Origin of the sequence: Pseudoalteromonas sp. S554 (assembly GCF_005930865.1) — a bacterium.
Taxonomy (GTDB): Bacteria; Pseudomonadota; Gammaproteobacteria; order Enterobacterales; family Alteromonadaceae; genus Pseudoalteromonas; species Pseudoalteromonas marina.
This window is the reverse complement of sequence record NZ_PNDV01000070.1, coordinates 1-46630: the sequence shown is the minus strand read 5'-3', so window position 1 is coordinate 46630 and position 46630 is coordinate 1. Positions and strand designations below refer to the sequence as shown.

General features: G+C 40.6%; 40 protein-coding genes and 1 pseudogene. 24 read left to right on the top strand and 17 right to left on the bottom strand.

What is annotated here, in order from left to right; all coding sequences use genetic code 11:
* Positions 1-598: 598 nt before the first annotated feature.
* Positions 599-844 (bottom strand): YfhL family 4Fe-4S dicluster ferredoxin, encoded by a 246-nt coding sequence (locus CWB65_RS15135; protein ID WP_033024903.1) that lies wholly within the window; start codon positions 842-844, stop codon positions 599-601.
* 415 nt (positions 845-1259) lie between these two features.
* A complete protein-coding gene (gene trhP, locus CWB65_RS15130) occupies positions 1260-2648 on the bottom strand; it encodes a prephenate-dependent tRNA uridine(34) hydroxylase TrhP (protein WP_138740913.1) in 1389 nt (462 codons plus the stop codon).
* A gap of 227 nt (positions 2649-2875) precedes the next feature.
* On the opposite strand from trhP, the gene ndk reads away from it, so the two are divergent.
* From ndk to der, 9 genes are all read left to right on the top strand, one after another.
* Complete coding sequence (ndk, locus tag CWB65_RS15125) at positions 2876-3307, top strand: nucleoside-diphosphate kinase (protein ID WP_008111339.1); 432 nt, start codon at positions 2876-2878, stop codon at positions 3305-3307.
* 183 nt (positions 3308-3490) lie between these two features.
* Entirely contained in the window at positions 3491-4624 is a 1134-nt protein-coding gene (rlmN, locus tag CWB65_RS15120) for a dual-specificity RNA methyltransferase RlmN (RefSeq protein ID WP_006793574.1), read from the top strand.
* 116 nt (positions 4625-4740) lie between these two features.
* Positions 4741-6612, top strand: coding sequence for a type IV pilus biogenesis/stability protein PilW (pilW, locus tag CWB65_RS15115; protein WP_138740912.1), 1872 nt, complete (start codon positions 4741-4743; stop codon positions 6610-6612).
* Complete coding sequence (locus tag CWB65_RS15110; RefSeq protein ID WP_058430343.1) at positions 6609-7469, top strand: RodZ domain-containing protein; 861 nt, start codon at positions 6609-6611, stop codon at positions 7467-7469. The genes pilW and CWB65_RS15110 overlap by 4 nt, the downstream gene beginning before the upstream one ends.
* Positions 7470-7474: 5 nt before the next feature.
* The gene (gene ispG / locus CWB65_RS15105; protein WP_138740911.1) at positions 7475-8593 is read left to right on the top strand and encodes a flavodoxin-dependent (E)-4-hydroxy-3-methylbut-2-enyl-diphosphate synthase; all 1119 of its coding nucleotides are present in this window, start codon (positions 7475-7477) and stop codon (positions 8591-8593) included.
* A gap of 256 nt (positions 8594-8849) precedes the next feature.
* Complete coding sequence (hisS, locus tag CWB65_RS15100; protein WP_138740910.1) at positions 8850-10130, top strand: histidine--tRNA ligase; 1281 nt, start codon at positions 8850-8852, stop codon at positions 10128-10130.
* Positions 10131-10149: 19 nt separating this feature from the next.
* Positions 10150-10770 carry a YfgM family protein gene (locus tag CWB65_RS15095; RefSeq protein WP_006793569.1) on the top strand — a complete coding sequence of 207 codons (621 nt, stop codon included), beginning with the start codon at positions 10150-10152 and terminating at the stop codon, positions 10768-10770.
* A 10-nt stretch (positions 10771-10780) separates the two neighbouring features.
* Complete coding sequence (gene bamB, locus CWB65_RS15090) at positions 10781-11959, top strand: outer membrane protein assembly factor BamB (protein WP_006793568.1); 1179 nt, start codon at positions 10781-10783, stop codon at positions 11957-11959.
* Positions 11960-12033: 74 nt separating this feature from the next.
* The gene (gene der / locus CWB65_RS15085) at positions 12034-13500 is read left to right on the top strand and encodes a ribosome biogenesis GTPase Der (protein ID WP_010556037.1); all 1467 of its coding nucleotides are present in this window, start codon (positions 12034-12036) and stop codon (positions 13498-13500) included.
* A 78-nt stretch (positions 13501-13578) separates the two neighbouring features.
* On the opposite strand, the gene CWB65_RS15080 is transcribed toward der, so the two are convergent.
* Entirely contained in the window at positions 13579-14082 is a 504-nt protein-coding gene (locus tag CWB65_RS15080) for a TFIIB-type zinc ribbon-containing protein (protein ID WP_138740909.1), read from the bottom strand.
* A gap of 27 nt (positions 14083-14109) precedes the next feature.
* A complete protein-coding gene (locus CWB65_RS15075; RefSeq protein WP_008126583.1) occupies positions 14110-14697 on the bottom strand; it encodes a DUF4202 domain-containing protein in 588 nt (195 codons plus the stop codon).
* 218 nt (positions 14698-14915) lie between these two features.
* Between CWB65_RS15075 and CWB65_RS15070 the strand changes: the two genes are divergently transcribed.
* On the top strand, positions 14916-16643 hold the full coding sequence (locus CWB65_RS15070; RefSeq protein WP_138740908.1) for a DUF885 domain-containing protein: 1728 nt from the start codon (positions 14916-14918) through the stop codon (positions 16641-16643).
* A gap of 159 nt (positions 16644-16802) precedes the next feature.
* On the top strand, positions 16803-18113 hold the full coding sequence (locus CWB65_RS15065) for a DASH family cryptochrome (RefSeq protein WP_138740907.1): 1311 nt from the start codon (positions 16803-16805) through the stop codon (positions 18111-18113).
* A 26-nt stretch (positions 18114-18139) separates the two neighbouring features.
* Here the strand turns inward: CWB65_RS15065 and CWB65_RS15060 are convergent, their stop codons facing one another.
* Positions 18140-19216: a YeiH family protein gene (locus CWB65_RS15060; RefSeq protein ID WP_008126579.1), complete on the bottom strand. Its 1077-nt coding sequence runs from the start codon at positions 19214-19216 to the stop codon at positions 18140-18142.
* 137 nt (positions 19217-19353) lie between these two features.
* Between CWB65_RS15060 and CWB65_RS15055 the strand changes: the two genes are divergently transcribed.
* Positions 19354-20232: a LysR family transcriptional regulator gene (locus CWB65_RS15055; RefSeq protein WP_008126578.1), complete on the top strand. Its 879-nt coding sequence runs from the start codon at positions 19354-19356 to the stop codon at positions 20230-20232.
* A 132-nt stretch (positions 20233-20364) separates the two neighbouring features.
* Here CWB65_RS15055 and CWB65_RS15050 read toward each other — a convergent pair whose 3' ends face one another.
* Together CWB65_RS15050 and CWB65_RS15040 are read right to left on the bottom strand one after the other, a co-directional pair.
* On the bottom strand, positions 20365-20811 hold the full coding sequence (locus tag CWB65_RS15050; protein ID WP_138740906.1) for a hypothetical protein: 447 nt from the start codon (positions 20809-20811) through the stop codon (positions 20365-20367).
* A gap of 323 nt (positions 20812-21134) precedes the next feature.
* Positions 21135-21596: a thioredoxin family protein gene (locus tag CWB65_RS15040; RefSeq protein WP_033024905.1), complete on the bottom strand. Its 462-nt coding sequence runs from the start codon at positions 21594-21596 to the stop codon at positions 21135-21137.
* Positions 21597-21725: 129 nt separating this feature from the next.
* Between CWB65_RS15040 and CWB65_RS15035 the strand changes: the two genes are divergently transcribed.
* The 4 genes from CWB65_RS15035 (at position 21726) to CWB65_RS15020 (ending at position 26955) form a co-directional block, all read left to right on the top strand.
* Positions 21726-24281 carry a CotH kinase family protein gene (locus CWB65_RS15035; protein ID WP_138740905.1) on the top strand — a complete coding sequence of 852 codons (2556 nt, stop codon included), beginning with the start codon at positions 21726-21728 and terminating at the stop codon, positions 24279-24281.
* Positions 24282-24358: 77 nt separating this feature from the next.
* Complete coding sequence (locus CWB65_RS15030; protein WP_138740904.1) at positions 24359-25273, top strand: polyphosphate polymerase domain-containing protein; 915 nt, start codon at positions 24359-24361, stop codon at positions 25271-25273.
* Position 25274: 1 nt separating this feature from the next.
* Positions 25275-25874 (top strand): DUF4956 domain-containing protein, encoded by a 600-nt coding sequence (locus tag CWB65_RS15025; RefSeq protein ID WP_138740903.1) that lies wholly within the window; start codon positions 25275-25277, stop codon positions 25872-25874.
* The gene (locus tag CWB65_RS15020; RefSeq protein ID WP_138740902.1) at positions 25864-26955 is read left to right on the top strand and encodes an OprO/OprP family phosphate-selective porin; all 1092 of its coding nucleotides are present in this window, start codon (positions 25864-25866) and stop codon (positions 26953-26955) included. The genes CWB65_RS15025 and CWB65_RS15020 overlap by 11 nt, the downstream gene beginning before the upstream one ends.
* 653 nt (positions 26956-27608) lie before the next feature.
* On the opposite strand, the gene CWB65_RS15015 is transcribed toward CWB65_RS15020, so the two are convergent.
* The 3 genes from CWB65_RS15015 to CWB65_RS15005 form a co-directional block, all read right to left on the bottom strand.
* Positions 27609-27986, bottom strand: a complete 378-nt coding sequence (locus CWB65_RS15015) for a hypothetical protein (RefSeq protein WP_010557084.1) — start codon at positions 27984-27986, stop codon at positions 27609-27611.
* A 123-nt stretch (positions 27987-28109) separates the two neighbouring features.
* Entirely contained in the window at positions 28110-28865 is a 756-nt protein-coding gene (locus CWB65_RS15010; protein ID WP_171047594.1) for a DUF4435 domain-containing protein, read from the bottom strand.
* A complete protein-coding gene (locus tag CWB65_RS15005) occupies positions 28858-30015 on the bottom strand; it encodes an AAA family ATPase (protein WP_138740900.1) in 1158 nt (385 codons plus the stop codon). The genes CWB65_RS15010 and CWB65_RS15005 overlap by 8 nt, the downstream gene beginning before the upstream one ends.
* Before the next feature lie 548 nt (positions 30016-30563).
* Here CWB65_RS15005 and CWB65_RS15000 point away from each other — a divergent pair.
* A complete protein-coding gene (locus CWB65_RS15000; protein ID WP_138740899.1) occupies positions 30564-31049 on the top strand; it encodes a hypothetical protein in 486 nt (161 codons plus the stop codon).
* 18 nt (positions 31050-31067) lie between these two features.
* Here CWB65_RS15000 and CWB65_RS14995 read toward each other — a convergent pair whose 3' ends face one another.
* Positions 31068-32273 (bottom strand): anhydro-N-acetylmuramic acid kinase, encoded by a 1206-nt coding sequence (locus CWB65_RS14995; RefSeq protein ID WP_138740898.1) that lies wholly within the window; start codon positions 32271-32273, stop codon positions 31068-31070.
* A 147-nt stretch (positions 32274-32420) separates the two neighbouring features.
* Here CWB65_RS14995 and CWB65_RS14990 point away from each other — a divergent pair, with 147 nt between their 5' ends.
* The 3 genes from CWB65_RS14990 (at position 32421) to CWB65_RS14980 (ending at position 34790) form a co-directional block, all read left to right on the top strand.
* On the top strand, positions 32421-32909 hold the full coding sequence (locus CWB65_RS14990) for a GNAT family N-acetyltransferase (RefSeq protein ID WP_138740897.1): 489 nt from the start codon (positions 32421-32423) through the stop codon (positions 32907-32909).
* Positions 32910-33089: 180 nt separating this feature from the next.
* A complete protein-coding gene (gene curA / locus CWB65_RS14985; protein ID WP_138740896.1) occupies positions 33090-34118 on the top strand; it encodes an NADPH-dependent curcumin/dihydrocurcumin reductase in 1029 nt (342 codons plus the stop codon).
* 54 nt (positions 34119-34172) lie between these two features.
* Positions 34173-34790, top strand: a complete 618-nt coding sequence (locus CWB65_RS14980) for a glutathione S-transferase family protein (RefSeq protein WP_006793540.1) — start codon at positions 34173-34175, stop codon at positions 34788-34790.
* 154 nt (positions 34791-34944) lie between these two features.
* Here CWB65_RS14980 and CWB65_RS14975 read toward each other — a convergent pair whose 3' ends face one another.
* Together CWB65_RS14975 and CWB65_RS14970 are read right to left on the bottom strand one after the other, a co-directional pair.
* Complete coding sequence (locus CWB65_RS14975; RefSeq protein ID WP_138740895.1) at positions 34945-35613, bottom strand: winged helix-turn-helix domain-containing protein; 669 nt, start codon at positions 35611-35613, stop codon at positions 34945-34947.
* Positions 35606-36931, bottom strand: a complete 1326-nt coding sequence (locus CWB65_RS14970) for a DUF4118 domain-containing protein (RefSeq protein ID WP_138740894.1) — start codon at positions 36929-36931, stop codon at positions 35606-35608. Before CWB65_RS14970 ends, CWB65_RS14975 begins: the two co-directional genes overlap by 8 nt.
* Before the next feature lie 281 nt (positions 36932-37212).
* On the opposite strand from CWB65_RS14970, the gene CWB65_RS14965 reads away from it, so the two are divergent.
* A complete protein-coding gene (locus CWB65_RS14965; protein WP_138740893.1) occupies positions 37213-37866 on the top strand; it encodes a potassium channel family protein in 654 nt (217 codons plus the stop codon).
* Between the two features lie 2 nt (positions 37867-37868).
* Entirely contained in the window at positions 37869-39233 is a 1365-nt protein-coding gene (locus tag CWB65_RS14960; RefSeq protein ID WP_138740892.1) for a TrkH family potassium uptake protein, read from the top strand.
* Positions 39234-39269: 36 nt separating this feature from the next.
* On the opposite strand, the gene CWB65_RS14955 is transcribed toward CWB65_RS14960, so the two are convergent.
* The 4 genes and pseudogenes from CWB65_RS14955 to CWB65_RS14940 form a co-directional block, all read right to left on the bottom strand.
* The gene (locus tag CWB65_RS14955) at positions 39270-39578 is read right to left on the bottom strand and encodes a YkgJ family cysteine cluster protein (RefSeq protein WP_138740891.1); all 309 of its coding nucleotides are present in this window, start codon (positions 39576-39578) and stop codon (positions 39270-39272) included.
* A gap of 140 nt (positions 39579-39718) precedes the next feature.
* On the bottom strand, positions 39719-40126 hold the full coding sequence (locus tag CWB65_RS14950) for a substrate-binding domain-containing protein (protein WP_010556059.1): 408 nt from the start codon (positions 40124-40126) through the stop codon (positions 39719-39721).
* A 12-nt stretch (positions 40127-40138) separates the two neighbouring features.
* Positions 40139-41211 (bottom strand): annotated as a pseudogene (locus CWB65_RS14945) (porin).
* 117 nt (positions 41212-41328) lie between these two features.
* The gene (locus CWB65_RS14940; RefSeq protein WP_138740890.1) at positions 41329-43257 is read right to left on the bottom strand and encodes a RecQ family ATP-dependent DNA helicase; all 1929 of its coding nucleotides are present in this window, start codon (positions 43255-43257) and stop codon (positions 41329-41331) included.
* Between the two features lie 237 nt (positions 43258-43494).
* Between CWB65_RS14940 and CWB65_RS14935 the strand changes: the two genes are divergently transcribed.
* On the top strand, positions 43495-44799 hold the full coding sequence (locus tag CWB65_RS14935; protein WP_138740889.1) for an NAD(P)/FAD-dependent oxidoreductase: 1305 nt from the start codon (positions 43495-43497) through the stop codon (positions 44797-44799).
* Between the two features lie 110 nt (positions 44800-44909).
* Positions 44910-46409, top strand: a complete 1500-nt coding sequence (locus CWB65_RS14930) for a phospholipase effector Tle1 domain-containing protein (RefSeq protein ID WP_138740888.1) — start codon at positions 44910-44912, stop codon at positions 46407-46409.
* Positions 46410-46630: the final 221 nt, after the last annotated feature.

Genomic DNA, 46630 nt, shown 5'->3' with positions numbered 1-46630 from the left:
GAACACCTAAGTAAGTTATTGCTGTTGGTCACTCAGTTTTAATTGAGACTCTAATTTGTTTGCCTCACTTAGCGAACTAAGCTTGGCTGTTAGAACTCAATCTGTACGAGTGCCCACACAGATGATTGCTTTATATTTTTAAAGAACGTTTGAGTTGCCTTAGCGACTCAAGGGAAGCAAATCTTACGCTTTCCTATATTTTTGTCAACACTTAATTTTAAATTTTATAAAAATCTAAACTCAAGTTTTACTCGACTCACTAAGTGGTTTGCTTGCCTCGCTAAGCGTTGCCTGCTCTGCCGTCTCAGTGGGGTCGCATTATAGGGATATTCGAATGATGGTCAACGTTTATTTCACGCTTATTCAAAAGAATTTGGTTTTAGTACAAAATACATACAAACTGCGGTTTGAGGGGGTATAATTTGCATATAAAAAGACCTTTCAATCAGTTTATACAAAGGATGAGGTTATTTACTTTGAACTAATTTCACTCTTACGAAAATAATAACTTTGAGCCTCCTTATAATTATTCATCTTGAGCACTCACACAAACTGCTTTTATATATAGCTGTATGAGTAAAATTGTTAGTTACTATTACTAACCATTAATACGTATATATCTATCGGCTAACTCATCTAAAGTTTCTCGGCAATTTGGATCTGGTTTAATGCAATCTATTGGACATACACTGATACAGGTTGGCTTTTCATAATGCCCTATACACTCGGTGCACCTTTCAGAATCTATCTGATAAATTTTAGCGCCCATATAAATTGCTTCATTTGGGCACTCTGGGTCGCACATATCACAGTTAATGCATTTATTATTTATTAGTAGTGCCACTATTACCTCCTTCGTTGACCTTGAATAAAGTGCGAATACTGAATCGCACTTGTTTTATATAGTTTATAAGTTACTTAACGCTTTTCATCTCTAAAAAAGATACCGAGCACCCATTAACTATTTATTGCAAAACGCTAAAAAAACATTAATGTTTATATAATCAATTAAGTTTTGGAGTTAAAAACAATGGGTGACTATGTATGGATATTCCCTGCAGTTGTACTTACTATCATTTTGGCCAAATTAGTTATAACTCATGCAAACACTAAGAAAGAAGAGTCTTGATTTAACAGACTGCTTGTAAATTAGTTCATTCCTTTAATAAAAACTTTTTATTATTAATAATCTTTTTCGTTTTATTTAAGCAATAAAGTTCACAGTGATATACAGATACCTTCATTACTAAGTTTAATCGTTAGTTCGCTACTGCATGCTTATGTGGGTTACGTGTATCTTGGTGCTCATCTAAATTACGCATCAATATAGCGTGCTCTAAATTAATACCTTCATCTAACTGAACTTTTACAATATGCCCTGAGCCTTTGGCATCGCTAATACTTTCGCCCTTTTTGTTTTGCATGTATTCAAGCTCAAACGTAATGTTTCCTTGCGGTGTCATCAGCTCTAAAGAATGCCCAACACAAAATTTATTTTTAACGTCGATTTCAACTAGTCCATTTTCGCAGCGCCCTAGTACTTCACCCACAAATTGCTGCTTAGTAGACACCGAATGACCGTATTCGTAGTTTTGATATTCTTGGTGAGCATGGCGCTTTAAAAAGCCTTCCGTATAGCCTCTATGTGCTAAGTTCTCAAGCGTCTTAAATAAGTTTGTATCGAATGGTTTACCCGCAACCGCATCATCTATTGCTTTACGATACACTTGCGCGGTGCGCGCAACGTAATAAAATGATTTAGTACGCCCTTCTATTTTTAAACTATGTACGCCCATTTTTGTAAGCTGTTCAACGTACTGCACGGCACGCAAATCTTTTGAATTCATAATATAAGTGCCATGCTCATCCTCAAATGCTGGCATATACTCACCTGGGCGACCTTGCTCTTCGAGCATAAATACATCGTTACTTGGCGCGCCTTCGCCAAGAGTAGGAATTACCTGTTTCGGATCAAACTTATGCACCATTTCGCCCGTCTCGTTTTCAACCCCAGATTTTACATCGTAACCCCAACGGCATGCATTCGTACATGTACCTTGATTTGGATCGCGCTTATTTATATAACCCGAGAGTAAACATCGTCCAGAATAAGCCATACATAATGCACCATGCACAAATACTTCTAGCTCAGTTTCTGGACACTGTGTGCGTATTTCCTTTATTTCTTCAAGCGATAGCTCGCGAGATAAAATAACACGCTCAATACCTTGTTTTGCCCAAAACCGCACACTAGCGTAATTAACGGCATTTGCTTGCACCGATAGGTGAATAGGCATGGCTGGCCACTTTTCACGAACAAGCATAATTAAACCCGGATCGGACATAATCAGCGCATCGGGCCCCATTGCTATTACCGGTTCAATATCACGTAAATACGATTTAACCTTAGCGTTATGCGGTGCAATATTTGATACCACATAAAACTTTTTATTTAATGCGTGAGCTTCATTAATACCTACTTGTAAGGTCTCTAAGTCAAACTCATTATTACGCACACGCAAACTGTAGCGAGGCTGGCCGGCGTAAACGGCATCGGCTCCATATGCAAAGGCGTAACGCATTTTTTTTAAACTGCCTGCAGGGCACAATAGTTCAGGTATAAAAGGGCTTGAAGAAACAGGTGACATTTGCGCTCCCTACAACAAAGGGCATTAAGCCAATTGTGTGCGTCATAAATTTAAATATAAAATCAAAGCGCGGCAGTATAAATAGCACTAAAAATTTCCCCTTGATCAAGATCATAAAATTGTAATTGAACTGGTTTTTAATAAAATTAGGATTTTTCAGCTAAAGCGCGTATAATTCGCGCCCGTTAATATTCACACTTTTACTTATAAATTATTGGAGCATAAAGATGGCTTTAGAGCGTACTTTCTCAATCGTAAAACCTGATGCAGTAGCTAAAAACCACATCGGCGCTATCTACAACCGTTTCGAAACTGCTGGCCTTAAAATCGTTGCAGCTAAAATGGTTCACCTTTCACAAGAGAAAGCTGAAGGCTTCTACGCTGAGCACAGCGAACGTCCTTTCTTTGGCGCTTTAGTTTCTTTCATGACTTCTGGCCCAGTAATGGTTACCGTTCTTGAAGGCGAAAACGCTGTTCTTAAAAACCGTGAAATCATGGGGGCTACTAACCCTGCTGAAGCACTAGCTGGTACTTTACGTGCAGACTACGCTGACAGCATTGACGAAAATGCTGTTCACGGTTCTGACGCTGTTGAATCTGCTGCTCGCGAAATCGCGTACTTCTTCGCTGACGAAGAGCTTTGCCCACGTACTCGTTAATTTGAGTTTCACAGTTAACCCTGTGATGCAAAGTATGAAAAGGGCTTTCGAGCCCTTTTTTAGTCATTAATTAAAGTATTACACTGGCATATTTGATGTTTTACTTAATGATTAAAGTGAGTGAATTGTGTACAATTCGCCCTTGTAAATTTTATCACCACCGTTACTGATTAAGGTTGTTTCATGACCACTGCGCAAAAAAAGATTAACTTATTAGATTTAAACCGAGATGCAATGCGTGAGCTATTTGTATCGTTCGGTGAAAAGCCATTTCGTGGCGATCAGGTGATGAAATGGATTTATCATTTTGGCGTAGATAACTTCGACGAAATGAGCAATGTAAATAAAAAGCTTAAAGAAAAGCTTAAAGCTGAATGCGAAATTGTAGCCCCTGAAATATCAGTTCGCCAACAAGCGAGCGACGGTACAATTAAATACGCATTAGTACTTGAAGGCGGCCAAGAAGTAGAAGCCGTGTGGATCCCAGAAAAAGAACGTGCAACGTTATGTGTATCTTCACAAGTTGGCTGTGCTTTAGAATGTACGTTTTGCTCTACCGCACAACAAGGCTTTAACCGTAACTTAAAAGTGTCTGAAATTATTGGCCAAGTATGGCGTGTAGCTAAAGATATTGGCCTAGATGGCAACAGCGAAAAACGCCCTGTTACTAACGTAGTAATGATGGGTATGGGCGAGCCATTACTTAACGTTAAAAACGTAGTACCCGCTATGGAATTAATGATGGACGACTGGGGCTTTGGTTTATCTAAGCGCCGCGTAACACTAAGTACATCGGGCGTGGTACCGGCACTTGATTTATTAAAAGAGAAGATTGACGTAGCACTTGCTATTTCACTTCACGCGCCAGATAACGCACTGCGTGATATTTTAGTGCCTATTAATAAAAAGTACCCTATTGAAGAGTTTTTAGCGGCATGTCGTCGTTACATTGATGGCTCTAAAGCCAATAAAGACGTAACAATTGAATACGTAATGCTTAACGGCGTTAACGACAGCACCGACCAAGCTCACGAATTAGTTAAAACGTTAAAAGGCACGCCTTCTAAAGTAAACCTTATTCCGTTTAATCCATTTCCGGGTAACGAATACACACGCTCGAGCAACAGCCGAATAGACCGTTTCTCTAAGGTTTTACAAGCTGCTGGCATTACATGTATTGTGCGTCGTACTCGCGGGGATGATATTGATGCAGCATGTGGGCAATTAGCCGGCGATGTAGTTGACCGCACTAAACGTATGGCGAAAAAGAAAATGCGTGACGATAACAAAATCTCAGTTAACATCCAGCAAGCCTAAATTTAGTTAAATTACTAAAAGCCCTCCTGTTAAATCGTTTATTATTAAATAATTGATGCAACATGAGGGCTTTTAGGTAATATAGGCAATATGGACAAAAATAAAGAGATAAGGTAATGCGATCTATACTTGCTATAACACTATCGGCACTGGCTTTAAGTGGCTGTGTTACCGAAAGTAGTTATAACGGCAGTAATAAGCCCGTTGTCAAAAATAAAATCAATAACGCCGGGGCAGCACGCACTCGAATAGCTTTAGCCTTACAGTACCTAAAAACAGGTAATAATTCACAAGCAAAATACAACCTAGAACGCGCTGCTGAATTCGCTCCCAACTTACCTGAAGTTCATTACTCTATGGCCTATTACTACCAGCAAGTAGGTGAAAACCCATTAGCCGACAGAGCCTATCAAAAAGCATTAGATATAAAGCCTGATGATCCTAATACACTCAACAACTACGGTGTATTTTTATGTGGTATTGATGAATACGACCGCGCCACCGATCAATTTTTAAAAGCCATTGAAATTCCAACGTATATTCGTGTTGCCGAGAGCTACGAAAATCTAGCGTTGTGCGCCATTGAATTTGATGATTTTGAAAACGCAGAAACTTACTTTAAGCAAGCGCTTAATCACAGCTCTCAACGAACCTCTACTCTTATAAGCTTAGCGGCTCTGTTTTATGCAAAAAGTGACTTATACAAAGCGAACGACATTCTTAAAAAACATGACGACACAGGTCGAGTATCCTCGCGTGCTTTAATGCTTAGCTATTTAGTTAAAAATCGCATGGGTCGAATAGAAGAAGCCGAAAAAGTAGCAAGCACACTTTTACAAACCTATTCTACTAGTAACGAAGCATACGCAATTAGAGAGCAACGCACACGATTTAACGAATTTGAAATGCTGCGCGAGAAATATCGTAAGGCAAAACTCAACGAGTTAAAAGCTGATGCAGACGGCACATATATAAGTGCAAAACCAAAAATAAAAATAGTAAGAAAAAAGGCACCTAACCAAGACAGCACAACAAGCCTGGTTATTAAGCAACCTGCACAAGTAACTCCAGCAAAGCCTGAACAAAACACGCAAGATGCGAATCCGGTCATAGCCAGAAATGATATAAACACAAGCGCAGATACAGCTGTTGATGAAGCTGCAACAACACAAGAAGTCACTCCAAAAAAAGTTACACCTAAAGCACCTGTAACAACAATTGTAAAACAGCCAGTACAAGCTGAAACACAACAAATTAAACCCTCTGGGCCATCAACAGATACGTCTGCGATATTACTTGCGTTAACAACTCAACCAAATACAACAAATATGCCTGAGTCAGTTATTGAAGAGCCTGCTACTAAGACAAGCACAGCAGCTTCAACAGTTATAGCTAAAGTAGTACCAGCAGCACCAAAAGAAGAAGTGAAAATTATTTCTTTTGGGGCGCCTAAAACGGCTAACTTTAATTCACCTCAAACAAATCAGCCAACAGTCACGACGAACACGACAGCTGCCAGTAACGACTCAAATGTTGTTTTTTACGAAGCCACTAAAAATGAAGATATTTTTGAAACGAGTGGTTACCAAAACGGTAGTGACGTTACATTTACAAACTTATCATCAAATAAGCAAACAGCGTTACCTATGTTAAATCCTAAAGTCGCAACATTACGAGTGCCTTTTCATATCATTGAGTTTGGTGAAAACCTATTTAGCATTTCGGTGCGATACAATGTTAAACTACAAAAGCTCCTACAATGGAATGGATTAAAAGAGTCGGATCGGGTAATGAATGGCAGCAAAATTTACTTAAACGATCCTAATATTTATTACGAAATTAAATCTGGCGACTCCCTTTACGATATTGCTACCCAGAAGCAAGTATTAATTGATGAATTAATGCGATGGAATAAATTAAGTCCTGATATAGAGCTAAAACCAGGACATAGACTTTTACTAGTGGATCCAGACTCATACCTATTATGAATGAAGAAAATACGCAAAGCGAACAGCCTACAGTAGGCCAAATTTTAAAAGCACACAGAGAGCAAGCTAAGGTAAGCATTGAAACCATCGCTAAACCACTAAAGCTATCTGAGTTTCAAATTAAGCACCTTGAAAATGACGACTTTCAAGCGTTAGGACCTATTACTTTTGTTAAAGGCTACATAAAAAACTATTGCCGTGAATTAAAAGTAGATAGCGCACCTATATTAGCCATGTTGCCAGCACCACCTGAACCAGCAAAACCAGCTAACATGCAGAGCTTTTCTCGTCGTACAGAAAAAGAAGCAAGCGATAGCCGTTTAATGTTGGTAACTTACATTATTATAGCCATTGTTATTGGCTCGTCTGCTTTATGGTTTTGGCAAAACGCCACCCCAATTGAAGAACAAACCACAAATATAAATATTGGCAACACCATAATGAGTGAACGCCAAGCCATTCAATCAACTAATATTGAACAGCAAAAAACAGCAAACGATGTTGATGAGTTACGCCAAGAGCCTGTTGAGCAAAGTACAGATTTTACAAATAACGAAATAACACAAGCAGTTAACGAACAAACTTCAGAGTCAGATACCGATAAAGCCGACATCAGCACAATAGAAATGCTATTTAATGACGAAAGCTGGGTCGAAATTCACGACGGCGAAGGCGAAAAAATAGCCTTTGGCGTTAAAAAAGCAGGTTACAGAATGACTGTTTCTGGTACACCTCCTTTTGCTGTTGTGCTTGGTAAGCACAATGTAGTTAACATTACCTTAAACGGTGAGCCAATAGATATTTCGGCTTTTCCTAAGAACCGTTTAGCCAAATTTACATTACCATTAGCAGAGTAGTCGCTATGTTTTCAGAATCACCAATTAAACGCAGAAAATCCACCCGTATTAATGTAGGCAATGTGCCTATTGGCGACGGTGCTCCAATTGCCGTACAGTCTATGACTAATACCGACACCATGGATGTTGATGCAACCGTTGCACAAATTCAAGCTATACAAGATGCTGGCGCCGACATAGTACGAGTATCGGTACCGACTATGGACGCTGCTGAAGCGTTTAAAAGTATAAAAGAGCAAGTAAGTATTCCGCTTGTTGCCGACATTCATTTTGATTACCGCATAGCCCTAAAAGTGGCAAAGTATGGCGTAGATTGCTTACGTATAAACCCTGGTAATATCGGAAGCGAAGAGCGCATTAGAGCTGTTGTTGATTCAGCTCGCGAGCACAACATCCCTATTCGTATTGGCGTTAATGGCGGCTCACTTGAGCGCGATTTACAGGAAAAATATGGTGAACCAACACCTGAGGCGTTATTAGAATCAGCAATGCGCCATGTTGATATATTACGTCGCCTTGATTTTGATCAATTTAAAATATCGGTAAAAGCGTCAGACGTATTTTTAGCTGTAGGCGCATATCGCTTGCTTGCAAAAGAAATAGACCAACCTTTGCATTTGGGTATCACTGAAGCTGGCGGCATGCGTTCAGGTTCGGTTAAATCAGCTGTTGGCTTAGGTATGTTACTAGCCGAAGGCATAGGCGATACATTACGTGTATCACTCGCCGCCGACCCGGTACAAGAAATAAAAGTAGGATTTGATATATTAAAATCACTGCGCATTCGCTCTCGTGGTATTAACTTTATTGCCTGCCCCAGCTGCTCTCGTCAAGAGTTTGATGTAGTAAGCACTATGAACCAACTAGAAGAACGCCTTGAAGATATAATCGAACCGGTTTCTGTATCGGTTATTGGTTGTGTAGTAAATGGCCCTGGTGAAGCACTCGTCAGTGATATTGGCCTTGCCGGTGCAAATCGCCGTTCTGGTTTGTATATTAATGGTAAACGTCAAAAAGCCCGTATCGACAATAACAATATTGTTGAGCAACTAGAGGGCTACGTTCGCGATTTTATAGATAAAAAGCAAAGCCAAACCCCTATCGATGTAAAAATAGTCGAATAAACAACGTATAAACCGCCAAGCATTCGTGTTTGGCGTTGACCCTTATAATAGATTTACCCAAGCGTTCAAAAATACAGAGTTCAGCGCTTCATCGAGCTTTATATCAAAGTATTACTTTTAATAATGGTAATTTCTTTTAATTCCAACGACGCTCGCATCTTGAGTTGGTTTGGGTATATAATGTCGGGTCAATTTTAAGCATTCTCGTTGTGTAAGCATTTTTTTATTACACATAAACAGTAATTAGGATTTATCAGTGGCAAAACAAATTCAGGCAGTTCGCGGTATGAACGATTGTCTGCCGGGCGATACACAAATTTGGCAGAAAGTAGAAAACATTTTACGCGAGACTGTAGCATCGTTCGGTTATCAAGAAATTCGTTTTCCTATTGTAGAATCAACCGATCTATTTAAACGCTCTATTGGTGAAGTAACCGATATAGTAGAAAAAGAAATGTACACCTTTGCCGATCGCAATGGCGACTTACTAACACTTCGCCCAGAAGGCACCGCAGTGTGTGTACGTGCTGGCAACCAAAATGGCTTACTGTACAATCAAGAACAACGACTTTGGTACATGGGCCCAATGTTTCGTCATGAACGCCCGCAAAAAGGTCGTTATCGTCAGTTTCACCAATTTGGTTTAGAAACATTTGGTATTGCCACAGCCGACATAGACGCAGAAGTTATTTTATTAACAGCGCAATTATGGAAAGCGTTTGGCATTAGCGAGCACGTACGTTTAGAGCTTAACTCTTTAGGTTCTAACGAAGCGCGCGCCGATTACCGAGATGCGCTTGTTGCTTACCTTGAACAACATACCGACGTGCTTGATGAAGACTCAAAACGCCGTATGTATTCAAATCCGTTACGTGTACTTGATAGCAAAAATCCAGACGTTCAAGCAATCTTAGTTGATGCGCCTAAATTATCTGAGCATTTAGATGCTGAATCAAAAGAACATTTTGAAAATTTATGTGAACGTTTAGACGCAGCTGGCGTCTCATACACGGTTAACGAAAAATTAGTGCGCGGTTTAGACTATTACAACCGCACAGTATTTGAATGGGTAACCGACAGCCTTGGCGCGCAAGGCACTGTGTGTGCAGGTGGACGTTACGACGGTTTAGTAGAGCAACTTGGTGGAAAGGCAACCCCAGCAGTTGGCTTTGCAATGGGCCTAGAGCGCTTAGTATTGCTACTACAAGCACTTGAATGTGTTGGTGACATACGTCGTAATGCTGATGTATATTTAGCGGCAATGGGCAACAAAGCAAGTATTCAAGCCCCAATTATTGCGTCAGAACTACGCCGTGATGTGGCTGGCCTTCGTGTGATGGTTCACGCGGGTGGCGGAAACTTTAAAAAACAATTAAAACGTGCCGATAAAAGCGATGCACTTGTTGCCGTAATTATTGGTGAAGATGAATTAGAGCAAGGCGTTGTGACCATAAAGTATTTACGCGAGCGTAAAGAACAAGTCACATTAAAATTAGAACAAGCTAAAGCGCTACTAGCTGAGCTTATAAACGGCTAAGCAGATATTAGAGGTAATCATGGATATACATTCAACAGAAGAAGAACAAGCAGAAGCAATTAAACGCTTTTTCCGTGAAAACGGTCTTTCACTGGCACTTGGTGTAATTGTTGGCTTAGGTGGCTTATACGGTTGGAAAGCTTACAACCAAAACCAAATTACAACCGCTGAGCAAGCGTCAGACTCTTACACTAAATTAGTTGAAGGTGATGATGTTTTATCATCAGCAGATGCTTTTATCAGTGAAAATAAAGACACAAACTATGCTGCACTTGCGGCGTTTGTTGCCGCTAAAGATGCGGTAGAAGCACAAAAATTAGATGTTGCTAGCGAAAAGCTAAGCTGGATTGTATCAAACGTTGATAATGCAGAATTAAAAGCAATTGCGATTACACGTTTAGCGCGTATTCAAATTGCACAAACTAATTTTGACGATGCTTTAAGCACACTAAATGCACCATTACCTGAAGCATTTAATGCAAACGTTGCAGAGCTTAAAGGCGATATTTATGCTCAGCAAGGTAATAAAGAACAAGCACGTACTGCTTACCAAGCCGCGGTAGATGCAGGAGGGTTAACAGGCAACCCACTTTTACAAGTTAAGTTAGATGACCTAGCAGTAACTAGCCCAGCGGCATAAGGTTTTAGGTATGAAAAAATTAACGACCGCAACCCTTGCCCTATGTATGGCAACGCTAATGGGTTGTTCATCAAGTGATGAAGAAGACGAACTAGTCCTTCCAGAAATCGTCAATCAGTTTGAAACTGATGTTGTTTGGCAAGAGTCTGTAGGTAGCGGCGTAGAGCATTACTTTTCTCGCTTAACACCTGCTGTTTACAAAGACACTGTTTATGTTGCTAACCGCGAAGGTCAAGTAGAAGCGTTATCGCTTACTAACGGCGATGTACAGTGGGACACCGACGTACGCCAAGACACCTCTTTTTGGCCTTGGAGCGACGACGGTTCAGCAAAATTATCAGGTGGTATATTACAAGCTTATGGTAAACTGTATATCGGTTCTGAACATGGCTTTGTTGTAGCACTTGACCGTGAAACCGGTGAAGAAGTATGGCGTAAAAACGTACCTGGTGAATCACTTTCTAAAGCAGCAGCTGGCGATGGCTTAATATTTGTAAACTTAGGCTCGGGTAAATTACTAGCCCTTCATCCCGATACTGGTGAAGAGCGTTGGAGCTTTGAGCAAGAAGTGCCTGCGCTTACATTACGCGGACAAAGTGCACCCACTGTTGCCAATGGTGGTGTTTTAGTTGGCCTTGAAACAGGTAAATTAAGCGTTTTAATTTCAGAAAGTGGTTACTCAGCTTGGAGTGCAGAAATTGCAGCTGCAAAAGGTGCCTCAGAATTTGAACGCCTAGTTGATGTAGACACGCAGCCACTCATTAGCGGCCCATACGCTTATGCAATTGCATACAACGGTAACTTAGCTGCAGTAGATATTCGCTCTGGTAATGTTGTTTGGAAGCGCGAATACAGTAGCTATCGCGAAATTTCGATGGATGCGCAAAGTATTTATGTAGTAGACAGCAACGGCGTTGTTTATGCATTAGATAAAAATTCAGGTATTGAACGTTGGAGCCAACCCGCACTTCGTGGTTGGTACTTAACAGGTCCTGCTGTTACAGGTAACTATTTAGCCTTAGGCGACCAGGAAGGTAACCTACATTGGCTAAACAAAGACACTGGTGAGCTTGTATCTCGTGAAGACTTTGACAGCTCAGGCTTCTTTGTTGAACCTGTTGTTGCCGACGACAAACTGATATTATACACCCGTGACGGTGAAGTAAGTGCGGTAACAATACCAAACTAACTAGCTAACACTTAAAGGTTTTTTGTAAGGCTTCGCTCTGCGAAGCCTTTTGTTGTTTTTTAAAGAGGTAGTTTATGCTTCCCGTGATCGCTCTAGTTGGGCGACCCAATGTGGGCAAATCCACATTATTTAACCGTTTAACACGTACTCGTGATGCACTCGTAGCCGATTTTCCAGGTTTAACACGAGATAGAAAATATGGCCAAGCTAATTACGATGGCTATGAATTTATCGTGGTGGACACGGGCGGTATTGATGGCACAGAAGAAGGCATCGAGATCGAAATGGCTGACCAATCGCTACTTGCTATTGAAGAAGCCGACATCGTACTGTTTTTAGTAGACGCACGCGTAGGTATGACCGTTGCCGACCAAGCTATTGCCAATCATCTTCGCAAGCAAGACAAAAAATGTTTTGTTGTTGCCAATAAAACCGATGGCATAGACGCTGATTCAAACTGTGCTGAATTTTACCAGCTATCACTGGGTGAAATTCATCACATAGCAGCAGCGCATGGTCGTGGTATTACACTTTTACTTGAGCACACACTTCAACCTGTGATTGCCGAACTAGCAGCACAAGATGAAGACGTAGCCGATGACGATGAAGAGCTAATAGACCTTTACGAAGAAGGTGAAGGCGATGATACCGACCACCAAGCATTTGCAGATAAGCCGGTAAAGCTTGCAATTATTGGTCGCCCTAATGTTGGTAAGTCAACACTTACAAACCGTATACTAGGTGAAGAACGTGTAATTGTGTACGATATGCCAGGTACTACGCGCGACTCTATCTATATCCCTATGACACGAAACGAAAAAGAGTACGTGTTAATCGATACAGCCGGTGTACGTAAACGTAAAAAAGTAAGCGACGTAGTAGAAAAGTTTTCAGTTATTAAAACACTGCAGGCTATTGAAGATTGTAATGTTGTTTTACTGGTTGTTGATGCGCGCGATGGTATTTCTGATCAAGACTTAAGTTTATTAGGTTTTGCGCTTAACTCAGGTCGTTCATTGGTTATTGCCGTGAACAAATGGGATGGGCTTGATGACTACGTTAAAGATCGTATTAAAACCGAGCTTGACCGTCGTCTAGGCTTTATTGACTTTGCACGCTTGCACTTTATATCTGCACTTCATGGCACAGGTGTTGGCCATTTATTTGAATCGGTTGATGAAGCGTACGAATCAGCAACTAAGCGTATAAGTACTGCAATGCTTCGCCGTATTATGGACATGGCACAGGCCGATCACCAGCCGCCTCTTGTTCGTGGTCGTCGTGTTAAGCTTAAATACGCGCATGCCGGTGGTTATAACCCGCCGCGTATTGTAATTCACGGTAACCAAGTTCACGATTTACCAGATAGCTACAAACGCTACCTGATGAACTACTACCGTAAAGCACTTAAAATTATGGGCACCCCAATCAAAATTGAATTTAGAGAAGGTGATAACCCATTCGCAGGGCGTACTAATAAAGTAACGCTTTCGCAAAAACGTAAAATACGTGCCTTTGCAAAAGAAAACCGTAATAAATAAACGGCATAAGCGTTAATTTATTACAAAAACGGCGTACTTTTTAGTACGCCGTTTTTTGTTTTAATACATTATTAAACGTTACAAGCTAAGTAAAGCTAAGCGCACTAAGTTCTCAACCGTGGTTTCGTGTGCACTTTTATTTTTATTAGTTGGCATAAACCTAGAAGCAGGCGGCTTAATAGTTATAAACCCATGATTGGTGGACATTTCGTGCACTAACAGTTTTCGTTCTTTGGGGGTTAGGTGGTTTTCGTGTATTTTTGCAAGCTCGCCGCTATCAAGCCATATGCCAGCGCAACCTGGGCACTCGTCTATTTCGACAGCCTTAACTGGCGAAAAATACCGGCGCATCATCACAATACTTGGGCATTTAGGGCAATTTACTCGCATTGAAACATCGCCTTCATTTTCGGTATAGTTACTTAAGTGTTTAAGTAAAACCTGACCATGCTTTAACTCAGGCGAGCTAAACTTAAAAATTTGGCTGTTATCAAAAAACACGCCGCCTTGCGCTGACGTAAAAACAGTAATGCCGCCAACAAGTAAAGGTTCAAGTGGCGTATTACTACGAGGACAATACATTTAAAATTCCTTTTTATTTATGTTCTTTTACTCAAGCGCTTTATCGATAAGCCCAACAAGCGGCGCTGGCAATGTAATATTACCTGCAAGTACAAACTCATGCGCGTCATCTGACATTTTTTGCCATGTACGGCGAATAATCCCTATCCATTTTTGCTCATCGTAATCAGGCTTACTATTAGCAAACCCCAACATGTAATGCTCAATAAATACGAGGCTTGCTACGTCTTCTACTAATTGGCTGTCTGGGTTACGTTTAATATTTTTTTTAGCCACCGCATCGTACACTCTGTTTTGCTCAGCTTCGCCGTAACCAGCTTGCTTCATAAGCGCAACAACACTACTTGCATGAAATATATAAAGTGCACTGCGCCATTGATGATAGCCTTGCTTGTTCATTTCAAAGTCACTACGCGGCGACTTCCAGCGTTGTATATGCTGCCCACGCACTGCAATTTGCATAAGCTCGCCAGCATCGGGGTTAAAACGGCTAAGCATGTCGCTCATTCGAGTAGCATAAAGGCTTTCTTTGGGCACGCTTTGCCCATTAAATTGCTCACTATTTGGGTCTTGGTTGTTTGCTTCATCAATCAAGGCGATTACTTTATTAAACATGACGGTCATTTTTTATAATAAGTTTTAATCATTCTAAACGCTGATAAAACAATAAACTAGAGCTGCTGTAAGTTATGTAGTGAAATTTGCTCAATCTTAAAATACAACCGATAAATACATAAGGGTAAAAGTAAGCGCATTGATTAAGTTAACTTGGTACTATATTGAGCACAAATTAAAATAAAAAAGCGCGACTAACTCGCCAATAACGGATCACTATGTTTAAAAAACGTATTTTAGCTATTTGCTTAGCAACCACCTCGCTACCAAGCCTTGCCGACAGCAACAGCGATTTAAAAACCATTATTGATAACCACTGGCAAAATGCCAAAGTTGAAAAAATATTTTTTCGAACCGACCCTGACGGTTGGAAACCAAACGGCACATTACCAAACTGGAGCGAGCAAGCCATTGCTAATCGCCAAACTTATAACAACAGCGTACTAAAAAGCTTAGCCAACATTGACCCAAAAACGCTCAATAACGAGCAACTAATGAACTATCGCTTATTTAAATATGAGCGCGAAACCGAGCAGCAAAGCTACCTTTATCAAGATAAGTATTTTCCGGTTAATTTTTTAAGTGGCTGGCATACTTACTTTGCAGAAGCACCCGCTAACATGGCTTTTTTAACAGCGGATGATTACAACGCATTTTTAATCAGCCTTGCCGACTACCCGCGCTTTAATCAGCAAAATATTGATTTAATGAAAGAAGGTATAAAAACAGGCTTTACTCATTACTGTAAAACCTTTGAAAATTACAGCCAAAGCATTAGCGCGCATTTAGTTAAAAACCCCGAAAAAAGCGCCCTTTACGAGCCCTTCACGCGTATACCTAATACATTTAGTGCAGCGCAAAAAGCGAGTTTAAAACAAAAAGCACAAGCGTTAATTGAAGAAAAAGTAATTCCTGCCTATCAGCATTTTTATGACTTTTTTAAAAATGATTACATGTCACACTGTAGAGCGAAGCCGGGCATTGCAAGCGTTGAAGGCGGGCTTGATTATTACAAATACACCGTTAATTACTACACCACAACTAACGCGACGCCTAAACAAATACATGAGCTAGGCCTAAAAGAAGTCGCGCGTATTAAAGCGCAAATGCAAGCCATTATTGATGAAGTAGGCTTTGATGGCACCTATAGTGAGTTTTTAGAGTTTTTAGCAACCGATGAGCAATTTTACGCAAAAGACGCGCAAGACCTACTTGAAAAAACCGCTTATATCACGCAAAAAATGTATGGCAAATTGCCCACTTACTTTGGCCACTTACCGCGTAACACCTTTACTATTAAAGGCTCAGCAAGTCGTGGCGCGTTTTATATGCCACCGCCAGATAACCGCTCTCCTGGTACTTATTTTTTAGCCTCAACACCTAAACTGCAGCCTTTATATAATTTAGAAGCACTCAGCCTGCACGAAGCCATACCAGGGCACCATTTACAAAACGCCATTGCTATGGAGTTAAATGTACCCGAATTTAGACGCACACTCAGCCACTCTGCATTTGGCGAAGGTTGGGCACTTTATACAGAACGTTTAGGTAAAGAAGCGGGTTTTTATCAAAGCCCTTACAGCGATTTTGGCCGTTTAGGTTACGAAATGTGGCGTGCAGTGCGCTTAGTGGTTGATACCGGTATTCATGCGTTCGGCTGGAGCCGCCAAAAAGCAATTGACTACCTAGCAAGCCACACCGCGTTGCCACAAAGCGCCGTGGAAGATCAAATAGACCGCTATATTTCATGGCCAGGCCAAGCACTTTCGTACAAAATGGGCGAAATAAAAATACGCGAACTTCGCGCAAAAGCCGAAAAAGAGCTTGGCCCACAATTTGATATACGCAGCTTTCACGATACCGTCATTGGCCAAGGTTCACTCCCTATGGCTGTACTTGAAGATGTTATAAACGATTGGATAGCAAAACAAAAAAAGACAAAGTAAAACCGTACTTTAATAAAATAAGAGGCGGTTACTCTATCGCCTCTTCTCAAATTGCAACCTTGCACGTATTTATAAACTTACTTGATTAAAAACACGATTAACTAATCCTCAGCTACCTTTGTTTCGTAAATACAACATCGACAAAACCAGAGCAAAAGTATGAGCAAACGCATTTTATATTGGCTACAAAACGATTTACGCCTAAACGACAACCCAATTTTTAGCAAACTCGCACTACAGCAATGCGCACTAGACGTGGTGTTTGTAATTAACCCCAACTGGTTTAAAAACACAAATTATCAGCAAAAGCAGTATGGTGAAAACAAGTACACCTTTTTAATGCAAAGCCTTTATGAGTTACAGCAAGCATTAATTGTGCGTGGCCAAACTCTGCACGTGCTAGAAGGCGAACCCGTTAGTGTTTTAAAGCAACGTATTAAAGTGCAACACATTGATGAAGTGGTTTACAGTGAGCAATTTGGTGTGTACGAACAACGCGAAATTAATTTATTAAAAGCTCATTGTCCTGAAGCCCAGTTTACCGGTACCCTGCAGGATACCTTGTATCAGCAAAACGAACTGCCATTTAACTTAACAGATTTACCCAAAAGCTTTACCCCATTTAAAAAGAAGGTTGAAGCTGCCAATATACCAATCACGCTGTCGCACATTACAACCGAGCTATTGCCTAAACCTATTACGCTGTGCGCTAAAAACCCAATTGAGTTACCAAAAGCAATTAACAACTCAATGCATGGTGGCTTAACAAGCGCACAAAAACACTGTGAACAATACTTTGCAGGCGAATTACCTAGCACGTACAAAATAACTCGCAACGCGCTTGATGGCTTTGACAACACCACTAAATTTAGCCCATGGCTTGCTTTTGGGTGTATTAGCGCAAAACAAATATACAATGCGGTTGAGCAATACGAACAAACATATACCGCTAACGATTCAACCTATTGGATTAAGTTTGAACTACTGTGGCGCGAATACTTTAAATGGCACGCGCTAAATGTACAAAGCAGCTTGTTTAGTTTTAAGGGGCAAAAGCAAACTAAGCCACTTACTACGTTTATGCCAAACCGTTTTGCTGCTTGGTGCCAAGGCACAACGCCTTACCCCTTGGTTAATGCCATCATGAAAGAGCTCAATGCCACCGGTTTTATAACAAACCGCTCAAGGCAAATTGTGGCAAGCTGCTTAGTTAACGAGCTGGCACTCGATTGGCGTTACGGCGCAGCTTATTTTGAGCAGCAGCTAATTGATCATGACGTAGCAGCCAATTGGGGCAACTGGCAGTACATAGCGGGAGTAGGCGTTGACCCACGTGGCGGGCGGCACTTCAATATTGAAAAGCAAACACAGCAGTTTGACCCTAAATCCATTTACACCAAAAAATGGGGAGGCAATCAAAGCCCAGATGCACAGCTCGATCACTTAAACGAAGTAGATTGGCCTATTTAAGCCAATCTACCTCCACCTAGTTATATTTAAAACAGCTGAGCAATGCCTACATTAATGGAAAAGCCACCTAAGGTTAAAAACAAAAATAAGCAGCCAGCTAATAACAGCGGTTTTATACCGGCTTGGCGAATAGCGCCAACATGTGTACGCAGCCCAAGTGCGACCATGGCAATGGTAAGTAGTATATTGTCAAACCATACAATGGCGTTTGTAGTACCTTGCGGAATAACCGATATCGAATGTATCCCGCTTGCCACTATAAACAAAACCGCAAACCAAGGGATTGTAATTCTTGATTTTTGCTCGCCGCCCTGTGCGTTTATGTTTGCATGCTTTTTACTTTGCCAAAACGATAAGCCTACTAAAAATGGCGCAAGCATCATTACGCGTAGCATTTTTTCTATCACTGCGGTGTCGGCTGCATTGGCACTTACCGCAGTCCCTGCTGCTACCACTTGCGCGACTTCATGAATGGTTGAACCAACAAAAATACCATATGCGTGCTCACTCAGCCCCATGTACTCAAGCATAATAGGGTAGGCAAACATACTTAACGTGCCAAACACCACAACCGTTGCCACCGCTACCGATACTTTATGTGCCTGAGCTTTTATAACCGGCTCTGTTGCCATTACCGCTGCAGCGCCACAAATAGAGCTACCCGCACCTATTAGTATGGTTGTTTGTTCATCAAGCTTAAAAACGCGCTTGCCTAGCTGCACTGCCAAAATAAATGTACCTAACAGCATTACTATATCGGTTAATAGGCCATGCCAGCCTACACCCGCTACTTGTGCAAAAGTAATCCTAAACCCAAATAAAATAACGCCCGCTTTAAGTAATATACTTTTAGCGTAATCAACGCCTACATCTGTACGCGTAGCAATGTGCGCAAAAACGCTGTTGCTCACAATAATGCCAAGCACAATACCAATTGTTAACGAGCTAAATTGCGCACTTTGCATTATAGGTAACTTACTTAATGCAACAGATGCCCCCGCTAACACAACCACCAGCAGCATACCTAACCACCAGCGCGTATCGCCGTATTGCTTAGTATTAATAACCAAAGGCTGAAACCCATTTTTAATAGCGCTAAGCATAATATTCCCTCACTTAAACCATATTGATGTGTTGACTTAATTGTAAGAAAGCTCAAAATATAACTCCAATATATTAAAATCATGATTTTATAACTTAAGGTTATACAATTTAGAGTTATACAATTTAAGGTTGTTTAATGAACTTACATGCACTTAGGGTGTTTTATACAGTGGCTAAATTGGGTAGCTTTTCAGGCGCAGCCGAAGCGCTTTTTATAAGCCAGCCCGCTGTTTCTAAGGCGCTAAAAGAGCTAGAGCATCAGTTAAATATGCAACTTATTGAGCGCGCATCTAAGGGTAAAAAGCTCACCTTAAGCGAAGGCGGTCAAGCTTTGTATGATCACGCCCGCAGTATTTTTGCTATCGAAAAAGCCGCCATTGACGATATAAAATCGCGCACAGGGCTTAAGCGCGGTACATTAGTTATAGGCACCAGCACCACCATTGCCAGTTATTGGCTACCGCCCTACTTAGCCAAATTTTGTGCGCAGTACCCACACATAAAAGTAGAAGTACAAGTGGCTAATACCGCGCAAATTGAGCACGCATTACTTGAATGCACTATCGATTTAGCACTGGTTGAAGGCACACCTACCGAGCCGCATATAATAAGTAAGCACTGGCAAAACGATTTAATGAGTGTGGTTATACCAAGTAACTTTAAGCCCGCTAAAGACTTAAACGCATGGTTAAACGAGCAGTTTTGGTTATTACGCGAGCCAGGCTCGGGCACGTTAGAAATGTCTGTAAAGTTATTAGCAGAGCATGGCGTGCAAGCTGAGCGCAGTATGCAATTAGGCAGCAACGAAGCCATTGCAAGGGCCGTTGCGCAAGGTATGGGAGTCGCTTTATTGCCAAATGTAGTTACTGAGGATTTAGTGCAGCTAGGTAAATTAACACGCCTGAGCCAAAAAAATAACGAGCAACTCTCTCGGCCTCTTCATCAACTGCATTATAAAGACAGGCCATCCTCGCATGCTGCCCAAGCGTTCGAAAAAAGCCTGTTTAGTGAATAGTGAATAGTGAATAGTAAATAGTGATCACAATTTATGTGCGGTAAGGCACCTGTAGAAAACTTATAAAGTTTAACATATGAAAAGCTCTTTAGTCTTTCTAATGCCTATTAGCTAAGTTAAAACTCAATTGCGTTAGGTGACACACCTCTCATGCTTCACTATTAAATTAAAATAATTTTTAAACATGTGTTCAGAACTGATATCCCTTAAATCCACATCAAAATAGTAGCCGCTTTCTAAAAGTTCCAAACTTTCTAAATCATTACAAATGCGTTCAAGAATTAAATATTTATACTTTGGAGTTATGCTTTTAATGTCATCCGGAATGAGCCCTTCGGCATCAAAATTCAAAACAACTCTTATACTGGTACCTGAATAGCCATAGTTTACAAAACTAATTCGGCTATCAATAGATGAAAAAAAAGCGCTGTAGTGATTTTTATCTTCTTCGTATTCCCATTGAGAAGCATCCCCCCAAATCAAGACAAAAATAACGCCAAAAGCAGCTGCAGCTACAAACAATTTGTTGGCATTTATCAAAAACCACAATTGAACTTTTTCAGATCGCATTAATTTCATAAGCCACATAACTTTTAAGTAAAAGACTAATAATCAAAACTAAAGTCTTGCTCATTCACATGTGTGAGTAATATAACCAGGCTCAAGACAAATACTTTGATGCTAAACCAATACCAATAATTAAAATAATTAATAAAACCCAATATCTTTTTGAACCATCTAAATTTTCACCGCACACAGGGCAAGATGATGACGCGATTGGAGTCTCGTTAAGATTTGTCGTTTTAACTACAGGTGAAGTAATCCCTGCTTTACACTTTTTACACTTCATAAATATCCATTTTAACTATAAATAAAATTGCGGGATGATTCTCACATAACCCTTACAAACCCTGTGTTAAATCTTCTGCCAATGACCCCGTTGGTTTTTCAATCACACGCACCAACTCTTTACCATTTTGTTTAACAATAAATGTAGGGGTGTATTTTAAATCATGTGCCTCAGCAACACCTGCATCGTCTCGCTTGTTGAAACCCACAGCCACATAGTTAACACTTGCCAGTTCAACTTTTGACTGTTCAAGAAGCTTAATGAGTTTAGGTACTTCGCGGTGGCTGTCGTGACACCAAGTACCAAATAATACAATTAGCTCTTTACCTTCTAGCTTTTGCATTAACGCAATGTCTTGTGCTGTTGGCGTGAATGCTTTGTATTGCTCGCTAAACTTATCGTAATCGTTTAGTAAAGCCTGCGCGCTTATCTCACCTGAAAATGGCGCAACATCGTCAGCACACGCTGCCAATGGCATGCTTAAGGCGCATAATAAAATTAATTTTTTAATCATTAGGTTAAGGTAACTTTTAAAATGAGTAATTAAGTTCACTATACTGAATATTACTGAATGTTTACACATTGTTTGCACCTTCTTTTTTTATTGTTTTACCACGTTATTAAAATAAAAAAGATCGCATCAATGACCATAAAACCCCTACTATTTTATTCATTAATTACCTCCACTACATTTTTGTATGGCTGTGGCGGTACTGAGCAAACAACCGATAGCAGCACAGAGCAAACTGACTCATCATCAACAATTACCTCAACGGGCTTAGTTATTAACGAAATTGTTGCAAGCCCACGCGATACCACCTACGATTGGATTGAGCTATACGCCACTGAAGATATAGCCGACTTATCGGTATTTTCACTTGTTGATGATAACGCCGACAGAGAGCCTCAAGCTTTGCCCGCAGCATCGCTTTCCCAAGGTGAGTTTATTGTTATTCAAGCCATTGATGAAACCGATACACCGCCCGATAACGGTTATTACGTCACCTTTAAACTAGGTAGCGACGATGCGGTTACGTTATACGAGGACGGCACTGCTATCTCTGTACTTGATTGGGAAGAAGGCGAAGCCGCTGAAGGTTTTAGTTACGGCTTATATACCGATGGCACCGGCACCGCGCAAACACTAACGCCCACAGAGGGCGCAGCTAACCAAACAGCAGATACCTCAACACTTGTTACAACGCTAATTGCTGAAGATGCGCCACTGCGTATAAACGAAGTAGTAGCAAAAGATAGCGGCGGTGGCGAGGACTGGATAGAGCTTTATGTAACAAGCAGTAGCGATGTGTATTTAGCAGACTACACACTAAGTGATGACAATAACGAACAATTTGCTCTACCCGATATCACGTTATCGCCGGGTGAGTTTTATCGTATTTACGCAAGCACCGATGATTTAGGCGACCTGCCAAGCGTTGCGTTTAAATTAGGCTCAAGCGATACCGTAAACCTTTACAGTAACAATGTAATTATAGAGCAGTTATCGTGGAATAAAGGCCAAGCGCTAAGTGGTTACAGCTATGGCCGCTACCCAGATGGCAGTGATGCAACTGCGGTACTCACTCCAACAGAACTTAGCTCAAACAGCCAAGCAACCCACGGGCCACTCGTTATTAACGAAATAGTGGCAAGCGCCGCAGACGATGGCAACGACTGGTTTGAGCTATACAACAACAGCGCAAATACAATTAGCTTAGCCAACTACAAAGTTATTGATGAAAGCGACGACATAGACCCCATCACTCTACCCGACATAGATTTATACGCTGGTGAATACATAACTATTTATGCCACCGATGAAGACCCAGGCACTTACTACGTACCTTTTAAACTAGGCAAAGAAGACGAGCTAAGCTTAATACTCAACGATGAAGTAATTGACTACATTGACTGGGATGAAAGTGATGTAGCCACAGGCTTTAGTTACGGCCTAAGTAGCAGTACTGGCTTTACTCATGCGTTTTTAACACCTACTCCAAGTAGTGAAAATACAGTGGCAACCGCCTTTACACCCACAGCGGTTAATACGCTTTCTATTACAATTAGCGACGAAAACTGGCAAGACATTCTAGATAACCCACTTGATGAGGAATACCACGAAACCGCTATTACCTTTAATGGGGTAACACTCGATAGCGTGGCTATTCGCACTAAAGGCGGCTCAAGTTTAAGAAGTGTTGCCAACTCTAGCAGCGACCGTTACAGTTTTAAGGTTGATATTAACGAATATGTGTCGGGGCAAAAGTTTTTTGGGCTAAAAAAATTCACACTACAAAACTCGTTTAACGACCCGTCGTACATGCGTGAAGTAATCGCCTACGATCTTATGGATGAAATGGGCGTGCCAACGCCTGAGCACGCTTACGTTAACTTTTATGTAAACGGCGAGCTATTTGGTTTGTACTTAATGGTAGAAGCAATAGATGGCGAATTTGTTGAAAAACACTTTGCCAACAGTAACGGCGATTTATACAAGCCAGATGGCACAGGCAGCGATTTATTATGGCTAGGTGACGACATACAAAGCTACACCGATATAAACCTGCAAACCAACGAAGACACCACAGATAACGGCGCCTTTATTAACTTTGTTGAATCGCTCGATAAAGGCGAAGCAAGCGCCATAGATATAGATACGCTTCTGCGTTATATGTCGGTTAGTACTTCACTGTCTAATTTAGATAGCTACCACGGGCCGCTTGCACATAACTATTATATTTACGATGACGATGGCGTATTTAGCATTTTGCCGTGGGATTTTAACGAGTCATTTGGCACCTTTGCCATGGATTGTAATGGCGTAGATGTAAGAGAGCTCTACATTGATGAGCCTGTAAGCGGCGCATTAAGCGAGCGCCCATTAATTGCTAATGTCTTTGCCGAGCAAAGCCACCTAGACACCTACCACAGTTACTTAACACAGCTTATTAATGGCTCACTTTCAAGCGATACATTTAACGCACGCGTAAATGAAATAGCCGACCTAATTCGTGAGCACGTACAAAACGACCCAACCAGCTTTTATGGCTCAACCTACTTTGAGCAAAACCTAACCTCTACAACGGGGCAGTTTTACGGCTTAACGTCTTTTATGCAGTACCGCGTAGCAAATATGGCCGCGCAGCTCGATGGCACATTGCCTTCAGCTGGCGATGGCAGCGGATTTTGCGCTAGATAAACAGCCCATCCTTTGCGCGGTGCCAGCACGCTGGCACTGCACTCTATTACTTTGCAATTTAATAATCTGAGAAAGTTATGACAATTCAACCACGTTTTAAGGATGAACTTTTTGAAAAGGATACTTCAATTGCATCTGTAGCATTGGCTGCAATAAACACTAAAAATAAGCAGGCTCAGCCTGAAAAACCAGATGCGCATGGCTCATTAACAAGCTTAATTAACGAGTTACTTATTCCGTTTGAAGGTTACGGATTAAACGATCTTAATAACGCTAATTTAATGAACCGTGTAGACAGTAAGTTTATGCTACCACTGTCTTTTTTACCTGAGCTACTTACTCATATACAAGGCCAGTACCGTGTACTTGATATACAAGGCAAGCGTTTATTCTCTTATTATAATCAGTATTTTGATACGCCCGCTCTCGATTTATATAAAGCCCATCATAACGGTAAGCTAAATCGCTACAAAGTACGCCAAAGGCGCTACGTTGATACCGCCACCGAATACCTAGAAGTAAAACTAAAAAACAACCAAAGCCGCACAGTAAAAACACGTATTAAGCTCGAAAAAAACAACGAGCAAGCCCATTGTACTGCGTTTATGAAAGAGCAAATGAAAAACAGCTTTGCACATTTAAACGTAACCCAGCAAAGCGGCTATAACCGTATAGCGCTAGCCAACGAAGAAAAAGCCGAGCGCTTAACGCTTGATTTTAACCTGTGGTACAACACCCCAAAAGGGGATAACAAAATAACCTTACCAGGCTTTTTTATTGCCGAACTTAAGCAACGTAAAAAAACAAAACGCTCGCCATTTTATAAACTTATGAGCAAACACCACATATTCCCAGCCTCGTTTAGTAAATACTGCATTGGCTGTGCTTTGCTCTACCCCGAGCGCTTAAAAGTAAACCGCTTTAAACCTGTTTTAGCCCGTTTAAAACACCTTAACCGCACTAACCCACTATTACCTTTAGAGAATAATTAAAATGACAAAATTAGATCTTATTTTTCTTTCCCGCTTTTTAGTAAACATCCTATCGCTGGCTGTACTTTGCTATGGCTGTTATTTTCGCATCAGTAAAAATGCAGTGGTGGCAGGCTCGTTTATTTTATTTGGCGTAGGCGTTTTTATTATTACCTTTTTGCTGCACGGGGTTGATATGTCGATGGAATTTGCATTTGGCCTATTTGCCGTATTTACCATGCTAAGGTATCGCACTGAGTCTATTTCGATTAAAGAGATGACTTACTTATTCCTTGTTACTGCCATTGCTTTACTGACCTCTGTAGGGCAAATGAGCTTAATTGAGCTAAGTATTCTTAATGGCATTATTTGCTTAATTGCCTTTTTGATTGACTCAAGCGTATTTGTAAAACACTACGAAGTACAAAGCGTTTGCTACGAGCGCATAGAAAACATAACCCCACAAAACCAAGCCACACTAATCGATGATTTAAAACAGCGCACAGGCCTAAACGTCGTTGCCGTAGATATAGAACACATCGACTTTTTAAGAGACGTAGCGCAACTAAAAGTAAGTTACCTAGCCGAAAAACAAACAAAGGCAGCCCAACATGACCTCTAAACAAACGATGACTTATGCGGCACTTTCAGCTCTTTGCCTTGTTAGTAACGCAACCTTTGCCAAAATTAACGACGATATAGACCTAAGCGGCTATATTATGCTCGACTACAACAAGTTTGATACCTCATTGTTAGAGGGGCAATACGAAAGCAGCAGCTCAGAAAGTACCTCTGAAATACGCCGCGCACGCCTAAGTTTTAAATCAGACATAAGCAAAGATTGGAAAAGTAAATTTCAGCTTGGCTTTGCCGATGGCGAAACCGAAATAAAAGACGCCTACTTAGAATACTCTGGCTGGGAATTTGCCGATTTAACCATAGGCCAACAAAAAGAAGGTTTTGGCCTAGAAAAACTAACTAGCTCGCGTAAATTGCTAATGATCGAACGCAGCATGATAAGCGAAGCATTTTCACCAGGGCGTAGTTTAGGTATTAGCCTTTCCGGGGACATAGCCTCAGTAAATTGGCAGCTAGGTTATTACAAGCCCGACGAAAACGAAGCAACGTCTGCTATTACAGGGCGCGTAGCTTGGGTGCCATGGCAGCAAAACACCAACCTTTTACACCTAGGCGTCGCATTTAGTGAGAGGCAGTACGACGGTAACGAATTTAGAGTGAATGAACCTCTTGAAGTTTATACCGCCGACTCATTAATAGAAGGCGATAAAATTAATGCCGATAGCCTCTCACAACAAGGCGTAGAGCTACTATGGCTTAAAAACAGATTTACCATGATGGCCGAGTGGCAACAAGCACAAGTAACCAGTATTGAAAATACAACTAACGATTACAAAGGCGGCTATTTGCAATTTGGTTATCAGCTATCGGGCGGATACCGTAAGTATAAAAACGCAAAACTAGGCGCAAGCTCAGAGCCAGGCTGGGAGCTCACTGGCCGCTACAGCCTACTTAAGCTCAAGCAAGAAAACCAAGACGCTAAAACCTACTCCCTCGGCGTTAACTACACCGTAAACAAAAACATAAAGTTTATGGCCGACTACATTAAAGCCGATTACTACGAGGCAGGCGGTACAATCACATCGGGCAATGCAATCTCATTAAGGCTGCAGTATTCGTTTTAATGCGCTTTGTAGTTTTAAGCCGGTTAATCTAAAACTACAAAGCCCTGTGTTAAACGTAACGTTTAGCACAGGGCTTTTTAATTAAGCTGTTATGGCCAATATAATAAATAAACTGCAAAAAGATTACTAATCAAGCTGGAACTCATCGCACTAACTTAAAAGCTTGAGCTCCTGTCCAAGCCAAGCTCTCTCGGAGCGGGCAACTGTGGGGCTAATGGATGAAGTAAAGCTTGCCGCCTGTGGCTGCAAAGTAATGAGGAGGTGTACACTAAAACGGGTGAGGAGCAAATTCCGCTGACTTGGCTTGTTATATTGCAATTTAACCAACTAACAACCGTAAAAAATGCCAAAAACCCCGACGAAGACTAATGCACCTCCAAGTTTGTTATAAAACCTACGCGCATATATTACCCCATCGTCTTCATTCTTTTCTAATTTGAAAAACAGCTTTCCAGCGCCATAATCATTTCGCAAAAGTGTCTTGGTGGGCATGAATATCACAACCAGACCACCAACTAAAAATCCAATTGCCACCATCAAGTTCAAGGCTCACCTCTTGCAATATAACGCCCAATTAACAGGCAAAAAATAGTTGGTTAAAATAAGCGACGAAGGAGCAAAACCAACTGTTTTTGTCCTTGTTTAATTGTTTGTTAGGTAACATTTACCACGTTAGCCTTACTTTTCGACTGCCATAGCCAAATAGAAGAACCAATACAGAAACCTAGAAATAATGTTTGAAGTTGTAAAGCAGAACTATCCGAAAGAACGTTTAATAAATAAAAAGCAACAGAATTAATTGCTACGTCGCTAAGCATTATAACCAGTGTTAACACCAAACCAGCGTTACGCCATTTAATTAACAAGTAAACAGCCACAATATCTATAACAGCCAACGCTGTCCAATAAATATTAACCCATTCAGGAGCAAATTTATAAGGCAAGAATCCATAATATAAATTATCAAATATGTGAGTTGCACCACCTATAAATAGGCAGAAACACAAAACGAAAATTACTACTCTATCCATGAGTCTATACACCTGATTTGTTACCTAACGTCTTACTAATGCGCGCATAAATGCTTGGCTAAACTTAGCGACGAAGGAGCAAAAGCCAAGCGTTTTGCGTCCTATTGAGTAACTTTGTTAGGGCTACGCCACAGCTAATTTATTTTCCATATCACAAACTAAACGTTGCAATAGATCGTTACCCCCCTGTTTTAGTGCTATTTCAACTAAATTTTTATCACTAAAAGATGAAAACCTTCCTTTTTTTGACATAAACCTAGATAGCATTTGAAATAACTGCTTTCCTCTCACGTTTGAGTCGTACGCGTTAGCCACAAACTCCAAAGTTTGTGTATTTGGTTCTCTAAAGCCTATCCTTTGTGAAAATAGAGGGCAAAGTTGTGTATTGTCAGGAGAAATAACATTTATATGAGCACTAACCTCTAAAGTTTTGTTCTCACTTTGATTAGCATTATACCTTTCTAATTCAAAAGCATACCATCGCAAAATCAATGTTCTTAACAATTCAAAACTTGAGCTATCTTCTTCATCAATGAAGCTATGAATTGTTGAACCTTGGTAAATATCATTTTCTATGCAATAACCTTCAGTAAAGATAATATCTTTCCTATCATCTGGTATACCATCAAACCTGTAAGAATCTTTATCGGCTATAAAAACAATATTCTTGTCAGCGAACTCATGCTTTCTATCATGTATTTTAAAAAGTGTACTACGGCCTCCGCAAGGTTGTATTGAAACAACTCGAGATGATAACTTGGATTTTAAATATCTATAAATATAGACATCATCTGAACCCTCAATTACTAAAGTTGGTAAACTCGATCTCTTTAACGTACTTACTATCTCTTGAACAGAAGGAGTTACTCTATTACTCAATTGAGTTCCCCTTATCATTGCCAATCATTATTTCTTTATCTTCGAACTGGGAGTATATAAAAGGTGAATGGGTCGCGATAAACAACTGGTTAGAGGTGCCTTGCTCCACCATGATGTCCAGCAAAACCCGTTGCCAATCTACATGCAAACTTAATTCGGGTTCATCAATAAAAAATGGGCAATTAGTATGAAGCGCGTTGTAACATAAGAAGCTAAGCATTTGTTTTTCACCAGCAGAAAGCGATTCAGAGTCAATGCTATCTGTTATGTCACCTAGAGTTACTCTGGGGTTCAGGCGAATCCCTTTGTGTTCGAAAATAGAAACAATCATATTTGATAAAACATCTAGTGATTTGAAAGCCTCCTCTCTCACCCCATCAAACTCTATTACATCTTGATTTATTTTATCGAGTGTGGATATAGCATCTTTAAGGGCATCCTCTCTCGTAGAGTTTGAATCCCGGTAGCCCTTAATTTCTTTGAAGATAGTTTCAGACAATGACTTCGAATATTGTTCAACTTTCCTAGTAGCATCACTATGTTTTCGTGTGACTAATTGCTGGATATCTATCGTAGAAATTGAGGAAACAAATTTATGGTTTTCAACTGAAAGCATCCCTGCATGTGATTCAAGCGCATCTTGAATTTCTCTTCCACCTGAACTGCCTTGAATATAAAAATCTCGATCATCCTTTCTGATAACTTTTCGCCTGCTCGACGACCTATCATCCATTGAAAATCCACCTTCAATTCTCCGAAAGGTTGGAAAAAAAATAGAGGTATCAAATAGATCTACAGTGATCCTATTTGCTAATTCAACATATTCTTCACGGTGCACAGGCTCTTTTTTATCTAGTAACAATTCGCCATCTGCACTCGTAACTAAAAACCGAGCTAACTGTTTATCCTTCGAATTAGTTAATTCAACATTCAAGGTATATTTAGATGTTTTGACTATTACTTTTGAAAATATGATCTCTCTAATGGCTCGTTCAATATTTGCGCTAACGCAATACCAAAGCAGCTTTAAGATAGTAGTTTTACCTGAACCATTTTTACCTGTAATAATATTTATATCTTGATTGAAAGTAAGGCTGATTGGCTTTACAGAGCCATTTAACCCCTCAATGTTTAGTGAGAGTATTTTCATTTATTCTTCCGTAATTGAATTTTGAGTTGCCCTAACATGTTTATAGCGAGCGAATCGCGCGTTTTTCTACCACGGCGAAGCTCGTTTTCCTTGTTTGTTTATTAGTAACAAACTTGCCAACTAATTGCCAGCGTTATTAAAATCCTTCAGTGATCGCTTTTCTACATAGTATAAAACGAGCAACGGGGTCGTTTTATTGACTATGCGAGCGACTGAGCCACAACTGCATATACATACAGTACAAATTCGATGGATTGAAAATGAAAACTCGCTCTGCGTATTTAAATTATATTGCTGCCTACATGCTTACCCCACAATATTTATAAGCACTATTTATAAGCACTATTTATACTCTCTTAGGCTGGATCGCAAGTTTCACCTACTTTGACAACAAACGTTACCTAAATTAAATGAAAACCCTGTAACGATCTTTTTTGATCAAAAAGCTGCGATTATCCGATTAAGTGCAATTTGTCATAAAACTGCAATCTAAGTAGGCGATAATTTAAACTCAAACTGTATTTTTTATAATCTAGAAGACGAAGTAAATGACCACACCTTTAGTGCAACTAACATTTGCACTGCAATCACTTGATGATCCGATGTCTGCGGCTATGAGCCACACCATGGAATACGAAAACCTTTCGGTACAAGCTAATGCGCTTCATGCAATTACATTGCAATGCGATTTGCCAGATGCTGTACATGAAGGTGATGTTATTTCGCTTAGCGCAACACATCCAAGTGCACGTGGCGCTCAGTATTTTACTGAGAACGTTATTACGCAAGCCGATTTAGAGCGCGGTTACGTTAACCTTACTTTAAACAAAATTACCCATAGCCAATGTTTTGTAATGCAGCTTATGTTGCACGGAAAATACGCTACATTAAAAAATAGCCTTCAGTTTGATATGAATATTAACGCATTTGAGGGCGGCTACAACACGCCACTCGTAAATATCGAGCAGTCAAAACCACAAGGTTTTCGCCGATATTTTGCAGGGGTAAGCTCGACCTTTTTATCATTGTTTTAAAACGCTTATCAATAGCGGTTAGTCGGGAAAGCTTATTTTTCCCATAGTCACTCCCGCAATACCTTGCGCGGTATTATTAAGGTGTTGCTGCTCACCAGCTAGGCATTCGTTGGCTAAAATAGCAAATAACACGGCTTCTTTAGCGTCGGGATCTATTCCTAATACCTGTGTGTTTTTAAACGCCTTAACCTCTGGGCAAAGGTTTAAAAGCTGCTCCATTAATAGTGGGTTATGTATTCCACCACCACTGGCATACACCACACAATTTGCCTCGTGTTTAGCACACTGTTTTATTGCATCGCTTATTACATTAGCACTAAATGCATTGAGTGTTGCCATTACATCGTGGTGAGTTAAGTCAAGCGTATTGGTGAGTCCTTGAGCCGCTTTTAAATACGCTAAATTAAACACTTCTGGCCCTGTTGTTTTGGGCATGCTTAAATTAAAAAAGTCATCTGCGCATAATGCATGAAGTAAAGGCATATTTACTTTCCCTGCTTTTGCTATTTTTGCACCGTCGTCAAAATGCATCCCCTCAAAATATTTTTGTACGTAGGCATCCATTATTGTATTACCCGGGCCAATATCAGAGCTAAATACACTGTTTGCATCACCGCTTTTGGGTAAAAAAGTTAAGTTAGCTATACCACCCATGTTAAGTAAAATACGGTTTTCAACAAGGCTTGAAAAAAACAAGTAATCGCCATATACCGCAAGTGGGGCACCTTCGCCTCCTGCGGCTATGTGTTTTTGCCTAAAATCGCCAATAGTTGTAATGCCGGTAGTAACGGCTATTTGGTCGCTGTCGCCAATTTGTAATGTGCCATTAGTAAAGCTTTTATGATTATGCTGCGACTGTGGGCAGTGGTAAATTGTTTGCCCATGACTGGCTATTACATCAATACTTGCTGGATTTACCTGCCAAGTATGTAAGCACTGATTAACCATATTGCCATGGAGCTTACCTACCCAAGGGTGCAATAAGGTTACTAGTTCTAAATCGCACTCTCGCTTTGCAAATACCTGCTTTATTTTGCTTTTATAATCGTCGCTATATTCAACGGTGGTAAAATTTAATATTTCAATACATGTGTTTAAGCCCGCGCCGCTTACCTTACACAGCGCTACATCGAGCCCATCTAACGAGGTACCACTCATTAAACCTACAATTAAACGGCTTGGCTTTTGGGCACTATTATATAGGGCGGCTATGTGTGGGTGCATAAAAGGTATCTTAAACAGTATTATATTTTGCTTATATTAGAGTACTTTAAAACAAAGTTATAGGCGTAAGCGGTTAATCTTTGTGATTGTGCAATCTCTAATTGCTTGCTAAGTTAAACCGTATTCAGCCCATACTTAATTAAAGCAATGATTACCCTAAGAGACTTTAAACCAAAGGACGCGCCACACATTATTAATACCTTAAACGATGAACAGGTGACGCGCTTTTTATCGTCTAAAATTCCATTTCCGTATACCCAAGCCGACGCCGATTGGTGGATAAACCAAGGCTCTAAAAGTGGAATAGTTAAGGCCATTGTTGTAGATGAGCAATTTGCGGGGTGTATAGGCATAACGCCCGGAGAATTCGAGTATAGCCGCAGTGGCGAAATAGGCTATTGGCTTAATAGTGACTTTTGGGGGCAAGGAATAATGACTCACGCTATTACAAAAATTTGCGATGACGCATTTAAAACCTCAAACCTAAACCGTATTTTTGGCGCCGTATTTGCTGGTAATACTGGCTCTATGAAGGCACTTACTAAATGTGGTTTTAAGGCCGAGGCCGTTCTTAAACAAGCCATTTATAAAAATGGCGCATTTTACGATAGCCATATTTTTAGCAAGCTCAAATAAACCGTTTAGAATAATTACTCCGCTTAAGGTTGAATTAACAGCCCCTCGCCCAAAACTCCTGTTATAAGGTACAAATTTGTACATACATTTACTACTTAACGCGCATTATTGTTTATGCCAATCGGGTTATTAAACGCATACACATTCGTTAAGTGGGTTCATATTCAAAAGGAGAATTTTATGTCTGCAACTAGTCGTCAACTTACTTTAGCATCACGCCCACACGGTGCTCCAACCGATAAAAACTTTGAGCTTAAAACAGTCGATTTACCAGCCCTAAAAGATGGCGAAGTACTGCTGCGCACTATTTATTTATCACTTGACCCATACATGCGTGGCCGCATGAGCGACGCAAAGTCGTACGCCGATCCGGTAAACGTGGGTGACGTAATGGTTGGCGCTACCGTATGCCAAGTAGAAGAGTCTAAAAACGATAAATTTAGCGAAGGCGAGTGGGTACTTGCCTATACAGGTTGGCAAAGTTACTCCATTAGTAATGGCGAAGGCCTTATGCAATTAGGCAAAGAGCCTGCTAATCCTTCGTACGCGCTAGGCATTATGGGTATGCCGGGCTTTACGGCGTATATGGGCCTACTTGATATTGGCGCACCTAAAGAAGGCGAAACGGTAGTAGTAGCCGCAGCAACGGGGCCAGTTGGTGCAACCGTTGGCCAAATAGCTAAAATTAAAGGCTGTAAAGTGGTAGGCGTTGCTGGTGGCAGCGAAAAATGTGCCCATGCAGTTGAAAAACTAGGGTTTGATGCATGTATTGATCACAAAGCCGATGACTTTGCAGAGCAACTAGAAAAAGCCTGTGATAAAGGCATAGATGTTTATTACGAAAATGTGGGCGGTAAAGTGTTTGATGCCGTATTACCATTACTTAATACCGCAGCTCGTGTACCGCTGTGTGGTTTAGTATCGCAGTATAACGCCACAAGCTTACCTGAAGGCCCTGACCGTATGGGTATGCTAATGGGGCAGCTGCTTACTAAACGTATTAAAATGCAAGGCTTTATAATTTTTGACGACTACGGTCACCGCTACGATGAATTTGCACAAGACATGCAAAAGTGGCTGCAGGATGGCAAAGTACAATACCGCGAGCACATGGTAGAAGGTATTGAAAACACTGTAAGCGCATTTAACGATATGATCAGTGGTAAAAACTTTGGTAAAACCGTTGTTAAAATCAACGATGCACTTTAACTAAAATATACAAACACAGCGTTGCTGCAACCAGCAACGCCAACAAGGACTGACATGATAAAACTACATCATTTAAATAAATCGCGCTCAAAACGTATTATTTGGCTTTTAGAAGAACTAGAAGTTGATTACGAAATTGTTGCTTATCAACGTAACAAAGACACATTTTTAGCGCCTGATGAGCTAAAGCAAGTTCATCAACTCGGTAAGTCGCCAGTTATTGAAGACGATGGTTTAATTGTTACCGAATCTGGCGCTATTACTGATTACTTAATTACTAAATACGGTAACGGAAAGTTTGCACCAAAGGCTGGCACCGCTGACTACGTTGATTACCAACAATGGCTACACTTTGCTGAAAGCTCTGCAATTTTACCGCTACTACTTAAAATGTTTGTGCTTAAAGATGGCGCTAAAACACAATTTTTAGAAGGCTACGCCGACGCCGAAACCGCTAAAGTTATTAGCTACTTTAACGACCGGCTAGAAGGTAAACGTTATTTAGTTGGCGACACCCTAACCGGCGCCGATTTCATGATGTCGTTTATTGTTGAAATTGTTAAAAACTCAGGCCAGCTAGGTCACTTTAAAAACCTAGTAAAATACGACGAGCAATTACAAAGCCACGAGAAGTTTCATACGGCTAATGAGCTAGAAGCTAAATACGACTAATTTTATACGCCTATGACTGTGGAAACACAGTCATAGCAAACATTTTTGCTGCTCTGTTTTGTTTACACTAATTTGCTTAAGCGTATTAAAATTCAATTAAAAATAATTTATCTGGATCACTGTGCTGTAGAGTAAAACTCTAAAGTTCTCATTTTTAGTCAACCAATCGATAACCCACGGCCGGTTCAGTTAAAATATATTTTGGACTCGCAGGGTTAGCCTCTAGTTTTTGTCTAAGCTGTGCCACATGGACTCTTACGTATTCAGGTCGCTCTACATACTGCGCTCCCCAAATATGGCTTAAGATTGCATTATGGGTGAGTACTTTATTTTTATTTTGAAACAGCAATAAGAGTATTGCGTACTCTTTTTTAGTGAGTTTTACCTCACCTCCAGAAGCAGTAACACTGTGCTTTTGCGGATCTATTTTTATATTCCCGCAGGTAAATGCCACACTCGGTTGGCTTTGGGTCCGTAATAAAACCCGAATTCGGGCTAGCAACTCATTCGCGCTAAACGGTTTAGTAATATAGTCATTTGCCCCATTATCAAGCGCTGTGACTTTTTCAACTTCGCCATCTCGAGCTGAGAGTACTAAAACAGGTAAGGCACTCCATTGTCTAAACTCAATTAACCAGTCTTGACCATCCATATCTAACAAGCCTAAGTCTAATAATACAAGATCGTAACTTTGCTCACTTAAACGTGCAAAACCATCTAAGCCTTTATCACAAATACTTAGCTCGTAACCACTGGCTTGCAACAAGGTTTTTAAAAAGCTTTGTAGAGGGAGAGAATCTTCCAATATCAAGATTTTAGTCATTATCTTTTTCCCAGATTAACTTTGCGTACGCCATATTTGTTTCGTTATTAATTGTTAATGTAAATGTGCCCTGGTGAAATTTAGCAACCACATCACAAATAATACTGCCTAACCCAACGCCTTCATCGCTACTTGTTTGCGCTTTAGTGATCACGTTATTAGTGAGAATTAGCTGATAACATACCTTTTGCTGATTAGTACTTTGCGTAAATTCAACGCTTACCTTTTTATCACCATAACGCCATGCATTTTCGAGCATATTAGCCAGCGCAATTTCTAACAAAGTCACATCCCCTTCGCATGTTGTCTGAGCATCTATATTGGTATTTATGATAAAATCAGTGAGTTGCTGCTGTCTTCTAGCTTTAGCTTCACTAAGTAGTGCTTGTAAGTTTATTGTTTGCCAACTTAGGTTTTCACCCATTTTATTAACTCGGCTTAACTCCATTACTTTATCAAAGTGCTCATTTAGTATTTTACTTTGCTCATAAATATTACTCGCTTGCTCTTTTATCACGCTGTCACTGAGGGTAATCTCATCATCTGCAAGCATGCTCGATGCGCCCATAATGGTTGCCAGTGGTGTGCGTAAATCGTGAGATAAACTGCGTAAAAGTGCATTTTTAGCGCGCTCTAATTCCGCTTGCACCGAAATAGCAGCCGACTGTTGGCGTAATAACGTTTTTTCATGTACTTGATAAAGTAGCGAAATAGCGGTATCTGCGAAGGCTCTTTGCCCTTGCGTTAACCGTTTAGTAAAATTAAGCCCGCCCAAACTCGGGCTAGCCTCACTAAGCAATATAAATTCACTATTGCCCCGCGGTGCTGCAGGCATAAATGTGCAAGATGCGTTTAAATGCTTACCGATCCGCTGCACAAAGTACTTTTTTTGTTCATCCAGCGTATCTAGACTGTTTAAGTCTTTGGCCAGTTCGTACAAGGTGCGACTATTACTCGCATGTAATTGCACATCCCTAACTTTAGTACTGAGCTCCCCTGCCAATTGGCTGATCACAAAGCCAACAATCAGCATAACCATAAAGGTTACTAAATATTCTATGTTTTCAATATGAAAAGTAAAATTTGGAGCAACAAAAAACCAATCTGTACACGCTACACTCACTAAGGTGGTCAGTATGGCAAGACGACGATTACTGCGCACAGCAACCCAAGTCACCCATAATAACTGAAGCATCACGATATCGGTGGTAGTAAACCAATTACGCACAGGGTAAATGGCAATAACCACAATTAATGGCATTATTACTGCCAAAAACAATGCGTTATACCAACGTGGTTTAGCCTCTGCCTGATTCATTAATTATTCCTCTAACATTTGAGCACCTAGATTACTGCCTTTTCGATATTGCCTCTATAAAGTTTTTATAAAGTTTTTTATCTGATTCGTTAAATCTTTATAAAGCTTTTAACGCCTACCTTCATTGTTACTTTAATAACTCATATTCTAACTTCAGCAGAAGGAGTAATAGGTGTGTTGGGTTGGATAAAAATAGTGATGCTTACAGCCTATGTATTAACTGTTTATTGACCAAATGAACTTTACCACTTCTCTCTTTTAACTTTAATTTAGGTATCAACATGGCACATTTTACAGTGATCGGATTAGGTCGATTTGGCATTGCAGCAAGCCTTGAGTTAATTCATTTAGGGCATACAGTCACTGGGGTTGATAGTAACCCTAAACTCGCTGAAAAATATGTTGAGCATTTATCAGAAACCGTTGTTTGCGACTCCACTGATGAAGCCGCACTTAAAGAGCTTGATTTAGCGAGCAGTCAGGCAGTTTTAGTGGCGATTGGAGAAGACATGCAATCGAGCATTCTGTGCACCCTTGCATTAAAAAACCTAGCTGTTAAGCAAATATGGGTAAAAGCGAGCACTAAAGCACATCACACAATTATTTCTAAGCTGGGTGTAACACGCATCATTCATCCTGAAGAAGAAATGGGCGTGCGCGTTGCACAAGCACTTAATTACCCTGTAGTAAACGACTATATTTCCTTAGGCAATGGCTTATACGTTGTTGAAGTAAGTATAAAAGCGCACTTACATAAAACAAAACTAAGGCATTTACTTAAAGAAATAAAAAGCACTGTAAACCCATTATTGGTCAAGCGCGCAAAGCAAACGTTTGTCAAACTTGATGACGACTTTGAGTTACTTACTTACGACATTTTACTGTTATCAGGTAGCCGAGCCGAACTAAACTATCTTGCACCAAGGCTTTTATAATTATGGTTTTATGGCACCCTCTCAAAACACCTATAGATCGAAAAGCCAATGGGCATAAAAAACTCAATGCGGCTCCACCGCTTGTTCTCTGCTGTAGTTTTTTAATATTAATAACGCTAGGGGCGTTGGCGTTAAAACTACCTTTTGCAACCTATGCGCCTATTTCATGGATACAAAGTGCGTTTACAGCAACCTCCGCGGTGACTGTAACCGGATTAGTTGTAGTCGATACTGGTTCAGTGTTTACTCCTTTTGGACAAGGCGTTATTGCGCTATTAATTCAACTAGGTGGTCTGGGTTTAATGACCTTTGCGGTTGTAACTTTAATGGCGCTGGGTAATAAAGTTGGCTTTATTCAAAAAACAGTGACCAAAGCAGCCTTTAATCAAACAGATACATCGACTTTGGTAAATACCGCTAAGTCTGTTTTGCTGTTTGCGCTAATTGTTGAATCTTTAGGCATTATTATTTTAACGCTGTATTGGCTACCCGAAATGGGCTTACAAAAAAGCTTTTTTCATGCACTTTTTTATACTCTTAGCGCTTTTAACAACGCAGGGTTTGCATTGAGCCCCAATAGCTTAATGCAATATGTAGAAGACCCCGTTGTAAATTTAACAATTACCTGTTTGTTTATTATTGGTGGCCTAGGCTTTACCGTATTAACCGATTTATATAAATCAAAGCGTTGGGCTAAGCTCAGTCCCTACAGTAAATTAATGCTGATCAGCACTGTTATTATTAACGTTATTGCATTGTTGCTTATTTACGTAATTGAATACGATAACCCAAAAACACTGCAGCCGTTATCTGAAATAGGGAAATGGCTAGCAGCTTGGTTTCAAGCCGTTACTCCTCGCACTGCGGGGTTTAATACCATTGCTATTGAAGAGTTAAAAAATGCCAGTACCGCTTTAACTATGATGCTTATGTTTATTGGTGGCGGCTCTTTGAGTACTGCAAGTGGCATAAAGGTCGTTACGTTTATCGTTTTAATATTAGCAACCTATAGCTACTTAAGGCGTGACAAGGGCGTCACCGTGCTACGCCGAGAAATAGACAAAGATTCAGTATATAAAGCATTAGCCTTAACCGTTATTTCAGCGGGAGTCACTTGGTTGGCTATTTTTACATTGCTGGTCGTTGAAGATGCACCTTTTTTAGATATTGCTTTTGAAGCGGTATCGGCACTGGGTACGGTAGGACTTTCACGCGGTTTAACGTCATCGTTATCACCGCTGGGGGAGTTTATCATTATGTTTTTAATGTTTATGGGCAGAATAGGCCCGCTCACTCTCGCCTACTTTTTAGCAAGTCCACGAAGTAAAAAACTAAGATACCCAAGCGCACAACTCTCTATTGGTTAAAAACACAAACACGGGTTTATTAGTTAGTCCGTATTTTTAAATACCGGCTATTTCGCGCTCTGTAATACACTCGTTCGAGGCCATTTCAAACTCACGGCAAGTAAGTGGGCGGTTTTCATAAATGGTACACATTAGCGTATTGCGGTCGAGTGCTTGGCACCAACCATCATCGCCGCGTTTCATTACTTCGCTGCCCCACTTGTCGTAATCAATGTACTGAAAAGGCACACCGGTGTCGGTTACTATGCGCACTTCTAATTGGCAACAACACGCTTGGCAGTTAGCGCAGGTTACGGGCTCAGGTGTAGAGGAAATAGTTTTACTTGGAATAACAATGTGAGGCATAGTGGCTTAAATAAAAGAAACACACTAAGTAGGATACACGAGCAGGCTAAACGTGCTAGTTAATTTTAATGGTGAACAAATAGAGTAATAAAAAGCGTGCTACTCGTTAACACGCTTTATTGTTGGCTTTTAATGTTAAATTAAAAGTTTAATACCACCTTCACATCATCAGACACGGCAGATGCCGAAACAAACCCAATCGTATTTGGGTTAGCTGCAACCATTTTGATCACCTCTGAGTCATTTTCTAGCTCTTTGGGTGGTGTTCCTTTTCCCGTAAAAATAAGCTTTGACCAATAGGCTCTTAACTGCGACGCACTTTTATTAAGCAGTTTACTGTTAAACTGCTCCGTAGTCGGATTTTTTGAATCTTGTGATATTGGAATGATCGTATTGCCATTACTAAACGACTTTTCTTTTCCGGTATAAATTCGACTAATGACGGACTCATCAAAACTACTCTCGTTTGAAGGATGTACAATAATAGCAAAATCAGCAAAGGCAACATTGCTAAACAAAAACAGTACACATAACATTAATTTTTTCATTTTTAATTCCCCTTAAAATACAACATCAACACCAAGCGTGATTGCTTTACTATCACCCGCTACCGCTAACTCGAATGAATCATCTTTTACCCTGTCGTACTGCATTTTGAGTGCCGCCGAAGGATGAAAATCCCAACGAACCCCCACCGCAAAGGTATTATGGCTTTCAGTATCTCCCTCACCTTCTTGCTCAAAATCTGAAAACATCACATAAGGCGTAATTGCATCAAACCGATACCCTGCACTGATCATATAAGTGTCTAGGTTTCCGTCTAGATCTAAACGGTTAAGTTCGCTTAGTACAAAAAAGTCGCCAAAATCAAAATTGGCAGCTAAGCCATAAAATTTGCCATCACGGCTATCTTTTCCATCCCATAAAACCGGCTCTCCAGAACGAAAGCGTTTATTAGTGTATTGCATATGCGTTACTCTCAATTCAAGCCAATCATGGCTTAACGAAAGTACACCACCTAGCATATCTTCCCAAATTTCTCGGGTAGGCTCTTGAAAGAAAAAGTCTGATAGCAGTTTGTTGTCGTCATCGTCTTCTTTACCAGCATACACATTAGCAGACACACCCCACTCTCCAATCGAGCCAGAATAGAGAAGGTTTATGCCCTCATAGTTAAATACTTGCCATGTATAATTGTCGGCAGGTTACGCATCCATACATATGCGTAACCTACGTCAAAAAAATCTGAGTAATAAAAAAGAGGCAAACGCTTTTTACCTGCTTGAACCGTCCAATTATCATTTATTTCGTACGAAATATATGCCCACTCAAAATTAGCATCAAAATCGTTTACACCTCGGGCAACAATTTGACCTGTGACAGATAAGCCCTCACCAAGATCCCCCGACACTTGTATACCAATTAACGACTCTGGAGAGAAAGATAAGTCTTCTGTGTAGCCACTCACATTAGGGTAGTCAGCCAAAAAGGTTGGCTCAACACCATATTGCGGCACACCACTTCCACTGAGTACTTTACCCGCGTTAATACTTGCAAAGCCTGAAATATTAATTTCAGCGTAACTAGTCCCTGAAATAAACACTCCTAACAGCATCAATTTTTGCAGTTTCATCGTTCACCTCGTTTTATATGACCTTAATAGTCATGTTGAGTATAGTTAAACGCTGAAAAAACAAACAAAAATTTAACATTTTTTATAATTATGCAGGTTTGATCATTACTTTAATGGCTATCTGCCAAGCAGTGTGGCTTTTATATCGCTATACCGCTGTTGCTCACAAAGCGCAAATCCGCTAAGTTGGCGTACCTTATTACGAGCAAACAATGGCACGCTCATACCCGCTAAAAAACGGCACTGGGTTTCAACACCCACGTTATGAACTCCCTTTGTGGCCATATGCGCTATAAATTCGTCTACCTTTTGGTAAATAACCTCATCATTAATAGTGACCGGCGCTAATGAGTATTTGAGTTTTACTGCTTGCCCTCGACAAACTGAGCAATGCCCGCATTGCGCTGGCGCATTTTGATCGTCAAAATAGCGCGCTAAGTTATAACTCAAGCACGTTTGTAGCTCAAAAAAGCGCACTAAAGCAGCAATTCGTTTTATTTCAGCTTGTTCTTTATCAGCAAAGTAGTGGTGTAACTGCTGGGCAAGCTCTGGGTTATTTATAACTTCACTATGCACTTTATATACTTGGGTAATGCGTTTGGTTTCAAGCGTTATAAGGTTTTTTTCAGCTAGGTAGTCAAGCGCGGCCACAACCCGTTTACGGTCAACCTGCGCGGCTTGGGTAAGGGTGTCAAAATTGAGCGTGCCCCATATTTTTTTAAAATCAGTATAGCTAAATATTTGCGTTAAAAAAGCTTGGCGCTGCTCGTCAAACTGGCTAAGTAGCTCGTTTTTATCAACCAAGAACTTGTATTTAAAATCGGCATAATAGGCGTACTGCGGCGTAATTGCGCCTTGCATTTCAAGTTGAACCAGTAATGTTTTAAGTGCCAGTTGCCTAATATTACTTTCGCTTGAAAGGCTGTATTCTTGCATTTCCCATTGCTGTTGGGCTTGGCGAATATCGTTAATTACATATTCAATGCCACTCAGCTCAGGGGTGTCGCCATATACAAAGTTTTCTACTGTGTTTAGGCCATCTAAATTAGCAAGCGTGTAGCAGTTTGATGGGTTGCCATCGCGCCCTGCGCGGCCAATTTCTTGGCTGTAGTTTTCAATCGATTTTGGTAAATCGTAATGAATAACAAAGCGAATGTCTGATTTATCAACGCCCATACCAAAGGCTATAGTTGCTACAACTACGTTAATTTTACCCGCCATAAAATCATCTTGAATGTGCCACCGGAGTGTATCTTCAAGCCCTGCATGATACGCAACCGCCTGAATACCTTGCGCACTTAGCGTGTTAGCCACTTGCTCAGCACTTTGCTGCAGTGTTACATACACAATACCTGGGCCATTTTGCACACGCACTATGTTTGTAAGTTCGGTGTTTTTATCAGCCGTTTTTACACTTAGCACGCTTAAATCGAGGTTAGCGCGGTAAAAGCCAGTTTGTACAATGCACTCAGGGGCAATATTAAAACGCTCGCTCATGTCGCGTTTTACTTTTTTAGTGGCGGTGGCGGTAAGCAATAGTACTAGTGGAATATTTAGCTCTTCGCGATATCGCGGTAGTTTTAAGTAGTCAGGTCTGAAGTTATGCCCCCATTCAGATATACAGTGCGCCTCATCTACCACCAGCATAGACAGCGCAACCTGGCTTATAAACTCTCTAAATCGCTCGTTTTTAAAGCGCTCTACCGACACCATTAACACTTTAATTTTACCATTTCGCACATCGTTCATTACGGTGCTGCTTTGCATTTGGTCTTGGCTAGAATCAAGGCTTGCCGCGTAAATACCTTTGCTATTTAAAAAACTAATTTGATCTTTCATTAAGGCTAGTAATGGCGACACCACTAACGTTAAGTTTTCTAAATGCATAGCCGTTAGCTGATAACACAACGACTTACCCGACCCTGTAGGGAATATAGCAAGGGACGATTGCCCATTTAAAAGCTGCTCTATAGTTTGCTGCTGCCCTGCTCTAAACTGGTTAAAACCAAAATGTTGCTCAAGTGATTGTAAAAGCGGCGTATTCATAAAAATGTCCTTTTTGGCGTTGATAACACAGGGCTATAACAGAAAAATGCAGCCTAGATGAAGTATTTGCAAGTTAGTATACCGTAAATTAGGTGATTTACTGCTGACATATCCATTATTTAGGCGCACACTATAGCCCCATAAAAGTGAGCTTTGCCAAAATAATTTTCGATACCCAAGTCATTTTAAAAATAATAAAACAGATTGCTTGGGTATATTATTTTTAAGGGCATAGTCATGAACATAACCACTCCTAAGATCGTCGTTATTGGCGGCGGCGCTGGCGGATTAGAGCTTGCAACTCAATTAGGGCATAAACTAGGAAAGAAAAAACACGCAGAAATTTTATTAATAGACAAAAACCGCACCCACATATGGAAGCCATTACTGCACGAAGTAGCCACAGGCTCTATTGACCCCGATTTAGATGGCGTAGTTTACTCTGCCCATGCCGCAAAACATCATTATAATTTTCAACTTGGTACCTTTTGTAACATCGACCAAAGCAATAAAACAATTACTCTCGCACCACTTTTTGACGAACTTGGCCACACTATTTTGCCCAAACGCACTGTACGCTATGACCACCTTGTTATTGCTATTGGCAGTGTAAGTAACGACTTTAATACCCCAGGCATAAAAGAGCATTGCTACTTTTTAGATTCAAACCAGCAAGCTGAACGTTTTCAGCATTCTTTGCTCGATAGCTTTACCCGCCTTCATCAAGACGACAACCAGCAACAATCTCTTGATATTGCCATTGTTGGCGGCGGCGCAACAGGCGTTGAGCTCTCGGCAGAGCTGTATCACGTGTCTGAGCTATTAAAGCTATATGGGCTTACAAATATGTCGTCTAAGCGTTTGCACATTCATTTAATTGAAGCCGGCTCACGTATTTTACCTGCATTACCAGAGCGTATTGCCGTAAGTGCCAAACGCGAGCTGTTAAAATTGGGCGTAAACGTGCGAGAGCAAACACAGGTAAAAGAAGCCACCGAGCAAGGCTTTATAACAAAAGACGAAGAACACATAGATGCCGATATTATGGTATGGGCGGCAGGCGTAAAAGCGCCAGATTTTATTAAAGACCTAGGTGTTTTTGAGCTTACTCGCAGCAACCAAATTCAAGTAAACAAGTTCTTACAAAGCACCGTAGATGAAAGTATTTTTGTACTTGGCGATTGCTGCGCCTTTACCCAAGAAGACGGAAAACTTGTACCGCCACGCGCGCAATCGGCCCATCAAATGGCACAATGTGTTGAAAAAAACCTTATTGCAACACTTAAACACCAGCCGCTAAGCGAGTTTAAATACAGCGACCACGGCTCTCTCGTTAACTTATCGCGCTACAGCACAGTCGGTAATTTAATGGGTAACTTAACCAGCAACACCTTTTTTATTGAAGGTAAAATAGCCCGCTTTATGTATATATCGCTGTATCGTATGCACCAGCGCGCCATACACGGTAGCGCAAAAACCTTTGCGTTATGGATAAGCGAAAAAGTACTGCGTGTAGTGCGCCCTAAAATGAAATTGCATTAATAAATAACCCATGGCGGTAATAAGCAGATTTAATAAATTTTTATTACCGCTGTCTTTGATTTTTCACAATTCCCATGTAAATTTATACAAACCACTTAGGGAATAAGGCAATGACGGGAAAAACACTAGTTTTTAACTTTGATGGCACAGGAAATGAGCCCCGTGACGCAGACCAATTTAGCTCAGAGCATTTTAAAGAAGACAGTAGTATTTCTAACATTGTTAAGCTGCACTTATTATTAGGCGGCAAACTTGATGGTTCCCCCACTACACCTTTCTCGCAACAATTGAGCTTTTATTATCAAGGTATTGGCACTAAAGGTAGCCGGTTAAAACGCATTTTAAACCAAACTTTAGCGCCAAGTGGTGACGATGTTGCCAGTATTTTAAATCAAGCCATGCGTGATTTTAAAACGCATTACCAACTAGGCGATACCCTTTTACTTACCGGTTTTAGCCGAGGTGGCGCTCTCGCTAGGCGTTTTGCAAAAATTCTGGAACCTTTGATTAGTAATAATGTGTACGTATGTGTATTTGATACCGTGGCCTCAATTGGCTTATCAAAAGTGAGTAAAGCGACACGCGGCGCCGAGCACGTTATTTTTGAAAACCACACCATTGCTAATAATATTTCACAAGCACTGCACTGCGTGGCACTTGATGAAAAACGCCGTGCGTTTGAGCCTACGCTGATGAACCATCAAAATAACATTACTGAACTGTGGTTTGCAGGCGCGCATTCAGACATTGGCGGTGGATACTACCGTGATGGTTTAGCTGATATTTGCTTACGTTATGCACTTGAGTGGATTATTGAGCAGCCGTTAGCTATTTCATTGTTAACAAGTCACGATATTAACTACAAAACTCTTCTTCCAGATAGTAATTTAATTGCACAAGACGATCTCACTGTTATCCCCGACTCACTTGCACTGAGCCACCAGCAAAATTACTTTTGGTTAAACTCGTTCTTTAAGCTGGTAGATAGAGAGTGCTTTGTGCTGGTGGACAACGAAGCAAGTAATATTAAGCCATTAGTTCACCACAGTGTAGCTACACGAATTAATAAGCTCACCAGCTACCGTCCAGAGTCACTTAAAAAGCAGTCATACAACGTTAGCTACAGTGACAACAGCACCTTAAGTTTTACCGGCTTAAGTGCGCACATTACGCTTGCCAACCAAAATATGAGCGTATTAAGTATTGGCCAAAGCCAAGATGTGGTGGTATTTGCCAGTGAGTTTTATAACAAAACGGGCTTAATGCTCGAGCAAGGTGCAACTTATCGCTTTACCCCCTACCCTGATCAACATTGGTTTGACGACGGCATAAAGTGTACACCTAAGGGATGGCATCGAGATGACGTGCAATTAGGCGTTAAAGAAATTCCAATGGCATTACTTGAACCATTCAGACGACTTCCAGATGCTCAGTGGTTCTCATTAGTTGGTGCAATTAATAATAACGAAGAATTTTTATTTAAAATAGCTAATGACGCTACGGTGACTATTACTAAATCAGGTGAATTTAGTCCCTTCGCCAATGACTTAAGCCGCTTTTATGGCGCCAATGCAGGAAAAATAAAAGTAAAAGTAAGCCGCATAAGTTAAATGGGCTGAAGACGCGCAGCTTGATGGCGTTTAAAAGCAACGCTTTAACTGGGAACCACCGAGAAGCGAAGGAGAATACCTAGAAAAGTGACTAAACGATACGTGTGTTTTCACTGTGCAGCGCGAAGCGCCTCGGTGTACTCGGTGGTCATATACAGATAACTTATACTAATTTGCTTTGGCTGCTCGTTTACTCCTCTCTCTTCTCTTTGTGCATTTTT

What these genes read in the sequence shown, in the direction of transcription:
- CWB65_RS15040 (WP_033024905.1), bottom strand. Translation starts at nt 21,596, where the DNA reads ATGATTAAAAAATTAATTTTATTATGCGCCTTAAGCATGCCATTGGCA.
- CWB65_RS14970 (WP_138740894.1), bottom strand. Translation starts at nt 36,931, where the DNA reads ATGAATCAGGCAGAGGCTAAACCACGTTGGTATAACGCATTGTTTTTG.
- CWB65_RS15070 (WP_138740908.1), top strand. Translation starts at nt 14,916, where the DNA reads ATGTTTAAAAAACGTATTTTAGCTATTTGCTTAGCAACCACCTCGCTA.
- CWB65_RS14930 (WP_138740888.1), top strand. Translation starts at nt 44,910, where the DNA reads ATGACGGGAAAAACACTAGTTTTTAACTTTGATGGCACAGGAAATGAG.
- rlmN (WP_006793574.1), top strand. Translation starts at nt 3,491, where the DNA reads ATGACCACTGCGCAAAAAAAGATTAACTTATTAGATTTAAACCGAGAT.
- CWB65_RS14975 (WP_138740895.1), bottom strand. Translation starts at nt 35,613, where the DNA reads ATGACTAAAATCTTGATATTGGAAGATTCTCTCCCTCTACAAAGCTTT.
- CWB65_RS15075 (WP_008126583.1), bottom strand. Translation starts at nt 14,697, where the DNA reads ATGTTTAATAAAGTAATCGCCTTGATTGATGAAGCAAACAACCAAGAC.
- CWB65_RS15025 (WP_138740903.1), top strand. Translation starts at nt 25,275, where the DNA reads ATGACAAAATTAGATCTTATTTTTCTTTCCCGCTTTTTAGTAAACATC.
- der (WP_010556037.1), top strand. Translation starts at nt 12,034, where the DNA reads ATGCTTCCCGTGATCGCTCTAGTTGGGCGACCCAATGTGGGCAAATCC.
- CWB65_RS14955 (WP_138740891.1), bottom strand. Translation starts at nt 39,578, where the DNA reads ATGCCTCACATTGTTATTCCAAGTAAAACTATTTCCTCTACACCTGAG.
- CWB65_RS15080 (WP_138740909.1), bottom strand. Translation starts at nt 14,082, where the DNA reads ATGTATTGTCCTCGTAGTAATACGCCACTTGAACCTTTACTTGTTGGC.
- ndk (WP_008111339.1), top strand. Translation starts at nt 2,876, where the DNA reads ATGGCTTTAGAGCGTACTTTCTCAATCGTAAAACCTGATGCAGTAGCT.
- ispG (WP_138740911.1), top strand. Translation starts at nt 7,475, where the DNA reads ATGTTTTCAGAATCACCAATTAAACGCAGAAAATCCACCCGTATTAAT.
- CWB65_RS15050 (WP_138740906.1), bottom strand. Translation starts at nt 20,811, where the DNA reads ATGAAATTAATGCGATCTGAAAAAGTTCAATTGTGGTTTTTGATAAAT.
- CWB65_RS14950 (WP_010556059.1), bottom strand. Translation starts at nt 40,126, where the DNA reads ATGAAAAAATTAATGTTATGTGTACTGTTTTTGTTTAGCAATGTTGCC.
- CWB65_RS14990 (WP_138740897.1), top strand. Translation starts at nt 32,421, where the DNA reads ATGATTACCCTAAGAGACTTTAAACCAAAGGACGCGCCACACATTATT.
- CWB65_RS15020 (WP_138740902.1), top strand. Translation starts at nt 25,864, where the DNA reads ATGACCTCTAAACAAACGATGACTTATGCGGCACTTTCAGCTCTTTGC.
- CWB65_RS14960 (WP_138740892.1), top strand. Translation starts at nt 37,869, where the DNA reads ATGGTTTTATGGCACCCTCTCAAAACACCTATAGATCGAAAAGCCAAT.
- CWB65_RS15110 (WP_058430343.1), top strand. Translation starts at nt 6,609, where the DNA reads ATGAATGAAGAAAATACGCAAAGCGAACAGCCTACAGTAGGCCAAATT.
- CWB65_RS15060 (WP_008126579.1), bottom strand. Translation starts at nt 19,216, where the DNA reads ATGCTTAGCGCTATTAAAAATGGGTTTCAGCCTTTGGTTATTAATACT.
- CWB65_RS15055 (WP_008126578.1), top strand. Translation starts at nt 19,354, where the DNA reads ATGAACTTACATGCACTTAGGGTGTTTTATACAGTGGCTAAATTGGGT.
- trhP (WP_138740913.1), bottom strand. Translation starts at nt 2,648, where the DNA reads ATGTCACCTGTTTCTTCAAGCCCTTTTATACCTGAACTATTGTGCCCT.
- CWB65_RS15035 (WP_138740905.1), top strand. Translation starts at nt 21,726, where the DNA reads ATGACCATAAAACCCCTACTATTTTATTCATTAATTACCTCCACTACA.
- CWB65_RS15095 (WP_006793569.1), top strand. Translation starts at nt 10,150, where the DNA reads ATGGATATACATTCAACAGAAGAAGAACAAGCAGAAGCAATTAAACGC.
- CWB65_RS15000 (WP_138740899.1), top strand. Translation starts at nt 30,564, where the DNA reads ATGACCACACCTTTAGTGCAACTAACATTTGCACTGCAATCACTTGAT.
- CWB65_RS15030 (WP_138740904.1), top strand. Translation starts at nt 24,359, where the DNA reads ATGACAATTCAACCACGTTTTAAGGATGAACTTTTTGAAAAGGATACT.
- CWB65_RS14965 (WP_138740893.1), top strand. Translation starts at nt 37,213, where the DNA reads ATGGCACATTTTACAGTGATCGGATTAGGTCGATTTGGCATTGCAGCA.
- pilW (WP_138740912.1), top strand. Translation starts at nt 4,741, where the DNA reads ATGCGATCTATACTTGCTATAACACTATCGGCACTGGCTTTAAGTGGC.
- CWB65_RS15005 (WP_138740900.1), bottom strand. Translation starts at nt 30,015, where the DNA reads ATGAAAATACTCTCACTAAACATTGAGGGGTTAAATGGCTCTGTAAAG.
- bamB (WP_006793568.1), top strand. Translation starts at nt 10,781, where the DNA reads ATGAAAAAATTAACGACCGCAACCCTTGCCCTATGTATGGCAACGCTA.
- CWB65_RS14980 (WP_006793540.1), top strand. Translation starts at nt 34,173, where the DNA reads ATGATAAAACTACATCATTTAAATAAATCGCGCTCAAAACGTATTATT.
- curA (WP_138740896.1), top strand. Translation starts at nt 33,090, where the DNA reads ATGTCTGCAACTAGTCGTCAACTTACTTTAGCATCACGCCCACACGGT.
- CWB65_RS14995 (WP_138740898.1), bottom strand. Translation starts at nt 32,273, where the DNA reads ATGCACCCACACATAGCCGCCCTATATAATAGTGCCCAAAAGCCAAGC.
- CWB65_RS15065 (WP_138740907.1), top strand. Translation starts at nt 16,803, where the DNA reads ATGAGCAAACGCATTTTATATTGGCTACAAAACGATTTACGCCTAAAC.
- CWB65_RS15015 (WP_010557084.1), bottom strand. Translation starts at nt 27,986, where the DNA reads ATGGATAGAGTAGTAATTTTCGTTTTGTGTTTCTGCCTATTTATAGGT.
- CWB65_RS14940 (WP_138740890.1), bottom strand. Translation starts at nt 43,257, where the DNA reads ATGAATACGCCGCTTTTACAATCACTTGAGCAACATTTTGGTTTTAAC.
- CWB65_RS14935 (WP_138740889.1), top strand. Translation starts at nt 43,495, where the DNA reads ATGAACATAACCACTCCTAAGATCGTCGTTATTGGCGGCGGCGCTGGC.